The sequence below is a fragment of the Chitinophaga sp. genome, from assembly GCF_036569185.1.
GTDB lineage: Bacteria > Bacteroidota > Bacteroidia > Chitinophagales > Chitinophagaceae > Chitinophaga.
Genome location: NZ_DATCRD010000150.1, coordinates 1 through 57,671 on the forward strand (window position 1 = coordinate 1; position 57,671 = coordinate 57,671).

The following is a 57,671-nucleotide window of genomic DNA, read 5'->3' on the forward strand; positions in this document are numbered from 1 at the left end:
CTGAATAGTAGTTGGCCACCTTAATCATAAAGGATACGTCATGCGGGGAGCGGAACCCTGATTGTTTCTTTCGACCTAAAATGTTTGATTTTTGCATATTTACACCTTTTTAGGTGTAAACCTATTTCAGGACGTGACCCCTCATGTTTTTTTGTAATTATTACCGGCATGCTATAAGTTTACATTGCAGGAAAAGATACTTTCATCTGTCCTTTCAGGACAGGATTTTCCAGCCGGCAAGGGTTTTAAATCGCAACGAAAACCTATAAAAACAACAAACATGAAAACCGTTGGTGGAACTGAAAACCACAAAGTGGTTTCAAAAGAAGAGTGGCTGGCCGCCAGGCTTGAGCTGCTGGAAGCCGAGAAGGAGCTTACAAGGCGTAGCGACGAGCTGGCGGCGCGCCGGCAATCGCTTCCATGGGTAAAAATAGAGAAAGACTACCAGTTTGAAACAGCAGAGGGAAAGGTTTCCCTGGCTGATTTGTTCCGGGGCCGTTCCCAGCTGCTGATCTATCACTTTATGTTCGGGCCTGAATTTGCAGCGGGTTGTCCCAGTTGCACGGCTATTGCCGACGGGTTCAATGGGTTTGCCATACACCTGGCCAACCATGATGTAATGCTTTGGGCGGTATCGCGTGCGCCCATTGAAAAACTGCTGGCTTACCGGCAGCGGATGGGCTGGAGCTTTCCATGGGCCTCCTCCTATAACAGCGATTTTAACTATGATTTCAATGTCAGTATTACGAAGGAACAACAACAATCCGGGGATATTGATTATAACTACAGGAAACCTGTATTTGAATGGCGCCCGGGTGAGGAAGGAGGCGGTGCTGAAGCAGAAGATACGTTTGCGGCGATGGCTGGTACCGACACGGCCTCTTATCACCGGGAAAGACCCGGCATGAGCGCTTTTGTACTGGAAGATGACGTTATTTATCATACCTATTCCACCTATGCCCGCGGATTGGATGGGCTATGGGGAATGTACCAGTGGCTCGACCGTGCCCCTAAAGGACGGAATGAGACAGGTGGTATCTGGTGGCGGCGGAATGACGAATATGGTAATGACCCCGCGAACAACAGAGGTTCAAAAGATTGCTGCAGGTAACTGCCCCACCTAGTTGGAACGGACATATTTATATATTATGTAGTCGGTTACCGGCCTTAACCTCTTCTGGTGGTATATGGGATGATAACCATCGGAGGTATAAAACTCTATCCCATTATCTACCTTCACATACCACACATGTCCTTTTGCCCTGGCAGTGATAGTATCAGGTTGGGTTATTTTTTTGAATTGACGCAGCCTCACGGAGTCTAAGGCCACTATCAGCGTATCCTTAAATTTTTGATTGCAGGAAACGGGCTCATAATGATCCTCCGCCCAATACATACAGCTTTCTTTGCCGGTTAAAACTATTTTCGGCGCCTTATCCTTCAATAGCCAATAAAAACCACCACTAATAAACATGATAAGGAATGCTAATATAATAATAGCCCGGTTTTTAGAACCGGGTTTTTGTTTTCCGGGAGCATGCTGAAACATCCTCATTACCCCAACGTTTTCCCTATTACCCTTCATTATCTCCGTAACAACTTCCCTTTCCCTTTCTTCTTCATCCACCGGCGCTGTCCCGGCGGTGTCATACTTTTTTCCCTGCTGAAAAGGCCTGGGCTCAAAGTTGATCAGCCATGCCAACAGCTCAATATTTTTCCGATCGGTATTTGCAACCATGCCTCTCAGGTAATTCACCAGGGGTTTAAACTTATCGTTGTCGTGTTTTTTTATCGCCTGGATATAGCCCGCCAGGTCATCTTTCTTTCCAAAAAAAGTTCTCAGTACCTGTTCATCTTTTGCCCGGTACCGCTCTTCACAAACAGCAATACATTCCTCTTTGATTTTTGCAGGACTGGGAGATTCCAGGCGTGGTGAAAGCGCATTCCCGGCTTTTTTTTCCTGGTAATCTTTGAGGACTAACGACTGATAATCGATATACATCTTACAAATATAAGGGTGAAACTAACGGAATTTCTGGAATCTGGCCGGCATTTCAGGAATCGCACTGGAATTAGCGGAATTACTGGAATGTGTTGCTAATCAACCACTTATCCCGAAATATCTTTGCTTCGAAATCAATTGATCCCGCATTAGCTAGCGGTTTTTACTGCGCAGAATTGGTTTCACCCTGAGCAACGAAAGCGGTGGTTGATAACCGGCCTGGGAAGCGATTACCAGCTTCCGCAATCAATGCTCTCCCTCTCTTCCCAAAAAGTGTAAGAAGCGCTTCTTACCCCCTTGCGGTGCAGTCCGTGGGCTGACCGCCCCAATTCTTCACTTTAAACTTTACTACAATGTTTTCTATTTTTATAGCCTTGTTTTGGGCATTGGTGTGTCCCGATCATACTAATACGACAAAAAATTGCAATCATGGTTCACAGGTAACCACTATGGACGATACCGGCGGAGAAACAGGTCATGTGCCTCCTCATCCCCCGATTCCTCCAAAAGGATAACAAACAATAAAGAGGCCGTCTAAAAAGCCTCAATAAAAAAGATTCCCCGATACAAAAAAGTGTCGGGGATTTTTATTGTTTGTCCTAAAAAAGCCCTTATAAAACAAATGAAGGCGCCCTTTTTGGAGACCTTCTTCTGTTTTGATACATTCTGTACATTCTTCAAGTTGCTTATCGGGAGTTAATTATAGGTTCCAATCCAATATCTGAGCATTCGCCTGTCCGACCATTGAAATTGCTTTTTGCCATATGGCAAATATTTTGATTTTTAAATGAGTAACCTTTGCAGGATTACTAAAAGAATGAAAAATGAAAACAGTATTGATTACCGGAGCATCGTCAGGTATTGGAAAAGCAACAGCAATATTTTTAGCACAATGCGGTTATCATGTGTATGCCGCCGCACGCAGGGTCGAACGAATGGAAGCGTTAAAAAACTTCGGCATTAAACCTCTGTTTTTGGATGTTACGAAAGAAGACAGCCTCTTGGCTTGCGTGGAACAAATTCTGGCAGAAGCAGGCCGAATAGATATTTTAATCAACAATGCCGGCTCCGGCTACTACGGAGCACTGGAAGACATGCCTATGTCTGATGCAAAATACCAATTCGACGTGAACGTTTTCTCCGCAGCCCGCCTGATGCAATTGGTTTTGCCAACCATGCGTGCAAACAAATACGGCAAGATCGTAAATATTTCATCAATTGGCGGCAAAGTGACATTGCCGATGGGCGTGTGGTACCACGCCAGTAAATTTGCCATTGAGGGATTGAGTGATGCGCTCCGCAAAGAAGTTAAACAGTTTGGCATTGATGTGATCGTGATCGAACCGGGCGGAACAAAATCCGAAATGACGGGATTGGGAACTGAATATCTGAACCATATTTCGGGCGAAACAGCATACGGCCATTTGGCAAAAGGGGTAAGTAAAATGTATGCGGCGACTGAGAAAAGCGCATCCGATCCGATAGTGATTGCCAGGCTTATAAAAAAGGGCATCGAGGCCAAATGCCCGAAAACGAGATACGCGGGAGCTTCAGGCGCTAAATTGATGTTATTCCTGAAAACAATATTATCAGACAGAATGTTTGACAAATTGGTGATGAGCCAGATGAAATAATATGGAAGCAGTAATTAACTATCTGCTGCGGTTTGGAAACCTGAACCCGCAACAGATCGACTTCATAACGAAAAAAGGAAGGGCAATAACGTTTGCTAAGGACGATTATTTTTCGGAGGCGGGAAAGATTGCAAAACAGGTCGGGTTCATTCTGGAAGGTATTCTCCGGGTCTGTTACTACGACAACAAGGGTAACGACGTCACAAAATATTTCATCGATGAAAATAATTTTGTCGTAGATCTGGACAGTTTTGACAATAAAATCCCTTCCTCAGGATATGTGCAGGCTGTTACAAACTGTAAACTCATTATTTTTTCGAAGCCTGATTGGGAGGACATTTCCGATACAATAGTAGGCTGGGAAAGCATAATAAACAAAATCATCAAAAAATCTCTGATCCAAAAAATTGAAAGACGCAGCCCACTGATTTCTGAAGATGCCACCACCCGTTATTTGGCATTTATGGAAACGTACCCGCAATTGGTCAACCGCATCCCACTTTCCTATCTGGCATCTTACCTGGGCATTACGCAATCTTCCCTGAGCCGGATCAGAAAAAGCATTAGCTGAATCTTAATAGGGGGTGACGTCTCGTATCAACGTAGTGCTGAAAAGTCCCACTACGCCAGGCCCGAATACTTCCAGAAAATTTTCGATTTCCATAAAACCATCTATCAATAAGTTCGAACTCTGTCCAACCGCTTTCATGCAAGAGGCCGTCTAAAAAGCCTCAATAAAAAAGATCCCCCGATACAAAAAAGTGTCGGGGATAGTCCGAATCTTTTTCCGGAGATAGCCACCAACCATCCGGTACGCCTGGTGAACGAGGTTGTCGATAAGTTGAACATCGAGCACGTCATAAGTCAGTACAAAGGAGGCGGCGCGACAGGTTTCCACCCCCGTATGATGATCAAGTGCTGTTCTACGCTTACCTGAGCAACATCTAGTCGTGCCGCAGGATCGAAAGGGCCCTACAGGAGAACATTCATTTCATGTGGCTGTCAGGGCACAGCACACCGGACTACCGTACGATAAACTACTTCCGTGGCAAACGGCTCAGGGGTCATATCCAGTCCCTTTTTGCCGAAGTTGTGCGTCTGCTTGCCGAACTGGGTTATGTGAGCCTGAAGGTACAGTACGTGGACGGAACGAAGATCGAATCGGCAGCGGGACGTCACACTTTTGTGTGGAAGGGTTCAGTTGAAAAGAACAAGGCGAAACCGGAGCACAAAATACAGCCTGTTCTCTCGGATATTGAATCACAGATCAGGAAAGACCAATCGGAACCGGGCCGTGATGAAACCCCCAGGGGGAAAGAAACTCTTACAGCAAGAGCGATGAAGATGCCACCTTTATGCGTTTAAAAGACGACCATATGCAGAACGGGCAGCTCAAGCCTGCCTACAACACGCAGATCAGTACCGAGCAGCAGTTTAGGGTGAGCTACTATCAGGCCAGGCGTTGTGAAGGATGCCCGCTGCGGGGACAGTGCCACAAGGCGCAGGGTGATAGGGTGATAACCAATGGCCGCCTGGCGTAACCTCCTAAAAACATTAGAGACAAAAACCCTTATAAAACAAATGAAGGCGCCCTTTTTGGACATCTTCTTTTGCCCCTACCTAACCATTGTGCCCCTCTTTTTTATTTTATTTCCTTATTTTTCCATCGACAATCCTATTTTTCAAGCAAAATTGTCATTTTGAGAACACCCCTTTTTTCCCTTGTACTAACCGCCTGCCTATTTGCATGTAACAGGAAGGATACCGTTGTCGTTGTAAAAAGAGAGCCCGATTTAGCGAAGGCAGAATCATTTTTATACGTGAAAGACGATTCTGCTTTTTATTATTTTAATGAAGTTGTTTCCAATTCAAAAGACAGCCTGCAAATTGCGATGGCCTACAATGGCATGGCAACGATCCAGTCGGGGGCCGGAGATTACTTCGGTAGCCAGGAAAACCTGTTAACATCTCTCAGCTATTTGAATGAACAAAAGGCAGATGACCGCTATTGCATTTCGTCGGATTATAATGAACTGGGAAGTACCAGTTTAAACTTAAAGAATTACGACGCAGCCATTGATTATTATGACCGCGCCTTAAAATTTGCAGAGAATGATGACTATAAATTAACCTTTTTAAACAATAAGGCACTTGCTTACCAGAAAATAAAAGCCTTTGCCCAGGCTATTGCCATATATGATTCCATATTAAGTAAAAATAAGAAAGATGAAAAGGCATTTGCAAGGGTATTGTCCAACAGGGCCCGGGCAAGATGGCTACAGGATTCCACTTACCAGGCGGCCCCGGAATTAAATGAAGCATTACAGATCAGGATAAAACAGGATGATTACTGGGGACAAAATGCCAGTTACGCCCATTTATCTGATTATTACGCCAACTCCCACCCTGATTCCGCTTTGATGTATGCCGATAAGATGTATACAATTGCCCGCCATCTCAATAGTCCTGACGATGAAATAGAAGCGCTGCAAAAACTGATATTACTCGGTCCGTCACAAACCATCCGGCAATACTACAAACGATACCAGTATTTAAGCGATAGTGTTCAAACCGCCCGTAACACTGCCAAGAACCAGTTTGCGCTCATCCGTTATGATGCGGAAAAAAATAAGATCGAAAACCTGAAGTTGCAAAAAGAGAATGCTGATAAAAAAGTACAGATCATACAGCAACGTTTAATGATTTATGGCGCGGCAGCGGCCATGATCTTAGGTGTTTTTCTTGTGGTCATCTGGAACCGGAAACGTAAGCAGCAAATGGCATCGAGGATTCGCGATCATAAACTGAAGACCTCGCAGAAGGTGCACGACGTAGTAGCCAATGGCCTGTACCGCATTATGACAGAAATTGAGCATCATCCCATTGAAAAAGAAAGCCTGCTGGATAAGATCGAGGATATGTACGAGCGCTCCCGGGATATCTCCTATGAACAACCTGAAATTACCAGCACCGATTTCCAGGCCGAGATAGCCTGGTTGCTGAAAGCATTCAATACAGATAACACAAGGGTGGTGACTGCAGGCAATGATAAAGGCCTTTGGGAAAAGGTGGGCACCAATATTCAAAAAGAAGTAAAGCATATCCTGCAGGAGCTGATGATTAATATGAAAAAGCATAGTGGCGCCAGTTATGTGGGTATCCGGTTTAAACAATCAGGCAACCAGGTGGAAATTCAATATACAGATAACGGCGCAGGGCTGCCGCCAGCTTATAGTTTTGGGAATGGCTTAACCAATACGGAAAACCGTATTAAGAATATAAATGGGGAGATTACTTTTACCAACGTAAATAAAGGACTTAAAATCCAGATTTCTTTTCCAATAGCAAATATGAAATGATTAAAAAAGTACTTATAGCTGAAGATCACCAAAGCGTGAATATTTCTGTGGAGAAAACCCTGGAAGAGCTGGGGATAGATCAAACAGATTATGTGTACTATTGTGATGATGCACTGGCAAGGATACAGAAAGGTGTAAAGGATGATCAGTCTTACGATCTGCTGATCACGGATCTTAATTTTAAAGAAGATACACGGGTGCAGAAAATTCCCGGCGGATTGGAGCTTATACCGGCTGTTCGCCAGGTTCAGCCCGACTTAAGAATAATCGTCTTTTCCGTATTGTGCATTCCCTCAACTATTGAAATGCTATTTGAGAAATTGGATATTGATGGTTATGTATGCAAAGGCAGAAATGACGTAAAAGCGCTTAAAGAGGCAATAGAGACGGTGGCTAAAAATCAACGTTATATTCCAAGGCATCTTACACAGAACACCAGGCAAAAAAATGTACATGATTTTACAGAGTATGATATAAAGATTATCACCCTTCTTGCAAACGGCATGCGCCAGAAAGATATTCCTGCTTACCTGGTCGAAAGTGGGACCAAGCCATCTGGTTTAAGCAGTATAGAGAAGCGGTTGAATTATATAAAAGAAACACTTGAATTTACAAAGAATGAACAACTGATCGCCTTTTGTAAAGATATGGGCATTATATAAAAAGAATAAAGGGTTACGGTTTCCCGTAAGAATTATCATCTTCAGATAGCTACTTTTGATATATAACAATTGTGAAAAATTATGAAACGGAATTATTATGTATCAAAGGTGGCGCAGAGCAGCAGCGGCGATCATGAAGTGCATGATCAAACCTGCCAGTATCTCCCCGCAGCGGAACACCGGGTATTCCTGGGAGAATTTGAATCATGCCGGGAGGCGGTAAGCACTGCTAAAAGGATCTATTATAATGCCGATGGATGCAGGTTTTGCTCACCGGGATGTCATAGAAGATAGGGCGCTTAATATTCTGCTAAATGAAAACTTTTGTACTCATATTCTTTCTTTTCGGTGTTGCTGCATGTACCGGTTCCAAAACGGTATATATCTGTAACAGCAAGAATGCCCGGAAGTATCATTATACAGCGGAATGCAGGGGGTTAAGTGACTGCCAGTACCGGATTGTAAAAACAACGCTGAAGAGCGCTGTTGGCAGTAATAAAACACTTTGCGACTGGGAGCGCGAATCTTCTGATACAGCATTGCTATCGCCTGATTTTTGAGCACCATATTTCATTGTCTTCCTATACCCTTATTAACCCTGGGTAATCCTCTCTATTATTTTATCAGAACACAATCTTTTGTTATGGGCTGGTCTTACCGGAAATCTTTTGGTGTATCACCATTCAGGATAAATTTGTCTAAACGGGGTATTAGTTATTCATTAGGCTTCAAAGGCGCGCGTGTTAATATAAGCTCCCGTGGAACATACGTGAGCTTAAGTTCTCATGGGATCACCTATCGTCAGAAGATATCGGGACCTGCCGTTCCTGTGCGGCATGCGGGATCTCCAATGCCTCCGTTGCCATTACATGGATTTGCTGATAATATAGCATCTGCCTGTGTTGACCAGCTAACAGATGCCGATTCGCAGACGTTTATTACGGAACTGAACCAGAAAATCAGGCAGGCTTCCTACGTAAAGCGATGGGGTATTTTACCATTATGCATTATATTGCTGGTATTGTTATTCACCCCTTATGGCCGGAGGGAGGAAGTAATGCAGCCGGCGCTTATCATTTGCTTTTGTTGTTTTGCACCCCTCATTTACTGGTTGAGAAAACTGGACAGGAAACGGTTCAGCATGGAACTTCATTACGATATGGACGATAAGTATCAACAGGTTTATCAGCAATTCAAAGATCATTTTGCCACTTTTTCCCAATCTTCAAGGGTCTGGCAGTATCTCAACGCTCAAAATACAACTGATTACAAGCGGAATGCAGGTGCAGGCAGGCTGATCAAAAGAGCCAGGATACGTGGCGTATCAGCGAGCAAAATGCCTATGCCGTATTTTATAACTAATGTGGCAATTCCCTCTATATGGCTTAATAATATGGAGTTGTTTTTCCTGCCGGAACGTTTGCTGATAAAACGTGGCAATACTTTTGCCGCGGTATTTTATAAGAATTTGCAAATTGCCAGTAATGTTACCCGGTTTATTGAATCGGAACTTTTACCTGGTGATGCCAAGGTGGTTGACTACACCTGGCGGTATGTGAATAAAAGCGGAGGGCCGGACAAGCGCTTTAGCAGCAACCACCGGCTTCCTATATGCGCCTATTCGGAATATATGTTTACATCAGACACAGGGATCTTTGAAGTGATCTCTACTTCAAAGCCGTTAGCCATGAATGATTTTGCTGATTTTCTTTCGGCAATCGGGCAGATGCAGAACAGGATTGGAAAGTGATTTTCTTTGGCGCCGGTTCATCGCATTTAGTTTCCATTTTTTATAAAACAGAACTAAGTATGACCAGGCAAATTTTTAACAGGTATATTAATGTTGATGGTATCGATATCTTCTACCGGGAAGCGGGAAACAGCAACAATCCATCTCTGTTACTTTTGCACGGATTCCCGGCCTCATCAGTGATGTTTAAAAACCTGATGATCGCGTTGTCGGACAGGTTTCACCTGGTTGCGCCCGATTACCCGGGGTTCGGCTTCAGCGCCTTCCCGGATAGCGCTGCATTTGAATATTCTTTCAGGAATATATCTGCATACATCAATAAATTTACAGACGCCATCCACCTGTCATCTTTCACTATTTATCTTCATGATTATGGCTGTCCTATCGGGCTCAGGATTTGTGTGAACAATCCCGGGAAGATAGAGCGGATGATTGTACAGAATGGTAACGCATATGATGAAGGTATTGGTCCCCAGTGGGATGAAACGAAAGACTATTGGCAAAACCCTACCCCTGAAAAGAAAGCAAAAGTTGCGGGATTCCTGAGCGGGGAGGGCGTCAGGATGCAGTATACTGCCGGGCTGCCTGAAGAATTACTGCCTGCTGTTGGTCCCGAATCATGGATGCTCGACTGGGAACTGATGAAAAGACCTGGGAATATAGATATGCAGTTTGAGCTGAATTGTGATTACAAAACCAATATTGACATGTTCCCTGTTTTCCAGGAATATTTCCGGACCTACCGGCCTCCGGCCCTGGTAATGTGGGGAAAGTATGATGTTTTTTTCAGTGTAGAAGAGGCGTACTGTTACAAAAGGGATTTACCTGATGCACAGGTACATATTATTGAGGGTGGGCACATGTTGCTGGAAACCAACTTTGATGAGGTATTGGGGTTGATGAACGGATTTTTGAATCGGGGAAAAGAGTGAATTAGCCAGGAGCAGGAGAGTAATATTATCGAAGATTCTATATGTTTTTTATAAGTTGTTAATAATCAATTTTTTGATGAAGCATCTGATAAGTTGGTAGAATTGTCAAAATAAACAATTTTGTTTATTTTTGCTTTATGCATGAAGACCTGCAAATATTAAAAGGATTGCATCCCGGAATTGTATTGGAGAGAAGTCTGAAAAAGAGAAATCTCTCAAAAGCTCAGTTTGCCCTTTCAATCGGTGAGTATCCCCAAACACTTAGTGCGATAACCAAGGGTAAAAGAAATATGAATACAGCACTTGCACTAAAAATTGAGCATGCACTAGGCTTAGAAGAGGGCTATTTTATGACCTTGCAGATATTCTTTGAAATAAAAGAGGAAAAAATTAAACAGGCGCACAAACCCTCTGACTTTCCCAAATTGAGACGCGTATTATTTTGGGATACAAAGATGGAACAGATTGACTGGCAAAAACAAAAGCGCGCGGTTATTCAAAGAGTATTTGAAAGAGGGAATGATCAGGAAAAACAGGAGATTATTCGTTTTTATGGCAGTTCAGTAGTTGATAATATATTAAAAGATAAAACTGCCTCTAAGAATGCCAGCTAAATTATATTGGAATACAGTTAACCCGTTATTAAAATCGATTCTCCTGCAAATAATGAATTGTGACTTATTCAAACATTTCAGACTTGTGGGTGGGACTGCACTTAGCCTGCAACTGGGGCATCGTTTATCTGTAGACATAGATTTATTCAGTGATGCTGATTATGATTCGATAGATTTTGAAGGGATAGACGGTTATTTGCGAAAGACATATTCATATGTTACTGACCCAATCCCCGGCCCGATTGCTTTCGGGAGATCATATTTTGTTGGCAACAGTGAGGAGGACGCAATAAAACTTGATCTTTATTATACGGATAAGTTTATTCAACCAATATTTAAAGTGGATAATGTCCGGATGGCAACTATTGAAGAAATAATTGCAATGAAGTTAGATGTGATACAACGCGGTGGCCGCAAGAAAGACTTTTGGGATTTACATGAATTAATAGACAGATATTCACCCCAGCAAATGATTTCTCTTCATCAGCAGCGTTATCCATTTAATCATGATGAAATAGTTATCCAAAAGAACTTTGTGAATTTTGGGAATGCCGATGATGATTTTGAACCTGTTTGTTTAATGGGAAAGCATTGGGAAATTATTAAACTGGACATAATGGAATATATACAAGGAAGATGAATTTAAATATTGCAAAGGACTGGATATATTTGTAAAGCAAATCAGTTTATTATACGAATGAGAATGGTCGTCTCATTCAACAGTTCCGCAGGCCACCGGAATGACCCAGGATAGTGCTATACGAAACCATATACCACTCATTAAAAAAAGATCATGAAAAGCTCACCACACGAAGCGGCAATACCGAATCCTGCACTTAAACCTTTTGAGATATTGATTGGAGAATGGAAAACTATTGGAACACATCCCTATTTCCCCGGAACTTCTTTTCACGGGCATACGTCATTCAAATGGATGGAAGGTGGTGCTTTCCTGATTATGCATTCCGAAATTGATGAAGAAGGCATCCCCAGCGGTATCGCAGTTTTCGGTAGCGATGATACTACCGGTGGATATTTTATGCTCTACTTCGACGAACGAAAAGTTTCAAGGAAAATAGATGTTTCATTTAACGGGAATGAATTGAAATGGTGGAGAAATGTTTCCGGGTTTTCACAACGATTCACCTGGACAGTTTCTGATGACGGCAATACCATAGTTAGTAAGGGAGAATTATCCAGGGACGACACAACCTGGGAAAATGACTTTGAACAAACATTCAATCGTATAAAGGAATAAAGAAGTAAGCAACTTATATCCGGCCGGTATTCTGTAACACAGCAGGAAAATGCGTTTTTCATTGTTTTACCAAAGAATCCTGAAAATGCTTCTTCTCTCAGCCGCAGGAATTAAAGAAAAAAGTCAAAAATCAGTATTATCTTAAAGCCTTGTCATACGGTATAAGACGATGCGGTTTTGCCGGTGCCTGTTGATCAGCATGATAATTTTATTCTAATAATGGAGTTTTTAAATGGCGCTAATGCGCTCACCCTGGTATTTGCAGCCCTGTTGATATTCGCCATTGCTTACAGGTTTTACGGCATATTTATGGCTAATAAGGTGCTGCAGCTGAATAATGCGCACAAAACGCCGGCCATTGAGTTTGCCGATGGAAAAGATTATGTGGCCACTAACCGGAATGTACTGTTTGGGCATCATTTTGCGGCCATAGCAGCTGCCGGCCCATTGGTAGGACCGGTGCTGGCCGCCCAGTTTGGCTACTTGCCGGGTACCTTATGGATTTTAATAGGTTGTGTGCTGGCCGGAGGAGTACATGATATGGTAGTGCTGTTTGCTTCCGTGCGGCATAAAGGACAAAGTCTGGCTACCATTGCCGCTAAGGAGATTGGCAAAGGCACCGGGCTGATTGCAGGACTGGCAGTGCTTTTTATCCTGATCCTCACACTTGCAGGACTTTCACTGGCCTGCATCAGCGCCATGCATGAAGCGTCCTGGTCTTTATTTACGGTAATAGCTACTATGCCCATTGCCGTTATCATGGGCCTGATCATGCGTTATAAAAAGAACAGCGTTGCTTTTGCCAGCATCTTAGGCGGCGTATTGCTCATTGCCGCCATTGTTGGAGGGCATGAACTGATGAAGATCAGTATAGTGAACAGCCTTTTTCACTGGAAGGTAGGAACCATTTCTATTGCTATTACCCTTTACGGTTTTCTAGCCTCTATATTGCCCGTATGGCTGTTGCTGGTACCAAGGGATTATTTATCCACCTATCTCAAAATCGGAACGATCATCATGCTGGCTGTAGGTGTGATCCTGGTACATCCCACCATCGAAATGCCAGCCATCACCAGTTTTGTAAACGGCGGTGGCCCTGTGATCGGCGGACCGGTCCTGCCGTTTATATTTATCGTTATTGCATGTGGCGCTATTTCGGGTTTTCATGCAGTGATTGCTACAGGAACAACGCCGAAAATGCTGACAAATGAAAAAGAAATACTTTTTGTGGGTTATGGCGCTATGCTGGTGGAAGGTTTTGTAGCGCTGATGGCGTTAATAGCAGCCTGCACGCTGGCCCCGGGAGATTATTTTGCGATCAATACTCCAAAAGATACATACGAAGCATTCCTTGCAGCCCATCCTTCTTTACACTCAGTTGATCTGAATTACTTCAGTGAGAAAATAGGCGTTGACTTACAAGGCAGAACCGGTGGTGCAGTTTCACTGGCTGTCGGAATGGCTCATATCTTTAATAAGATTCCTTTTATGCAGAATGTGATGGCGTATTGGTACAATTTCGCCATTATGTTTGAGGCGGTATTTATTTTAACGGCGATAGATGCCGGTACCAGGGTGGGCAGGTTTTTCCTGCAGGAAATGCTGGGTGGTGTCATCCCCAGGTTTAATGATAAAAACTGGACTCCCGGTATCATTATCAGCAGTCTGATCTTTACCTTTTCGTGGGGATATCTTGTTTATACAGGAAATGTGAGCAGTATCTGGCCTTTGTTCGGTATCAGTAATCAATTACTGGCCGCATGCGGGCTGATCGTGTGTACAACAATGCTTATCCGAATGAACAGGGGGCGATATGCCTTATGTTCCGCTATACCAGGCGTATTTATGGCTGTAATTACTTTTTGGGCCGGGTATGAACAGGTGAGCAAGGTGTATTTACCCAAAGGGCAGTATTTACTGGCTGTTCTCGCCATCCTGGCTATGCTGCTAATGCTGCTGGTGTTTGTTAATACGTTTAAACGCTGGTTTAAACTGTTGAAGATAAATACCGGGGAAACAGACCTGTACGGAGATCGTGTGAAGGAGCTTGTAGAACGATAACTCTTTATCAATGTACCTTTTCGGGAGGTCCGGTATCCTTTCCTTTCTTCACCGGTGACGGAAGATTTTTTGGGGTTAAGACGAGGATGCAGGCCAGGCATCTGGCTTCTTTTCTGCTGTAAAAAGCCTGTTAATGGCTATCTTTGCGGCTCAAAGATTCAAAGTTTAATTCAATCCGGCAATAAGTCAGATTAATATGACCACATCCAATAATACTACCACCCATGAAACCTGTCCGGCGCAGGCTCTGCTCAAATTATTATCCGGAAAGTATAAAGCGGAAATTTTCCGTCTCGCTACAGCCGGCCCTGTGCGCTTTAGCGGCTTACTGCGCGATATCCCGGATGCCAACCGCCAGTCTATATCGGTAGCCCTCCGGGAGCTGGAAGAACATGGACTGCTGAAAAAGAACACCATTAAGGTAAAACCGCTTCACATTGAGTACCAGCTCAGCCCCAAAGGAGTGGAGGTGATCGCTGTATTCAGGCAGCTGGAAGGATTGATATGAAAAAGGGATATTCTAAGTCATTTAAAAGCCAACTGTGTCCATCCGTTTTTTGTAGCTTCCGGGAGACATCCCCGTGATTTTTTTAAAAATTTTAGAGAAGTAAAACACGTTCTCAAAACCTGTCTGAATCGCAATTTCAGTAAAGGTCATCCGGGTTGTTACCATCAGGTATTGGGCACGCTCGATTCTTTTTTCATTCAGATATTTTACAGGCCTTTCCCCGGTATGTTGATGAAAAAGGCGTGAAAAATAGTCGGTATGCAGGTTTGCCTTTTGTGCAAGATGCGTTACTGACAGGTCGTGGTGCAGGTTCAACTGGATATAGCTTATTATATTCAGGATTTTAACCGGTACTTGCCGGGTATCCATATATTTGAATGTTTCCTGTGTCAGAAAGCGTGAAACAAACTGGAGGAGAATGCCATGCGTTTCCGTGAAAGTGGACATGCTCTGGCGGTTATTCAGCTCCTGGCACTCTTTGTAGAACGTGTTTTTTTCGTATGCCCTGGGGTTGTCGGAGCGATTAATACCCCGTCCCGGGTTGATTTTCAGCAGTCGCTTAAAATTGAGTATATCAATTTCTGTCGCTTTTATCTTTGCAATGGATCTGTTATGTTCAAATAGGGAAATACCATCCGATGACTCTTCGAAAAACTGGACGAAGTATTGGCTGAGATAATCCGGGCATACAAGATTACATAGTGTAAAGCTTGGTATAATATATAAAAAGCCCGGTTCAAGAATAGTTTTAGCCGAGGCATCCCATATCTCTCCCCTTCCTGCATCTATATAATAGATCCTGAAATATGGGCTGATCACATTTTTATAATTCCATTTCGAATCAAGCTTTACATAGTCAACGTTCAATAACGTGAATGTTTGTTTTAGTGCTCTTTTAATCATAACATGTAATTACCGGATAAAACCTGCCATCAGTAATACTATTGTCGGTATGACAATTAATATATCCCTCCAATGTTACGGTTTTGCCATAACAATGATAGATAAATAGTCGGTTTTATATAAAAAAAAGTCTAATTAAGCTAAATGCCGGATAAGTATTTCGGAGTAAGTTTGATTTGTTGATTAGAAGTTTTCGTTATAAGCCGGGAATTGCCGGTAAAGGCTGGTCATTCCCGGCATATGAGAGATGCGGGCAAAATTAAATTCCCGGTTAATTCCATGTATGGCATTAACCAGGGATTCCGTACAATAACAGGTACCGGCTATTTGTAAATATTATATAAGATTATGAAAAGATACTGCCTGGCCCTTGACCTGAAGGACGATCCTCAACTGATTGCAGAATACGAATACTGGCACAAAGCAGAAAATGGCTGGCCGGAGATAAGAAGAAGTATTCTTGATGCGGGGATTACAGCAATGGATATTTATAGAACAGGTAATCGGCTGATGATGATTATGGAAACCAATGATGGGTATGATGCCGCGGCCAAAGCCGCATCGGATGCTGCCAATCCTAAAGTGCAGGAATGGGAGCAGTTAATGTGGAAGTTCCAGCAGCCGTTACCCTGGGCAAAAGAAGGAGAGAAATGGGTGCTGATGAAACAGATCTTTCAACTTTAAGAACCTGGAATAATACCTTTGTACCTGGTATTCCCGGCAGAACATTTTTACTTGTTGTTTCAACATTTGTGGCATCCGGTTGCGGGTGGCCTGTTTATCTTGGCTGCACAAGAAATAAGTTTGCCAGATGTTATCAAGATCAATTGCTTTTGCGTTTGTATGGTTAAGTCTGACCATACAAAACGGGGTGGCACAACAAAGTGCTTCTACTCCGCAGCCGGTTGCAGAAACGGCTGCTTCCCGTTTTTATTCCACAGTACATACCTATGTCAACCCTGTGTTACCTGGTGATCATCCCGACCCTACGTTACTGAAGGTAGGGAACGACTTCTATCACTGTGGTTCTTCTTTTCATTTTAATCCTTATCTCCCCATCTATCACTCCAAAGACCTGGTGCATTGGAAAGTGATTGGCCGTGTATTGCCACCTGCAGGTGCAGGTATGGTTAATGACCGTCCCGGTGCAGGAGTGTGGCAGGGTGCACTTACTTATTTTTACGGTACTTACTGGATCTATTTTTCTTCAAATGGGCAATGGTTTTCCAGGGCCTCATCACCAGCGGGGCCATGGTCGGCCCCGGTGCGGGTGAAGGAGAATGGGAGGACCGGTCCACTCGGTTATGATAACTCCATTTTTGTGGATGATGATGGCAAGCCTTACATGGTGATTAAGAACGGTCAGAAGGTGAACCGGTTACAGGCACTTGGCCGTGACGGACAACTTACCGATTCTGTGATCAACCTGGATTGGATCAATGCCCGCCTGCAGTATAGCTGGGCAGAAGGCCCTGTGATGTGCAAGCGTAACGGATATTATTACTATTTCCCTGCCGGTGATGTATCCGGTGGTCAGTATGTTTTGCGGGCAAAAGAATTAACAGCAGATTCCTCCAAATGGGAACGGCTGGGCGATTTTTTCAAACCAATTACTGATCCCAACAATACCTTTCCGCGCCCTAATCATATTTCCGCGCCTGTTCAATTAGAAGATGGCACCTGGTGGACCATAGGGCAGAGCTATGAAAAAAAGGGAGATGATGACTGGTCGGGCATGGGGAGGCAAACCTCGCTTTACCAGGTGATATGGGAAGGCGACCGTCCCTGGGGAGTGGCGCCCGCCAGCGGTCCGGTAGTAAAGCCTGCACTCAATAATGATAACATTCCCTGGCGTAGTGTGCATACAGATCGTTTTGATACAGACAGCCTGGGCGCATGGTGGCATTTTCTGACGCAACCGGCTGCGGCCAGCTATTCACTGAAGCAACGGAAAGGATGGCTCAGGTTATCGCCGGATAACGGGCGGGCGCATCTGTTGCAAAAAGAAACGGATCATTATTATACTGCCGTTACCAGGCTGAATGTGGAGACGGGCGCCCCGGAAGCGCAGGGCGGTATTTATCTTACCAACGGAAAGCAAAGTGTGTTTGCACGTCTTTATTATGCATATGGCAATAAACCGCGTATTGTATTTCAATTGGATACGGCGTTGAGAGAAATTCCTTACCACAAAGGAAAGGATGTATGGCTTAAATTGGAAAGGTTTGAACATCGGTTGACGGGGTTCTTCAGTGCCGACGGCAAAACCTGGCAACAGGTTGGCGCACCGCTGAGTGCCGTGCCCATTGATAAAGCGCAACCGGATTTTAATAGCTGGGTGGGAACCAGCATTGGTTTGTTTGCGGAGAAAGGCCCGGTCGACTTTCGTTTCTTTGTTTGTAAAGATGGAGGCTCTCCATTGCCTGCAGTGGGAAGCAACAATTATTACGGCATCAGCAAAATAAAACAAGGGGAAGCTACAGGCGTTACTAATTCTTCTGCACACGGTGGATGGCTGATGATATCTGGAGTGGATTTTGGAACGGCTGGTGAAGTAAAGGCTGTTGAAATAACAGGCAATGCTGTCAAAGGAGGTAAACTGGAGCTATTGACAGATAACCTGGAAAATGGCGTACAGGTGGCAGTGGTGCCAATTAAGCCGGGCAGGCGCAAACACACTGCTGTATCAAATATACCGTCTGGTCAGCACGATCTTTTTATCCGCTTTCCCGAAGGGGCCGCCGGGGATATTTTTATTCAACACATCCGGTTCCTGAAAACAAAAGAATAACTGACCGTTGTTACCCTCCAAACGGTTCCCCACCAGGAAGCATTACGCCTTACGCCCTTGCCGTGCCTTATGGTGCGGCAAGGCTGCGTAAACTCCGCCCCATATGATGCCTGCAGCAGCATATCCCCATGTTAAGTATTCATCCCGGAAAAATATTGACAGGCAACCTGCGTTAATAATTTATCGTATATGTTTATTATTGTCATTTTAACAGTTATTTAATTGAGAAACCTATGAAATTAAGGAAGCTATGCACAATCGGAGGAGTACTTTTATTTTCCCTGCTGGCATCATGCAGAAAAGAGATGGCCGCTGCCGGGGAAAAACTGGCTTTGAATGATCACGATACCAGTTTTGTGCACCCGGGATTATTGCATAAACAATCGGATTTTGACCGTATGAAAAGTAAAGTGGATGCAGGCGCGGAGCCCTGGCTATCCGGCTGGAAGCAGTTAGTCAGTAATTCACACAGCGCACTTAGCTGGCAGCCTAATCCTGCGGATACGGTTTACCGGGGCAGCGATGGCGTTCACCGGGAAAATTATGGCCAGCTGTATAATGATATCGCCGCCGCTTATGCTACGGCATTGAGATGGAAGGTTTCGGGCGATAAACAATATGCCGAAAAGTCGATACAGATCATGAACGCATGGTCTGCCCGGTTAAAGGGAATCGCCGGTAACAACGATGCCAACCTGGCCGCGGGGTTATACGGCTATCAATTTGCCAACGCTGCGGAAATAATGAGAACTTACAAAGGTTGGGCGCGGGCAGACTTTACCAGGTTCCAGAAAATGATGCTGAACGTTTTTTATTCCATGAATCATGCTTTCCTGACAAGAAGGGAAAGGTGTATGAGTCACTTTTATGCCAACTGGGATCTATGCGTTATGAATTCTATCCTGGCTACGGGCGTATTGTGCGACGACCGGGGTATATATAATGAAGCGATTAATTATTTTAAATATGGAGCAGGAAACGGCGCTATTGCCAATGCTGTTTATTTTATTCATCCCGATGGCCTGGGCCAATGGCAGGAAAGCGGCCGGGATCAGGGACATACCACCCTCGGCATTGGCCTGATGGGCACATTTTGTGAAATGGCATGGAACCAGGGAGATGATATGTATGGTTACGACAATAACCGGTTCCTGAAAGGAGCAGAGTATGTGGCGGCATATAATCTTGGCGATTCGGTGCCTTTTAAACCTTATGCCAATTGCGTTGGTGTTGTACAGAATGTTATCAGCAGCGGCAGCCGGGGAAATATCCGTCCTGTTTGGGAGCTGGTGTATAATCATTATGTAAACCGTAAAGGACTGGCTGCTCCGAATTGTGCGCGGTACGCCCAAAAAGCACGGCCCGAGGGCGGCGGTGGAAATTACGGTCCCAATAGCGGTGGCTATGATCAGCTTGGCTATGGTACATTAACCTGTTCACTGAAATAAGTATTCCCCGGCTGAAAGAGATTAGAGATAACTTAATATTGCAGGTCTGTTCCGGACCTGCAATATTAAGTCCGGGCTTCCTTCCCGGGAGAGCCTGATCGCTTTCCGCAATCACCATTTCTCTCCATCTTCCAACACATTGGGGGGCTGACCAATTCATAATTGCAATCGATACAGGCTGTCACTTTTTTAATGTAAGTGTCAAAATGACATATAATATGGCTGCAGCATATAAAGCTAATGGAATGCCGGTCATCAAGGGTAGGATAGTGGTATTAGTGTTCCGCTTAGTCAATATTTTATCCATTTGTAACATTTGAATCCGGTTGTTGAATCATTTAACCCCCTGCCATTTTACAGTGTAGTAGTAGTTTTACAGCAATTAATCCACGTGTATGAACTTGAGATTGCTGCTACTGGGTATGCTGACTTTTGTGTTAATAAATAAGTTGAAAGCTATACCGCCTTCCTATATAACTTTCCCAAACGGGGTAATGATTTTCACAGATTCTCTTAATACGGGCTCTTCACATGCTGTTAAACTGGAAGTAATAGCTGATAATATTATAAGGGTGATTGCGGCGCCAGGTAAAGAAATAGCATCCGGAAACAGCCTGGTTACCGTTTATGAAAAGAAGCCGGGAGTCACCTGGGATATCGTTCCGTCTAAGGAGAACCTGGTGCTCAGGACCAAAAAATTAATTGCTACAGTTAACCGTAAAACCGGGGCAGTTACTTTCACAGACCTGGCAGGCAAAAAAATATTGGCCGAAAAACAACCATTGGGAAGGAATTTTCAGTCGGCCGTATTTGATGGCAAACGATATTATACGCTTACACAAACATTTCAGGCTACAGCCGGAGAGGGGTGGTATGGACTTGGTCAGCACCAGGACGGTACCATGAATTACCGGGGGCAGCAGGTTACCTTCTTTCAGAATAACACAGAGGTAGCCGTTCCGTTCCTGATCTCCAATAAAAATTATGGTATTCTCTGGGATAATTATTCCCTGACCCGGGCAGGCGATATCAGGCCGCTTCATCCGCTTTCCTCCCTGCAGATTTTTTCTAAAAAAGGTGAGCCGGGATGGCTTACCGCCTCTTACGCCAACGATTTGCATAAGCCGCAGGAGATAAGTATTGAAAGAGCGGAGGCCAATATTAATATGGAGTTCCTGGGAGAGTCAAAGATCCAGCTGCCACAGGAATTTGCGGCTGCCACCGGCATGGTTACCTGGGAAGGCATGATTTCCAGTAACCTGGAAGGCATTCATCAGTTCAGGTTTGTTTATGGCGGTTCCCTGAAAGTATGGCTGAACGGGAAATTGGTGCTGGACCGCTGGAGAAAGGCCTGGAACCCGGCGTCTGCGCTGGTCCCCTGGAATTTCACAAAGGGAGTAAAGGTTCCTGTGAAAATTCTGTGGATACCGGAAGGAGGCGAATCTTATCTTTCTTTAAAATGGCAGGAGCCATTGAGCGAAGAACAACAAAACAGTTTTGGTTTTTGCTCTGAAGCAGGTAAACAGGTTGATTATTATTTTGTATATGGTGATAACATGGATGAGGTGATTTCCGGTTACAGAACGCTTACCGGCAAAGCGCCTATTGTACCAAAATGGGCATTGGGCTTCTGGCAAAGCAGGGAGAGGTACAAAACGCAGGAGGAAATAGTTACTACCGTAGATGAATTCCGGAAAAGGAAAATCCCGATTGATAACATTGTGCTCGACTGGAGCTACTGGAAAGAAGCCGAATGGGGCAGCCAGGAATTTGACGAAAAACGTTTCCCGTCTCCCGACAGTATGATTGATGTGTTGCACAAAAAATACAATACCCAAATCATGATATCGGTATGGCCGAAATTTTATGATGGGATATCCACTTATAAAGAGTTTGATAAAAATGGATGGCTTTATAAAAGAAACATAGCGGATCAGCAAAAGGATTGGATAGGCAAAGGATATGTTTCCACTTTTTACGATGCTTTCAATAAATCCGCCAGGAAAGGATTTTGGGATCTGATCAATAAGAAAATCTATAGTAAAGGAATTGATGCCTGGTGGATGGATGCCAGTGAGCCGGACATCCTTTCCAATGTAAGCCCTGAAAGGAGAAAGTTCCAGATGACACCTACTGCCCTGGGTAGCGCAGCTGAGTTCCTGAACGCCTATCCATTGCAGAATGCAAAAGGGATTTATGAAGGCCAGCGCTCTACAGATCCTGATAAAAGGGTTTTCCTGTTAACACGTTCCGGTTTCGCGGGCTCACAGCGTTATGCCGCGGCCATATGGAGTGGGGACATTGGCTCTACCTGGGTGGATATGAAAGCGCAAATAGCCGCAGGCATTAATTTCTCTATGTCTGGTCTTCCTTATTGGACTATGGATATAGGTGGTTTTGTGGTACCGGCGAGGTTTGAAAAGCCGGATAAAGAAAGCCTGGAAGAATGGAGGGAATTGATGACCCGTTGGTCGCAGTTCGGTGCATTTGTTCCTTTGTTCCGTTCGCATGGGCAATTTCCCTATCGTGAAGTATTTAACACTGCACCGGAGGAGCATCCTGCTTATAAAAGCTTCCTTTATTATGATAAGCTGCGTTACCGGTTGCTTCCTTATATCTATTCGCTGGCCGGATGGGCCTATCATGACGACTATACCATGATGCGCGGTCTTGCGATGGATTTTCCAAAAGATACTGCAGTATTGAATATCCCGGATCAGTACATGTTTGGTCCCGCTATCCTGGTAAACCCGGTTTATGAATACAGGAAAACAGAGCGTGCGTTGTATTTGCCGGAGTGCGCGGGATGGTATGACCTTTACTCAGGAAAATGGTATGCAGGCGGGCAAAAAATTACCGCTGCTGCGCCTTATGAACGCATGCCCTTATTTGTGAAAGCCGGATCTATAGTTCCTTTCGGCCCTGAATTACAGTACACTGCCGAAAAACAAGCGGATACTATCACCTTAAACATTTATACCGGCGCCGATGCATCTTTTAATCTTTATGAAGATGAAGGAACCAATTACAATTATGAAAAGGGTGCTTTTTCCATCATCCCGATAAAATATAACGAAGGAACAGCAACAGTTACTATAGGGGACCGCAAAGGTTCATATAATAATATGTTATCAAAAAGAACATTCCGTATTAATATGATAACGCCAAATAAAGCCACACGCCTGGATCTTGATACAAAGTGCGATAAAGAAGTAGTTTATGAGGGGAAATTTATAACTATAAAAAAATAGCCAATTTAAATTCACACGTATGAACTCAGCCAGAATTATTCGCTTGCGAATATTATTGCTATGGGGTATTATTTTACTCTTCGCCCATGGTAAAAACGCTTTTGCTCAAACTGCAAAAGTAAGTGGGACAATAACCAGCCAGGCCACTGCCTCGCCGGTTTCGGGAGCGTCGGTTACCGTAAAAAGCACTCATGTTTCCACTGTTGCTAATGAAGCCGGTAAGTTTACCATTGCCGCATCTACCGGTGATGTGCTTGTAATTTCTTCTGTTGGCTTTATTCAAAAGGAGGTAAAAGTTACATCATCCGAATTGAAAATTGAATTGCAGGACGCCGAAACCCAGTTGGAAAACGTGGTAGTGATTGGATACGGCGTACAGAAGAAAAAGCTCGTAACTGGCGCCAACGTACAGGTAAAGGGGGGCGATATTCAGAAACAGAATACGACCACTGCCCTACAGGCATTACAGGGACAGGCGCCCGGCGTACAAATTACCACTTATTCCGGCCAGCCGGGATCAGGCATGAATGTGATCATTCGTGGTAAGGGTACTGTTGGTAATTTTGGACCTTTATATATTGTGGATGGCGTTCAAACAGGCGATATTTCCTACCTGAACCCCGCCGATATTGAATCTATCGACATCCTGAAAGATGCTGCCTCCGCAGCTATTTATGGTTCCCAGGCTGCCAATGGTGTTATCCTGGTTACTACAAGGACGGGGAAAACCAACCAGAAACCCCAGGTAACCCTGGATGCTTTCTATGGTTTACAGAATGTAGCGCGTAAAGCAAAATTACTGAATGCAAAAGAGTACGCTACCATCATCAATGAAGCGGCTGTCAATTCGGGAAAGGCGCCATACTTCAGCGACGACGTAGTTAACAATCTGCCCGTTAGTACCAACTGGATGGATGAGATGTTTAAAAGTAACGTACCCACCCAGAACTATGTATTAGGCGTACAGGGAGGAGGCGCCAATTCTGCTTACTCTTTGTCCCTGGGATACACCAGCCAGGGTGGAATTGTAGGCGGCTCCGGTATTTCTTATTTTGACCGCTATAACTTCAGAATAAACTCTGAGCATAATTTATATCAGAATATTGTTAAGATCGGAGAACATCTCACGTTCAATTATCAAAACAATCATGGAATTTTGGTAGACGGGCTATACAATAACACTTTACGCGGTGCTTTTGGAACAAGTCCTTTTCTGCCTATGTATGACGATGCCGGTAATTATTTCAGCAGCGACAGGAAAGGCTGGTATCCCGGAAAGCCCGACCAGGCATGGAATAACGGAGAAGCCAATCCCTATGCTGTAATGGATTATAACACAAGGAGCCGGAACAGCAGGCAGGGGCTCTTTGGAGATGTATATTTACAGGTGGAGCCGGTTAAAGGATTAAAATTCCGGTCCAGCATCGGGTTAAACTACTTCTCTAATCAGAGTCATGGTTATACACCGGTATATCATCTTTCTATTTATTCCTTTAATGATACCGCGAAGGTGAGCCAGTCGATGGGAAGTGGAAGAACCATCCAGTTCGATAATTTAGTCAGCTACGATTTTAATGTCCACAATGATCATCATTTCAGTGTAATGGCGGGTAGCTCTTCGCTGAAAACCCAGACTGTAGCCATGAATGGTAATAACTGGGATCTGCGGGTGGCCGATATGCGTCACGCTTATCTGTCCGTAGCCCAGAATGTAACCAGGGGAGCTCCCTATATGAGCCTCGGTGGTGGCCCAACTGAAAACGCGCTGTTGTCTTTCTTCGGACGGTTCCAGTATGAGTTCCAGGAAAAGTATTTGTTGAATGTTACATTCAGGGCGGATGGATCATCGAAATTTGCACCGGATAACCGTTGGGGATACTTCCCTTCCGTATCTGCCGGATGGGTTGTTACCAGGGAAAATTTTATGCAGAATGTTCACTGGCTTGATTTCCTTAAAATACGCGGTAGCTGGGGACAGGTTGGAAATCAGAATGTAGATGCTTACCAGTTTTTATCTCCTATCAGTTTTACCAATGCAGGTTATATATTCGGACCTGTTGAAGGGGTGAACACACAGGGGGCTTATCCCAGCCGCATCGCCAACCCCGATGTTAAATGGGAAACTTCAGAGCAAACAAATATCGGGTTTGATGCGACTTTGTTTCAGCGACTCAATGTAACGTTTGAATATTACAGCAAAAAGACAAAAGACTGGTTAATCAAAGTCCCCATCCTGGCAACCGCCGGAGCTGATGCACCGCTTATCAATGGTGGTGATGTGGATAATACGGGTGTTGAGCTTGCGCTTAACTACAGTAACCATATCGGTAGGGATTTTAGTTATTCCATTGGTGTAAACGGTGCATATAACAGGAACAGGATAGGAAATATACCAACCAATGATCATATACTTCACGGCAATACAAACGTGTTGTATAATAATTCCGGTGAATTTTACCGTGCAGCCAATGGAGAACCGGTTGGCTACTTCTGGGGATATAAAACAGCAGGTATTTTCCAGACCGCAGATGAAGTATTGGCCTATAAAGGTAAAACAGGCGCGCCTATTCAGCCCACAGCCCAACCTGGCGATCTTCGCTATGTTGATTTGAACGGTGACGGTGTTATTGACGCCAACGACAAAACAAAGATTGGTGATCCCAATCCTAATTTTACATTCGGTTTTAATATAACGCTTGGTTATAAAGGTTTTGATTTATCAGTTCAGGCGTCAGGAGTATCAGGTAACCAGCTGATACAGTCCTGGAGAAGCCCGGGAGGCTTTGCTAATTACAGCACTGAAATCCTGGAACGCTGGCATGGCCCGGGAACATCCAACAAAATACCCAGGGTGACGGAAGACGGTGTTAACTGGGCGCAGATCTCTGACCTGTATATTTACGACGGTAAATACCTCCGCATCAATAATATTACGTTAGGTTATGATTTTGCCAACCTGGTGAAGAAAAGTTACCTGGGTAAAGTGAGACTATATGCGTCTGTACAAAATGCTTTCATTATTACCAAGTATAAAGGTATGGACCCTGAAGTAGGATATAATGAAGGTTTTTCATCCGGGGTGGATGTAGGATATTATCCCCGGCCCAGAACTTTTATGGTAGGCGCAAACATCCGTTTTTAATTTAAAATGAATTGGCGATGAAAAACTTAAAATCTTATATACTGGCTACCGCGTTGTTATCATTGATGGCGTGTAAAAAGAGCTTTCTGGATACAGAAGACGTGACCAATGCTACAGAGCAGAACTTTTATAAAACAACGGCTGATGCCTGGAAAGCCCAGGTGGGCGTTTATGACGGATTACAACGTATATGGTCCGGGGGAATGGCCCTCCCTGTTGCTTCTACCATTATGTCTGACGAGGCATTTGGTGGAGGAGGCAATGCCGATGGATTTGGCATCCAGATGATGGATGAATTTGACAAGCTCCGTTCTCCGGCAGACCAGGATCTGTTTGGTGATTCATGGGCCCTTTACTATAAGGCTATTTACCGCGCCAATATGTTGTTGTCGCACCTCGACGGGATAGACTGGCAGGGGAACACCAATTTGCGTAATACCTATGAGGCGGAAACAAGATTTATACGCGCTTATTGTTACTTTGATATGGTAAGATTATGGGGCAATGTTCCATTGATCACCAAGGCTACCACTGATAATGTACCACAGGCCAGTGCAGATGATGTTTATAAACTGATTGCCGATGACCTGAAATTTGCGGCTGCCAACCTGCCCGCCACCAGTTACGGTGCACAGGACCCTTCCACCCGCGGACGGGTGACCAAATGGGCTGCCGAGGCATTGATTGGCCGCGTATTCCTGTACTATACCGGTTATTATAGTAAAGCAGACCTCGTGGGAGCCGTGACACAGGCACAGGCGCTGGCCTACCTGGAGGATGTGATTAATAATGGCGGATTTGGGTTGGTTGACAAATTTGCCAACTTATGGCCCGCCGCTTCACTGAATAACTATGTAGGAGAGGATAATAAAGAAACCGTGTTTGCTATCAAGTATACCTACACGGGCGACTGGAACGGGAATGTGGATGGTAACACCTGGATGGTAATGTTTGGCATCCGTGTTCAGAGTATTTATCCTTACGGAATGGGCTGGGGAGCCGCAACCATAGATCCAAAGCTCTGGAATGCCTATGCTCCGAACGATACCCGCAGAAACGCCTCTATCATCTCTATAAAAGATGAAAAGCTCGATTTTCAGAATATAAAAGATCAGCGGGAGTACACAGGTTACACTATTAAAAAATATACGCCCATGGCAGATGAAGCAGGAAGAAGCCTGGCAGAAAAAATGGGCGGGGCGAGTTTCATGATCAGCCAGTTCCAGGATTATGTATCTATCCGCTACGCTGATGTATTATTAATGGCAGCTGAATTGGGTGCTGCCGGTGCCCAGACTTACTTTGACGATGTTCGCAAAAGGGCATTTGGTGCCGCTTTTGTACAAATTCCGGTAAATAAGGCAAATATTATGAATGAAAGGAGACTGGAATTCGCTGCAGAAGGAATCCGTTACTGGGATTTGCTTCGCCAGGGGATCAATGTTGCCGCATCGGCCATTGCCGAGTCAACTACGGTTCAAAATGGCGGTGTAAATACCACCAAAACCATCCTGGCCTCGAAGATTGTAGAAACAAAAGGCCTGGTGCAGGTGCCATACTCCCAGATTACTTTGTCTAACAACGTGTTGAAACAAAACGCAGGATGGTAGGATGCCCTTAATATAAATCATCCATTCTAATAATAATATAATCAGGAAAGCCGGTTGGGAAGAAATTGTCGATGTTGGATGAATGCAAGTCTGACGCTGCCGGCTTTCCTGGTTTTTTGACTACCGGGTATTATTTCTATAATGTGTAACCGGGAAAAATGATCATCTCTATACAGGCAGGAATCAAAGTATCTGAAGAATGATTAGCTATTTGTAACATTTGATGTCTCTAGTTGAATCAACCGTACCCCATAATTAAGCTTTTATAATTATAGCTTTACAACACTTAATCCACGTATATGAAACTACAATTACATTCACTTTACGTGTCAGCCTGTACCCGCTTTAGGGAGTTGCTGACAGGCCGTTCTGTTTACAGGACAGCATCCGGCCCCCCTTTTACCGTTATGATTTCTTTACTCACCCTCAAAGATTCAATTTAAAGTTACCAGATCATATTTAATAAATGGATTATAAGACCAGCTTTTGAAAGAATGGCCGTTTTAATAGTCTGGCTCCCGTTATGAATGTTCTGACCTAATGAAATGTCATCTCCGTTTACCGGGGATAATCATCCACACAAGAAAAACTTATAAAATGAAGTCAACCAAAATGATTCGCTCGCGAATACTGCCGCTATTGGGTATCCTTTTGGGGTTCCTTTCCAGCACACACCTCTCTGCACAAACAATAAAAATAACCGGTAGGGTCATCAATAAAAGTAGTTCCTCCGCTATCCCCGGGGCAACCGTTGCCTTAAAAAACACCAATCGCTTTGCTATTACGGATGAAGCGGGAAAATTTGCCATTGATGCTTCCCCGGGAAATACCCTGGTAATTACCATAGTAGGTTATCAGAAAAAAGAAGTAATTGTAAATAAAGCCACGGCCCTTGAAATAGCATTGACAGAAAACATTTCACAGCTGGGAGATGTGGTGGTAATTGGCTACGGAAAAGTAAGGCGCCCTGATGTAACCGGGGCTATATCTTCTGTTTCCGGTGATGAAATCCGTAAAACACAGCCGGTAACCTTTGACCAGGCCCTGCAGGGAAAAGTTCCCGGGTTGGTAGCCCAGCAAATATCCGGTCAGCCCGGCGGAGCGGTATCTGTACAGATCCGCGGCCTGTCTTCTTTTGGAGGCGGCTCGCCCATGTACGTTATTGATGGAATTATTATTGGAGGCACCGCCGCATTGGGCGCCGGCGTAAATCCATTGGCAGGTATCAATCCGTCCGAAATTGAATCGGTTGATGTATTGAAAGATGCTTCCGCAACGGCCATTTATGGTTCCCAGGCCACCAACGGGGTAATAGTGATCACCACCAAGCGGGGACAGATTGCTCCGCCAAGCGTTACCTACGACATGTACACAGGCTACCAGCAAATCCCTAAAAGGCTGCCCCTGATGAATTTAAGAGAATATGCCAGTTTTATTAATGACAGGAACACCGGATTGGGATGGGGCTTTGATACCCGTCCTGAATTTGTAAACCCCAAGTACCTGGGCGAAGGTACCAACTGGCAGAAAGAACTTTTTAGAAATGCCCCGATGTCCAACCACACGCTTACCATTAGCGGCGGAGATGCCAGAACGCAATACCTGTTGTCTGGTTCTTATTTCAACCAGGAAGGTATTGCCCTTGGATCTAACTTTCGCAGGATATCATTAAGACTGAACCTTGACAATAAAACAACCAATTGGTTAAAGATCGGTACCAGCCTGCAATTGGTTAATATTAAGGAAAATGTAAATTCTACCAGTTCGAATGTAATTAATTCCGCATTAAGCCAGACGCCTGATATAGCGGTAAAAAATGAGGATGGCAGCTGGGGCGGCGCTTATAATCCGAACGGATGGGTGAATAGTACCGTAAACCCCTACGCCATTGCCCTTATTAATAAGGATGAGGCAAAGAGAAACCAGCTTTTTGGTAATTTATATGCAGAAATCGCATTTACCAAAGACCTGACCCTCCGGAATGAAGTGACGGGAAGTTTTTCAACAGCTACAGAAGACCGGTTTAATCCCACCTATACATTTGGGCTCACACAAAACAAAACTAACAGCGGATCTTATAATTATTCCCAAAGCCTGTATAGTACCCTGAGAAATTTCCTGACCTATGCACATTTGTTTAAAGATAAGTACAATGTAAATGTGCTGCTGGGCCATGAAGCGCAATTGGGCACCAATGAAAATTCTTCTGCAAGCAGAACTAATTTCCCTTCCAATAATGTACAGGTGATCAGCAGCGGGGATCCTACCACCGCCACTAACTCCGGTACCAAAGGACAAAATGCCCAGGAATCTTACTTCGGCCGCATCAACTTCGGCCTTAATGATAAATACCTGTTTACCGCCAATGTGCGGGCAGACGGCTCTTCAAAGTTCGCGCCTGAGAACCGATGGGTAACTACTTATTCGGGCGCCTTTGCCTGGAAAATGAATAATGAGGAATTGCTGAAGACTGTAAAAAATATCAATGAATTAAAGCTGCGACTGGGTTATGGTTTAACAAACAACCAGAATATCCGGGATTATGCCTATACATCAACGCTGGCCACTGTAGCTACCGGCCTGACTGGTATCGCCCAGCTCACCCAGAATGTGGGTAACCCCTATGTACAATGGGAAAAAACGAAGTATGCAAATATAGGACTGGACGGAACGCTCTTTAACTGGAGAATAAATTTTGCGGTGGATTTTTACAATCGTAAAACGGACGGACTTGTATTGCAGATTCCCCTGCCCTTGTATTCCGGAACATCTATAGGCTACGCACCCGGTTCGCTGGATGCCCCATACGTAAACGTGGGTACAGTTAATAACAAGGGCTTCGACTTCAGGATCAGTTCTACCAACATTAAAAGAAAATATTTTACCTGGAAAACTGATATAACGGTCTCACGCAATATTAATGAAGTATTGAAACTTAATACTGATGGCGCTTCACTGGACAGGTCATACAGCAAAACCGTTGTGGGCAGATCCATTGGAGAGTTTTACGGCTATGTGATCGATGGAGGAGTGTTTGCAACACCTGAAGATTTCAAGACCCACGCTTTGCCAACTAAAAATGGTGTGCCGTTACCTGTTGGAGCCGCCGGTGGAAGCATCTGGTATGGCGATCTGAAATTCAAGGATTTTAATGGAGATGGTGTGATCGATGAACATGATCAAACGTTTTTGGGATCTCCCATACCTAAATACCAGATTGGTTTCAACAATACTTTCTCGTATAAGAATTTTGACCTGAATATATTTTTCGCCGCCAATGTTGGCAATAAAGTATATAACCAGCTTCGTATAAATGGTGAATACCCTGGAACGAGCTTTGGATACATGAGGGCGTTAATGGACTATGCGAAACTCACTTTAATTGATCCGAACGGAAGTGCTACTGATATTAATAATATAAAGGTGACGAACCCCGATACCAGGATTGTGGGAATAAGGAATGATAATACCAATGATAATAACCGGAACTCTGATAAGTTCGTGGAAGATGGATCTTTCCTGAGATGTAAGAATATTTCATTAGGGTATACGCTCCCCGAAAGCCTGATTTCCAGGGCCAGTATTAAATACCTGAGAATTTACGTCAATGTTTCAAATGCTTTCATCATTACCAACTACAAGGGAATGGATCCTGAAATCGGATCCTGGGATCCGCTGACTGCCGGTGTAGACGGTGGTTATTATCCCCAGCCCAGGGTGTTTACCGTTGGTGCCAGCATTAAATTGAATAAATAAAATATTCATCTATTAATATCAATAGTTATGAAATCAATATTGGATAAAATAATTGTGTTCCTGTTAATAATAATGGCAATGACAGGATGCTCCAAAAGTTTTTTGGATCGTCCGCCACTGTCACAGATAAGTGCCGATAACTTTTATCAAAGTACCAACGATTTAAGACTGGCCACAGCAGCATTGTATGCCGGTAGTCCCTGGGCCGACTGGAACTATACCTGTTATTTACCTGTTGGAGATGTATTGAGCGGAAACATGGCAGTAGGTTACTGGGGAGATGCAGTGCAGCTGAACACTTTCACCGTTACCGGTATGAATGGGATTATGATTTCCAACTGGAAATCCATGTATAAGATCATCGCGCATTGTAATGTTACCATTAGCGCTATCCAGCAAAAAGCCCCTGATACAATTCCGGCGAAGGATAAGAATGCAGCGATTGCGGAAGCCCGGTTTATACGCGGATATGCCTATTATAACCTCGCGGTACACTGGGGAGCTGTTCCTGTTATTGAAGATAACAGCAAGTTGATTATCTCTCCACTGATTAACCGTATAAAAACGGAAGACGTATATAAATTTGCGATCAATGATCTGACATTTGCAGCCGCCCACCTCCCTGCATCAGACGTTGCAGGAAGAGTAACTACCTGGTCTGCACAAGGCATGTTAGCCAAGGTTTATTTAACGGCAGCCGGTTTAAATCAGAATGGCACAAGAAATCAGCAACTCCTTGACAGCGCTGTAAAATATGCGGGAAATGTATGTAAAAACAGCGGACTGGCATTGTTAAACAACTATGCTGATCTTTTTAAAACCCAGTTTAATGATAATCCTGAGTCGTTGTTTGCATTGCAATGGGCCCCTGGTGGCGCCTGGCTGGAAGGCAATATGCTGCAGATCTACTCAACGAGCGCCGAAATATCTGCCAACGGTTCGGCCGGATGGTTTGGCATAGGACCAACCGTGGATATGTACAAATTATACGCTACAAGAGATTCGGTAAGGCGTAAAGCTACTTTTATGATCAATGGCGACTACTACGCAGAGCTGAATGCCGCCGGCGGTGGATTTAAGTATACCGGATCATGCGCCCTGAAAAAACATATTATTGGTACCAACAAAGATAATAGTGCGCCTACTATGTCTCAAACTTCCTCTACGGAGCATAACGCATTATTAAGACTGGCGGACGTTTATCTCCTGTATGCAGAGGCGCTGCTTGGTAACAATGGTTCCACAAATAATGCTGATGCACTTTTATATTTTAATAAGGTGCGTGAAAGAGCAGGGATGCCTCCGGCTCCTAAGATAGATGCCGACAGTGTGATGCTTGAAAGAAGAATTGAGCTTGCAGCAGAGGGGCATTACTGGACAGACCTCGTGAGGTTATCCTACTATAACCCAACGAAGGCGATCAATAAATTAAAAAGTGAATCACGTGTCACCTTTACATTGACAGACGGGGTTTTAACGCCTGCTGATCCGTATGGAGTCATTACTCCACCCACTATCCAGAGCTTTACTTTCCCAATACCTTCTTCTGAGGTGACTGCCAATCCAAAACTGCAGGAGCCCCCGGTATCATATTATTAAAAAGAACTAAAACTATTATACCGTGAATAAAGCAACATTCCACCAGATATATAAGAGTTGGCCGCTTTTTGTGCTCGCGATGATCTTTACAGTGATACAATCTGCCTGTAAGAAGGATGTAACAACAGGAGGGCCGCAAATAACAAGTGTAAGAAATTATGCAGCCTCTCCCGAAGATACCCTTGTAAATACTATCACTACCGGCCAGTGGGTAGTATTGATAGGGCATAACCTGAAGGATGCCGTACAGATTTCTTTTAATGGCGTACCGGCGTCCATCAACAGTGTCATGTTTTCCGATACCAGTGCTACGGTGCTGGTACCTGAGGTGATACCATTTCCAACGGTACCTGCGGAAAGCCTGAACACCATCCGCTATGTTACCCGGCAGGGGGCCACTACTTTTTCATTCAGCATTGCTGCGCCGCCGCCCTCCATCACCGCTGTTTCCAACGAAAACGCCAAAGAAGGTGATTCCGTGTATATTTCCGGGTTGAATTTATTTTTTATAGAGCATTTCACCTTTGCCGGTACGCCGATTACCAAGTTTTCAGAAGCCAGCGATGGGACTTCCATCGGATTTGTGTTACCAAAGCTTACCCAAAGCGGACCGGTAGTGATCACTACCAAATCGGGCACTTCTACTACTACCTATAACGTGAATGACGAAAAAACAGGTGTGCTCTGTAATTTTGACGATATCAATACTTTTAGCTGGGGCACCGGCACAGACAACAGCAGCGTGGCTTTCCCCGGCAACAGGGGCTACTACGCGGTGTTGAAAAATAATATATTACCAGCCGGTGAGGGCTCCTGGTGGGAGGGAGGACGAAGCATAAATACCAACGATGTTCAATGGATTCCTGTTGATAGTTTAGGCGTTTCCATGGATGATTATGCTTTTAAGTTTGAGATCAATGTACCGGCTGCATGGTCAGGCACTTCTATTTATGTGATAAAGGGTTACTCTTTTGATTACCTGGCCCGGTATGAGCCCTGGCAAGGCGCTAATGGAGCCGTTACTCCCTTTACTACCAAAGGCTGGCGTACTGTTACGCTCCCTCTCTCATTGTTCAGGACAAATGATGGTAAAGGCACGGCAGCAGCAGACCTGACCACTTTGCTGGGAGCTACCGCCACCGGCGCTGTAAATATCCAGACCAAAAACTTTTCCGGTTCTCCTTCCGCATCCGGTTTACAGGCGGCTGTTGATAATATCAGGGTGGTGAAGATTAAATAGCATCAATAAATTTTAACCAATTATATGAATGTGAAAATCAGCAGGGGGTATACGATTGTTAGCCTTCTATTTTTTGCCGTAACGGCTGCGTATTGCAGTAAAAAGAACCCCGTTACACCAGAGCTGTCAGTTTCTTCATCAGAAATTATTTTCCAGCCCGATGGAGGCGCTGCTGATGTTGCTATTGCCAGTAATGTAGACTGGAATATCAGTAACCCCGCTTCCGGTTGGCTGCAGGTGAGCCAGGCAAGCGGTAGTAGCGGAAACGTGACCATCAGGGTAAGCACCGTATCCAATACAACGGGTGCAAACCGGTCGGCAGTATTGGTAATTAGCGCCGGCAGCAGCCAGGTACGCAGGGTTAACATACAGCAGTCGGGCAGTTTGTATCCGGGCTACAATATATCACCCGCGCCCGCAGATGCCAGCGGTATGGGAAGCAACGCCGTACAACTGGCGGCAAAGTTCAAACTGGGTTGGAATATTGGAAATACCCTGGAAGCTACCGGCGGGGAAACCTCATGGGGTAATCCTTTGATCACGGAAAGCTATATCAAGGCGGTAAAGCAGCAGGGATTTAACGCCATCCGCCTGCCTTGCGCCTGGGACCTGCATTCAGATAAAGCTACCGCTAAGATCCAGGATGAGTGGCTTAACCGTGTAAAACAGGTGGTGCAGTATTGCGTGAATAACGACATGTATGTTTTACTTAATATTCACTGGGACGGCGGCTGGCTGGAGAACAATATCAGCAAAGTAAAACAGGATTCTGTCAATGCAAAACAAAAAGTATTCTGGGAACAGATTGCTACCAAAATGCGTGATTTTGATGAGCATCTGATGTTTGCCAGCGCCAATGAGCCCGCAGTGGAAACCCAGGAACAGATGGACGTGCTGGCCGGCTATCATCAAACCTTCGTTAACGCAGTCCGCTCTACCGGCGGCCGTAACAGCTACCGCGTACTGGTGGTGCAGGGCCCGTCAACGAATATTGAAAAAAGCAACGACTGGATGAATACACTTCCTGCCGATAAGGTGAAAGACCGTATGATGGTAGAGGTGCATTATTACTCTCCTCCCCAGTTCTGTATCCTGATGGATGGCGACGCATCCTGGGGTAAAATGTTTTACTACTGGGGCGCCGGCCATCATTCTACCATTGAGCCGGAACGAAATGCTACCTGGGGTGAAGAAAGCGAGGTGGACAAATCCTTCCGCCTGGTGAAAACGAAATTTACCGATAAACAAATCCCTGTAATATTGGGCGAATACGGCACCTACCGGCGCGGTAACAGCAGGTTTGTTCCTAAAGACCTGGCTACCCACAACGACGCCGTGGATTACTGGCTGACCTATGTCACCAGGCAGGCAATTGCCAACGGTGCCAAACCTTTCTATTGGGATACCGGTGGTGCATTGGACAGGCGCAATAATACCGTGCGTGATCAGCGTACTATCAATGCGCTTATAGCAGGTGGTAACTAATTGGCTTAATAGCCGCATCAACGAAATAGTGTCCCCTATTTTCGATTTTAACGGGACCGGTGTATCATCCACCGGTCCCTTCCTGATTTTTCCGCTCAGGGGCGGCTTGTCCATCTGGTTAAACGTAATAAGAACATATTGAATTGAAAATTGATGGAAATGAAAAGAATAGCAAGACGACTGGTACTCGGGTTTACCGGCCTGTTGATAGGAAGTATAGCCAGCGCGCAATTGACGGCAAATGACAGTAAGCGGGAGGAAAAGATCCACTCCCTGATCCGCCGGATGACATTGGCAGAAAAAGTTAGCCTGCTGCATGGAAATTCAAAATTTTATGTATCGGGAATAAAGAGATTGGGTATCCCGGAATGGGCATTGAGCGATGGCCCTCATGGAGTGCGTGCGGAAATAAACCGGCACGACTGGGCCTATGCCGGATGGACCAACGACTCAGCTACCTGTTTTCCTCCGGGAACAGCGCTGGCTGCTACCTGGAACCCCAGGCTGGCTTATGAGCGCGGGATTGTATTGGGTGAAGAAGCCCGTTACCGGAAAAAAGATATCCTGCTCGGACCAGGTATCAACATTATCCGTTCGCCACTTTGCGGAAGAAATTTTGAGTACATGAGCGAAGATCCGTTGCTTATTTCAAAAATGGCTGTTGCTTATATTAAAGCATTGCAGTCGAAAGACGTGGCTGTAAGCGTGAAACACTGGCTGGCGAATAACCAGGAAACACATAGGGATTCCATTGATGTACACATGAGTGAGCGTGCCTTGCGTGAAATTTACCTGCCGGGATTTAAAGCGTCGGTAATGGAAGGCGGCGCCTACACCGTAATGGCGGCATATAATAAATTCAGGGGCGACTGGTGTTCCGAAAATGAGTACCTCAACAGGGAAATCCTTCGTAAAGAGTTTGGTTTTAAAGGAGTGCTGATGACCGACTGGGCAGCGGCACATTCAACCATCAAAGCGGCATTAACCGGTCTTGACCTGGAAATGGGAACGGATAAAAAAGATTACAATGAATGGTATTTTGCCAATCCGTTGATCAGCGCGGTAAAGGAAGGAAAAGTTCCTGTTGCTGTTGTTGACGAAAAGGTAGCAAATATATTACGGGTGATGATGGCGACAAAAATGTTTGATGAAGAAAAACGGGAAAAGGGAAAAATGAATACGCCGGAACATCAGCAGGCTGCATACAACGATGCTGTTGAAGCAGCAGTATTGTTACAGAACAATGGAAATATACTCCCGGTTGATTTCAAAAAGATAAAGTCAGTTGCTATTATCGGCGATAATGCTACGCGCAGGCATTGTGATGGAGGGCTTAGCTCTGAAATAAAATCCCTGTATGAAATTACACCGCTGGAAGCTATCCGGAAAAAATTCGGCGCTGATGTGAAGATCAATTTTGCCCAGGGATACGAAAAGCAGTCTTCTTTCAGGGAAGGTAGCAATACTGGTCAGACAAACGTTGATAAGGTTGACTGGAGATTGATTGATGAAGCTGTTAAAGTGGCGAAAGAATCAGAGGTGGTGATTGTTTTCGGAGGATTGAATCATGATTTTGATACAGAATCTGCCGATAAGCAGACCATGGATTTACCTTACGGGCAGGATGTACTGATTCGCGAAGTGGCAAAGGCTAATCCTAATACCGTAGTGGTTATTATAGCCGGTTCACCGGTAAAATTATCAGGCATTGTTCAGCGGGTGCCCGCCATATTATGGTCCTGGTTTGGTGGGATGGAAGCCGGCAATGCGGTGGCCGACCTGTTGAGTGGTAAGGTGAGCCCCTCCGGTAAACTGCCATTTACCTTACCGGTATCACTGGACCAGTCGCCCGCACATGCATTGGGTAATTTCCCGGGAAGAGATCTTAGTGTAAATTATGAAGAAGATATCCTGGTCGGATATCGCTGGTTTGATACAAGGAAGATTGTTCCCCAGTTTCCATTCGGATTTGGTCTTTCCTATACAGGGTTTTCGATCAGTAATTTTTCTGCAGACAAAACCAGTTATGCAAAGGACGAAACTATTCATGCAAAATGTACTATAACAAATACAGGTTCCCGTGAAGGAGCAGAAGTAGTGCAGTTGTATGTAAGTGATCCGCAATGTTCAGTGCTGCGCCCTGAAAAAGAATTGAAGGCTTTTGAAAAGGTTTTCCTGCGGCCTGGTGAATCGAAAACAGTTGAGCTGCTGGTAAAAGTTGCTGATCTGGCATTTTATGATGAGGCAAAAAAGTCGTGGAACGTAGAAGCTGGTGATTTTATATTACATATTGGAAATTCATCCCGGAGTATTTCATCATCCGTGAATGTTTCCGTGAAGTAAAGTTTAATAATGAAATATTGATTTAGAACGAATAAAAATAACCTTATAAAAAAATGACATGAGTAACAGGTATTTATTTATTTCGATCGTATTTATTATTGCCAGTCATATTGGCCTGGTGCAAACAGGTAAGGCTGCTTTGAATGCAGATACTATACCCACTTTTCCTGATCCGCCTGCCGGGTATAACGTGCAACGTAATGATGTGCCACACGGGAAATTAACCGCTGTTCAGTACAATTCAAAAACACTTGGAAAGCTCCGTGAAATGAACGTATATACGCCTCCGGGGTACTCCCCTGGTAAGAAGTATCCTGTGTTGTACCTGTTGCATGGTTTGGGACAGGATTATGGTCAATGGACGGAGTGGTGCCAGGCAGATAACGTGGTGGATAACCTGATCGCAGATGGTAAAATACAGCCTATGATAATGGTTTTCCCCAATTGTGATACCAGGCTGACTGTAACGGATACAGCGTTGGCCAACCGTTCAGGAAGGGCCGATAATTTTGAAGGTTACAGGAAACCATTTGAGGATGATTTATTGAAAGATATTATTCCTTACATCGATGCACATTATTCGACTATCAGCGATAATGAACACCGGGCATTGGCGGGCTTGTCGATGGGTGGCGGACAGTCGCTCAATATAGGTCTGCATCATCTGGAAACATTTGCCTATATAGGCGGATTTTCTTCGGCGCCTAATACCAACCAGTTTGGTGGTATGTATACGGATGTTCAGTTTGTTCCGGATATTAAAGCTGCCAGGGAGAAGATGAAACTGTTATGGATAGGATGCGGTAATAAAGACGGCCTTTTCCGGGTCAGTGAAAAGGCGCATCAGTACCTGAGCGAAACCGGTATTCCCCACGTCTGGAATGTAGACACTAACGGGCATGACAATAATGAGTGGGATCGTAACCTGTATCTGTTTTCCCAACAAATTTTTAAGCGATAAGAAAGGTAAATGTATTTAAAGATGAAAAAAGTTGTTATTTCTTTGCTGCTCCTGCTTTCCGGCATTACAGGAACCCTGGTTGCACAAAGAATAAAAGAAAAGAAACCAGCTGTTCCTGAACGGGTTATCACTACCGACTTCAGTAAAACAGCCGGCAGGCTCAATACCATGTTTAATGAATGTGTTGGCGCAGGGCGCGCCAATGAAGGACTTAGGGCCGACTGGCAGCAGCAGCTTGCCTATGTAAGAAAGGAATGCGGTTTCAGGTATATCCGTATGCATGGCCTTTTAACAGACGACATGGCGGTATATACAGAAGATGGTAAGGGAAACCCGGTTTATAATTACATGTATATTGATGTTTTATTCGACTTTTTACACAGTATCGGGATGAAACCCTTCGTGGAGCTGGGCTTTATGCCTTCGGCGCTGGCCAGCGGATCTAAAACAATTTTCTGGTGGCGGGGCAACGTAACTCCACCACGGGATTATGAAAAATGGGCCGCACTGGTGAAGGATCTTACCCGTCATTTTACAGAACGTTATGGCGCTGATGAGGTAAAGACCTGGTATTTCGAAGTTTGGAATGAACCTAACCTGAATGGATTCTGGGCAGGGAGTCAGAGCGATTATTTCAAATTATACACTTACAGCGCCAAGGCAATTAAGAGTGTTAACCCCTCTTATCGCGTGGGTGGGCCGGGAACTGCAGGAGCCGCCTGGGAGCCTGAAATGATTGCATATTGCGATAAGAATAATGTACCTATAGATTTCATAAGCACCCACGCATATGGTGTAAAGCAGGGATACCTCGACGAATTTGGTAACTCAGGCACCGTGCTCGATAAAAACCCTATGAGCGTAAGCGGCGATGTGCTTCAATCACGGAAAGAGATTGCCGGTTCTGCCATGCCTCAGCTGGAACTTCATTACACCGAATGGAGCGCTTCTTATACGCCTGCTGATCCTATCCACGACAGTTATCACGAAGCGGCATATGTGTTGCAAAAATTGAAACAGGTAGGCAATGCTGCCAATTCCATGTCGTATTGGGTATTTACCGATATTTTTGAAGAACCCGGTCCGCGTTTCACACCCTTTCACGGAGGCTTTGGTATGCTGAATACACAGGGTATTAACAAACCGGTATTCTATGCTTACCAGTTTCTGAACAGGCTGGGAAACACTGAATTGGTAAATACAGATACTACTTCCTGGGTATGCAGGGATTCCGGGGGAAATATCCAGGCGCTGGTTTGGGATTTTACGAATACACACCCGGGCGACTCCGTACATAATCAGCAGTACTATATCCGGGACCTGCCTTCAAAATCGAAAGGAAAATTGAAGATCAATATTGCAAATGTTCCCCAGGGTACCTATGCACTTGAAATTTATAAAGTCGGATATCGTAGTAATGATGCTTACTCCACTTATCTCTCCATGGGAAAACCAGCGCAATTGAACAGGCAGCAAGTTGAGCAGATAAAAAAGCAGAACGATGGTTCGCCTGTTGCCAGGGAAATCGTTGCTGTAAATGCCGATGGTTCCTTTGCCCGGGAGCTGGAGATCCGTGAGAACGATGTTTTCTTTTTGAATATTATCAAATTGTAGTGATACCAGGTGGGAAAAGCGAGCCGGGTAAGCCTGCCTGGGAACCACAAATGAAGCTTTCAGCAAACATCCGGGGGCCTGAGGTGAAGTTGCCGGAACAACCGCCTTGTAAAGAAGCTTTTGTATTAAAAATTGAAGGAGCGTTTGCTTGAATACCCGGATGTTATCCGGAGGGATCACGCAAAGCGGGGAATGGCTGGCAGAAATAAGCATTTCAGGTTTTACATTTTTTCGCCTATATTGTAAGGCAGCCGGGGCTTCGGTATGACCTGTTTTGGATTGCCTGTAATCCAGGCGTGTTGATGAAGCAATGGCGATTGAATTACAGGACTTATCTGCTAATTGCCACGTCTATGAAATTGTTTTTTAAAAAACCTGTATTCTTTGCGGTGATCCTTCTTTTTTTTGCCGGGTATACCTCCTTTGCGGGTTATCCGGTGAGAACCTGTCTTGGAATTGATCAGGGCTTATCGAACAATTTTGTAAGATGTATCTACCAGGACAAAAAAGGTTTTATGTGGTTTGGTACCTACGACGGGCTAAACCGCTATGATGGATATGAATTCAAGATCTTTAGAAATAGTTTCAAAAACACCCGGTCGCTGGTTAACAACTGGATCAATGCCATCAATGAAGATGAAAAAGGAGATTTGTGGATAGGTACGAGGCAGGGAGCATGTGTTTACCAAAGTTTGTCTGACAATTTTTCTTTTCTCTATTATTATACTCCCGGGAAAAAAGCAGCGCAGTTAACTTCCGTTGTCAAGGATATTGAAGCTGACCCGCAGGGCAATATGTTTGTTGCTACCGCCGACAAGGGCCTGCTTTTTTTCCCAAAAGGAGAAAGCGTTGGGCACAGGATACCACTGGAAAAGGATGCTACTTCTCCTTATGAGGTTACTTCAATCAAAGCAGGGAAGGATGGGAATGTTTGGTGCTTTGTTACCAATAAGGGCCTGTGCGTTTATGAATATAAGACCAATAAAGCAAGAATTGTAAACGCAGCCATAAAATCAGCCAACTGTATTGAGGCCGCAAATGGTTATTTATGGATAGGAACGAATGAAGGGTTGTTCCGGTATAATATCACTTCCAATTCCTTTGACAAAGCTTATAATGAAGCGAATAAAAAATTAAAGTACAATGTTGTTGCAGGAATCACCGCAGGTAAAAATAACGAGTTGTGGATTGCAACAAATGGCGGCGGTGTTGTTATCCTGGATACTGAATCCGGTGAAACACAATTTTTATCGAATACAAAAGAACCCAATTCCTTATCAAGTAATGCTGTTTATTCTATCTGGATTGACAAGCAATCCAGAAAATGGATTGGTTGTTTAAGGGGCGGCGTCAATGTTATTGATCCCAATAAAGAGCGTTTTCAGAATATTGTTTCCAATCCGGCCACAACAAACACGCTTATAAGTAATTACATTTTATCTTTTTACGAAGCACCCAACAGCGATCTATGGATAGGTACGGATGGTAGCGGCCTGAGTATATGGAACCGGAAACTGAATTCGTTTACCAATTATCACCACGACAGTGGGAATCCCTATTCATTAAGCGACAATTTTGTTACGGACATCCGGTCTGATTTTCAAAACAATATCTGGGTAACTACTTATCGTGGAGGAGTAAACCGTTTTGATAACGGTAAGTTTGAGCACTATAACTGTGTTGATCCTGGTAATGCTGCGCTGGTTTTACATCCTATAGGTCCGAACCCGCTTGAAGATGCTGAAAAGAATCTATGGCTAAGCACCCAGCAATATGGCCTGTTCAAATTGAACCGGCAAAAAAAGGTTTTTGAATTGTTTGATGACAGGCTGAAGGACCTGTATTCATTAAAGGAAGATAAGCACAATGTTCTTTGGGGAGGCAGCATAAACCACCTGGTTCAGATTGATAAGGCCAGGGGAAAACACGTATCTTATTTCATTGGTAAACCGGTTAGTGTTATAATGGAAGACCGCTCAGGCAATTTCTGGCTGGGCACAGACGGGGGAGGGTTGATCCTGTTTGACAGAAAGCAGGGAAAGATGATTGCCCGGTATACAACAGAGGAGGGGCTTTGCAGTAATGCTGTATTAACCATCCTTGAAGATGCGGAAGGAAACCTGTGGATGAGCACTTTTAATGGGATTGCTAAATTTAATCCTAAGACCAGAACATTCAGGAACTACTATCAGGGCGACGGATTACAAAGTAACCAGTTTAATTATCATGCTGCATTAAAACTACGATCCGGTGAAATTGTTTTTGGTGGTATTAAAGGTTTTTCCTTATTCCGCCCGGAAAATATTGTAGCGGTTAATAGCAATCCGAAAATTTTTTTAACGGATGTGAAGGTCGCCAATACTGCGCTTGAGCAGGATACTTCGCTTGAGATCCAAACCGGTTCCAATCGTGTTGAGCTTATCAAGGTCCCTTATAATAAAGCGGCGCTTTCATTTGAGTTTGCAGCGCTGGAATATTCTGCGCCCGATAAGATCCAGTATGCTTATTATATGGAGGGGTCGGATAAAGACTGGATCTACTGTGGTGATACAAGAAAAGTGGCTTATAGCCATCTTTCCGAAGGCGCCTATACTTTCCGGGTTAAAAATACCAATGCTGAAGGGCAGTGGAATAAAGAAGAGGCGCAGATTAAAGTCGTAGTTCTTCCTCCCTGGTACAGGAGCTGGTGGGCATACCTGATCTATACAGTAATGGTTGGCGCAGCCGTTTATTTTTATCTGAAATACCGGGCAAAACGGACCAGGCTGCAGTACGAAGTGAAAATTGCAAAGCTGAATGCAGAAAATGAACGCCTGGAAAAAGAAAGAAGCCTTGCCGAATTGGCGGTAGAGAAAACAGAGTTGGAAAGGGAGAGGGCGGAAAGGGAAAAAGAACATGCTGAACGTGAAAGGGAAAGAATCCTGAATCAAAGGGAAAGGGAAATCAATGAGAAGAAGATTTCTTTCTTCACCAGTATCTCCCATGAGTTCAGAACACCGCTGACATTAATTATTAATCCTGTTAAGGAGTTGCTTGATAAGGATTATAATGAGCAAAATGGCAAGGGAGAGTTAAATATCGTTTATCGCAATGCCAAGCGAATGCTCAGCCTTGTTGACCAATTGCTTTTATTCAGAAAAACGGAGAGCGGTCTGGATCATATAAAACCTTCCAGGTTAAATATTCATGACCTGGCCTGCGAAGTGTATTTATGTTTTGTGCGGCAGGCCCAGGTACAACGCATTAATTATCTTTTTGATTGCCCGGATAAGCAACTGGAAATCTATGCAGATAGAGAGAAACTGGAAATTATTTTATACAATCTTCTTTCCAATGCATTTAAATATACGCCTGCTGATGGCAGTATAAAATTATTATTTGAAGATACAGGGGGAAATGTTGTGATCAAAGTGGAAGACAATGGGGCGGGCATTCCATCTGGAACAGGGGAAAGGATTTTTGATAAATTTTATAAAGCTGAAAGAACGAAAACGAGTTCCCGGGAAGGCTTTGGGATTGGGCTCTTCCTGGTAAAACAGTTTACGGAACAACATGGCGGAACAATTTCCTACGAAAGTGAAGAAGGGCAGGGCACAACTTTTACATTAAAACTTCAGAAAGGCAAGGCACATTTTGGTGAGGATGTTATTATTTCAGAAACAATGGTTACGCCTCATCTGGCCGGGGCGCTTAAAGAAGAATCAGAAACGGGTGAAAATAGTATAAGTGAAGAACCCCTGGCGGAACTGGTTTCTGAGAAGCAATCTATCCTGGTTATAGATGACGATGAATCCATCAGGCAATACCTGGTTCATCTCCTTAAAGACACCTATATTATATACCAGGCTGAAAACGGTGAAGCTGGTTTGGCCCTGGCTCAAAAGTATTTACCTGACCTGGTTATCTCGGATATCCATATGAGTGAGATGAATGGGATTGAGCTTTGCAAGGCGGTTAAAGAAAACGAGCGCCTGAGCCATATCCCGGTTATTTTACTTACCGGCGCCACGTCTGAAGAACTCAAGCTGCAGGGAGTACAGGGAGGGGCGGATGATTATATTGTAAAGCCTTTTGACAGTAAACTGGTGGTAGCGCTGGTTGCCACTCTTTTAAAGAATCGAAATGCGCTGCAAAAATATTTTTACAATGAGATCACCCTCAATAAAAGCGATTTTAAGGTTTCTTCCGAATATAAGGAGCTTTTAGACAAATGCATTTCCATTGTTGAAGACCATTTAAGAGATAAGAACTTCAGCATCCAGACCTTACTCAGTGAATTGGGCATGAGCCATTCCAACCTGCTTCGTAAGGTCAAATCAGTTTCCGGCCAGCCGGTAAATATTTTTATCCGCTCCATTCGTCTTAGAAAAGCCGCAGAGCTTTTTATTAATACCGATTATAGTATCAAGGAAACCGCGTATACTGTTGGTATAAGGGATATTAAATACTTCAGGGAGCAATTCAACAAGCTTTTCGGCATGAACCCGTCTGAGTATGTAAAGAAATATCGTAAGGTGCATGGAAAGCAATACACGGTTGACAAGGAATCTATTAATCCTGGTAACTAAATGGATTTAGTGTTGGCCGCCATATCTTACCTAATCATTGAGGTAAAACGGCCTGCCGGGAAACGATTGAAAAAACACTGTCCGTGATGGCCAACATGTCAGATGTTTTTCCCGGTTTTGCGCCTGTTTATTGTCAATATGACAGTTTAAAATCATTTCCAGATGATCAGCATAGCGGGGAATAATCCTGAATCTGAATACAAAACTGTGATAGTCATCCCGGGTTCTCTAAATCGATTACCTTAAAAAACACGTGATCAACATTCCTGGAAACCCTGTTCACAATGAGCAGGGTTATATATGGGTTATCAATTTCATTTGAACACCCGTTTTGGCGTTTCCACCCCCCTTTTTGGGAGTATACCCCCCTCCTGAATTTCCCAAAAGATTTATTTTAAACAGGTAGATTTACGCTATCGTTTTTCCAAAACCGGTTTTCCTTCCGGTTCAGAGCGATTTGATTTGAATAAGGCTTTACTTATAAGTTAGGACTGATACATCCGATTCCACGGTTATGTCCTCTGTCGGCCACTAAATCGATTAATAAAAAAATTTATAAAGGATCCTGACTGCTGGCTAAAATGAAAAAGAAGATTTCCATACACGACATAGCCAAAGAACTCAATCTTTCAGCTACTACTATATCTTTTGTATTGAATGGGAAGGGGGATGAAAAAAAGATCAGCGAGGATGTCCGCAGGAAGGTATCAGATTATATAAAGAAGGTGGGTTATCAGCCAAACATGATAGCTAAAAGCTTAAGAACGGGGAAGTCCAATATTATAGGAATGCTGGTAGAAGATATTTCCGATCCGTTCTTTTCAGGTATTTCCAGGGGAATTGAAGCGATCGCATATAATCATAAGTATAAAATATTCTTTGCGAGCACTGAGAATGATACGGAAAAAACAAAAGTACTGATAAAATTATTCAGGGAGCGGCAGGTAGACGGATATATTATGGCGCCCCCTTCCGGCGTAGAAGATGAAATAAAGGCACTTATGGATGATAATGTACCGGTGATCCTTTTCGACCGCTACCTTCCTTCTCTTAATACGAGTACCGTAATCATCGATAACTATTCCGGCTCGTACCAGGCGGTAAAACATCTGCTGGAAAATGGTTACTCCAATATTGCCTTCATAACACTGAACTCGGAGCAAACGCAGATGCATGCCCGTCTGCAAGGATATATCAAAGCCGTTGAAGACAGCCTGTGTGATCCAATTGTAGCAAGGCTTCCATATAAATCAGGTTACCAGGCAGGAACAGAAAAATTGATACAGGAGTTTATTAAGGAACATGAGAAAGTTGATGCGATCATTTTTGCAACTAATTATCTGGCCATAAATGGACTAAAGGCGATCAGGGATCTGGGATTAGCAATACCGGGCGACATAGCAGTGATAGGGTTTGATGATAATACCCATTTTAATTTATTTTCTCCTTCCATCACGGCCGTAGCTCAACCAATAGAAGAAATTGCACAGGAAGTAGTACAGCAACTGCTCAATGCTTTATCAGATGAAAGGGAAAGCAAAAAACGAAGAACGGTAACCTTACCGGTTAAGTTAATTGTAAGAGATTCTTCTTTTCCCAAAGTAAAAAAGGAAATTGTTCACACAGCATCATCAATTATGAAGAACAGTTAATCGGTTAAGTAATCAATCAAAATTTTAATAATAACTAATAGGGTAAAAAAGCGGTTTTTGCCCTAACAGGAATCTTTTTGTCGTTATAAACTTCCACTATGAAAAAAAATCCAACCGCAGGCGTTCCGCTACCATCTGGTATCCGGAGGCAAGTATACTGTAAGGTTAACTTGACCGTCCTGGCTGCTATTCTTTTTTTATTTTCTTCTGCTACGGCACAGGTAGCCGATACCACAAAGCACGTAATTGGGAGGTCGGAAAGCGCTGCGACTGTTCCAATTCTTTATGGAGAACAGGCTAAAAGCAGGTTGCTCCAGTCGGTGGCCACTGTTTACACCAATCAGTTAATTACAACGCCAAGTCCGCAGTTCCTGCAGGCTTTACCTGGCCGCCTGCCCGGACTGAATATCTTTTTCAGCAGCGGCGGACCGGGGCTTGATGGAAACGGGATGGGCTTTAATATCCGTGGCGCCAGGGCGCAGATCATTTTGATCGATGGCGTTGAAAGGGGATATCAATCTATAGACCCGGAACAGATTGAATCCATCACCGTTTTAAAAGATGCCCTTTCAACCGTGATGTTTGGTCAGCGTTCCTCGTACGGGATAATTTCCGTCAGAACAAAGAAAGGAGATGAAGGCAAGCCCCGTATTTCATTTACCGCCCAATCGGGTTTTGAAACGCCTACGGCCCTTCCCAAACCGTTGCCGGCCTGGCAGTACGCTACCCTGTATAACGAAGCTAAACAAAACGATGCCGGCACCACACCGGTTACTCCCCAATATACCCAGGACCAGATTGATGCATACAAGAATCAAACAGATCCCTATACCTATCCTGATGTAGACTGGTACAATAAAGTGCTGGGTAAAAGCGCAGGTGTATCACGTTACAATCTTAATATACAGGGCAGTGGAAAGGGATTCAGGTATTTTGTTGACCTGGATAACATGAGAGAAAAAGGAATCATCAGAACCAGCGATGAAAACAAGTATAATACAAATGCCCAGTTAAACCGGTATGCTTTGCGCTCGAATGTGGGTGTTGATGTAACGCCAATAACTTTTGTGCAATTGAACCTCTTTGGACGTTTTCAGCGTTACAACCAACCCGGAGGGGGAGGAACCGCTGGTATCTTTTCGTCTTTATTAAATACACCCCAGCTTGCTTATCCTGTTCTTAATCCCGATGGGACTTTTGGTGGGAGCGACAAATACCAGGGTAACACCAATATCTGGGGCCAGGCTGTTGCCCGGGGATACCAATTCCAGGACGTAAGGGATATTGCGGTTGACCTGGAGGTTACTCAAAAACTTGACGTGCTTACAAAGGGGCTTGTTCTGAAGGCCAAAGCTTCCAACAACAATACTGCTTATTTTACGACCAAACGCGAAAAAAATTTTGAAGTATACCAATATCTGAATGGAGCTTACACGAAGTACGGATCAACAACCGAGCAAACAACCAGCGGCGGCGCAAATGAAAGGTATCGCATTGTGTACCTGGAGGGATCGCTTGGTTATGACCGGACTTTTAAAAAGCACGCCATTTCCGTATTGACAGTGGCGAACCAGCAGAGCAGGCTGGCATTCAATACCACGAACCTGCCGGAAAATTACACCGCTTATTCGGGTAAGCTGAACTATTGTTTTGATGAAAAATATGTAGCTGAAGGCGCTGTCAGTTATGGAGGATACAACTGGCTGGCCCCATCAAAACGCTGGGCAACCTACTGGGCCGGAGGGCTTGGCTGGAACCTGCATAAGGAAGCATTCATCAGCCATAACCTGCCTTTCATCAGCAACCTGAAATTAAGAGCCAATTATGGATTGACCGGCCAGGTAAATGCCGGGTACTTTTCGTACATACAAACCTATTTCGGCGCCAATGGTTACTGGTTTGGTTCCGGTTCATCACTTGAAAAAAGCTCCGGGGAAAATGCCATTGCCAATGCAGGGCTTAATCCTGAAAAAGCCAAAAAGCTCAATGCAGGAATTGATCTTGGTCTATGGAACAACAAGCTGACAATAACTGCCGACTACTTCTTCAATAAGTTCTATGATCTTGTTGGTGCTCCCACCCTGACAACGGCTATATTTGGCGCAGGCTACCCAAATCAGAACTACCAGCGGTTCAACTATTGGGGCACAGATATTTCCGTGAACTGGAAACAGCGCATAAAAGCGTTTGACTATTTTGTTTCCGGTAACTTCTCACTTGTTCAGTCAAAGGTGGTATATAATGCAGAACTGCCTAAAAATTACGATTACCAGATTACAACGGGAAAACCGGTAGGGCTGCAGTATGGTTATACCGCAATCGGCCTGTTTAAATCCTATGAGGAGATCAATGATCCCGCTACTGCAGTGATGCCTTCATCTCCCAAGTCTTCCCTGAGGCCCGGCGACATACGGTACCTCGACCGTAACGGTGATGGCCAGATTACAGTTGATGACCAAAGCGCAATCGGGAATGCAAAACCTACCATGTATTATGGGCTCTATACCGGCTTTAGTTTTAAAGGGCTTGATCTCTCCATACTTATCCAGGGCACATTAAATCGCCAGAGTTATATGAGCGGCGATTTCATGAACGGCTTTGGAAACAGCGGGCAAAATAATGCTTATGAGTATAACCTTGGCCGGTTTACAGCGGCAACCGCAGCAACGGCAAAGCAGCCAAGGTTGTGGTTGGGTAACAACACGAATAATACCCAGACCTCCTCTTTTTGGTTGAAGGACAACGATTTTGTGCGCCTTAAAAACGTAGAGATAGGCTATACTTTCCCTGAAAAATTGTCCCGCAAAATTGGTCTTCCTTCCGTGCGCCTGTTTACCAACGGATTGAACCTGCTTACCTGGGCGGAAATTTATGACGTGAGGAAAGATGTGGACCCGGAGGCATGGGGAGCTGCTTATCCCATTATGAAGATTTTCAATTTCGGTATCAACATTAAATTTTAACCGGCAATGTATTGTTGTATGAAAAAGAATTATAGCTGGATCAGTTTTGTTTTCGCTGCGATCATCTTTACAGTATCATCCTGTAAAAAAGCATTTGAAGACAAGCCTCTTGAGCTGCTTACTATAGATTTTATCTTCGATGCGAGTGACCCTACCGGGGATCAGGCATATAAATGGATAACAAATATATATGGGAAAATCCCTTCCGGGTATAACCGGATGTTGGGCGGTTCCAGCTGGGGACTTAATGGTGGAGTGAAAACCAACCTTTCTTTAGTACCCCTGGAATGTTTTTCAGATGACGCTGTTCCGAGTGCTGACGGAAATGAAGGATGGAATATCATTCGCGGCGGCTACAGTCCTGATGCTACCTTCGATGATAACTGGGGTAACTGTTACAGCGCTATAAGGGCGGCGAATATTTTTTTGAATAATTATCAGCGGGTTCCCTGGGCAGATTCATCCCGCAAAGTATGGTTGCCTAACGAGGCGCGTGCACTGAGGGCTTATTTTTATTATGAGCTGGTAAAGAGGTATGGCGGCGTACCGTTGATAGGTGATAAAGTTTTCGATTCCAATGATAAAGAATTATTGAATTTAAAACGCAACAGTTTCGAAGAGTGCGTAAACTACATCGTATCGGAACTTGATAAAGCGAAAGATAGTTTGCGTCCCGATGCTTCCCTTGCCGGCAGAACAACCGATGCTGACTTTGGAAAAATGCGTAAAAGTATTGTGCTGGCAATCAAGGCTAAGGTATTGCTCCTGGCTGCAAGTCCATTGTTTAACCCTTCACCAACTCCCAACAGGTCCTATACCGGTTATGCTTCTTACAGCGCAGAAAGATGGAAAGCAGCTGCCGATGCTGCGAAAGCGGTGATGGATCTGGGGATTTATGACCTGGAGCCTAACCGTTACACCCTGATGTTGCAAAGGGCAAACAAGGAGCACATTTTCTTCCGGATGAGTGATCCCCGTATTGACAACGCATATTCCTATTATATGTCGCCCCCAGGGTACAAGCCTGGAAACCGTAATAGTGAAGGACGCGTAAGCCCGACCCAGGAATTTGTTGATGCCTTCCCTATGAAAAACGGGAAAGCCATCGCAGATGGTTCTTCAGGTTATGATCAATCGAACCCCTATGCAGGCCGTGATCCACGTTTGGAACAAACCGTGTTTTATAATGGCGCTAAATGGCTGCAAAGACCGGTAGAAACTTTTGAGGGAGGAAAAGATAAACCGAATGATGCTACCGTTGCTCCGGTACAAACACAAACAGGTTATTATGCAAAGAAGTTTTGTGCAAATGATAGCAGCAGTGCAAATTATACCACCACTTTTTATCGTGACGGCGGCTTTATTCCTCCATGGTGCATTATCCGGTATGCGGACATTATTTTAATGTATGCCGAGGCGCAAAATGAATATTCAGGACCAGATGCGTCTGTGTATGCGGCTGTTGAGAAAATTCGCCAGAGAGCAGGTCTTTCTCCCTATGCGCTGCCTTCCGGGTTGTTGCAGGGGCAGATGCGTGAGGTAGTCCGTAACGAACGCCGCATAGAGTTAGCATTTGAAGAACAAAGGTTTTGGGACATACGCAGGTGGAAAATTGCGAAAACCGTTTATGGAACCGCGCTTCATGGAGTAACCATTACCAAAAACAGCAATGGTACATTCAACTATTCCCCGAAGGTGGTTACCACTCCCTATTTTACGGATGCCATGTATTTATTCCCAATTGCAACAAAGGAAACGCAGGTAAACAGGGGGATTGAACAAAATCCCGGGTATTAAACCTTTTGATTCAATAAACAGCATAACATGAAAATAAAGATATTCATACTGATATGGTTTTCGCTGATGTCAACCGTTGTATGGTCTCAGAATATAATCATAAGAGGACGGGTGGTGAATGATAAGAACCAGGCAATAAGCGGAGCTACCATTTCAGAACTGGACAACAGGAAGAATGGCATTGTCTCTGATGAACAGGGTAATTATGCCATCTCATTAAAGCCCGGCAGCGTAAAGAAACTGGTGATCACATGCGTAGGCTACCTGCCTCAAACCATTACCGCGGTTTCGGGCGCCCCGATGACCGTTCACCTTACGCCGGATGTAAAAGGTCTGGAAGACATAGTGGTAGTTGGTTTCGGACGTCAGAAAAGAATTACAAGTACGGGAGCTGTCAGCTCGGTAAAAGGTGAAGAGATCAGGTCGGTTCCAACTGCCAGTATTCAGAATACGCTTATCGGCCGCTTGCCCGGTTTTTTCAGTCAGCAGAGGAGCGGGCAGCCCGGAGCGGATGCCGCCGATTTTTTTATCAGGGGAGCCAATTCTATCACAGGCGATAACAAGCCGTTGATCATTGTAGATGATATAGAATACGATTACACACAACTTTCACAGTTGAATGTAAACGAAGTTGAATCTGTTTCTATCCTGAAAGATGCGGCTACAACATCCATATACGGGTTAAAAGGCGCCAACGGCGTACTGGTTGTTACCACTACCAGGGGGCGTATCGGGAAGCCACGGATCAATGTTACCGCCGAAAGCGGGGTTAATCAAACGATCAGGATGCCTACCTTCCTTGATTCATATACCACTGCCCTGCTTCGCAATGAAGCCACTATAAATGATGCCTATGGCCAGTCCCAAACTCCTGTACTTCCATTTACCCCGGACGACCTGCAGAAGTTCAAAGACGGCTCTGATCCTTACGGGCATCCGAATGTTAACTGGTCAGACGTTTTATTTAAAAAGGCATCCACCCAATCCCGTTATAATGTAGATATAAGCGGGGGAAATGCGCTTGTAAAATATTTTACATCATTAGGGTATTTTTCCCAGAATGGTATTTTAAAGAATTTCGATCCGGTGGGTGACTATGTCAACACCAATTTTTTCTACAGGCGCTTTAATTACCGCTCTAATCTTGATATTACCCCGACCAAAACATTAAAGATCCGGTTTGATGTGAATGGCCGCTTTGAAACGGTTAACAACCCAAGCGGCACCGTAGAAAACGCCGGTCTTTTTTATGAGTTGGGTGCATTCCGTTACATGGCTCCCTATGCGATGCCCGTAGTAAATCCCAATGGAAGTGCCAGTTATGCAACACACCTGGGCGCCGCCACTAATAATGGCGCCATTAACCCGGCTTTCCGGTTAGCTAACGGAGGGTACATAAGAAGCTTCAGGAACAACTACAATATTGTGGTTGGCGCAGACCAGCTGCTTGATTTTATAACTCCGGGCTTATCCGTGAAAGTGAATGTTTCTTATGCCGGTAATAATAATGAGGGTCGCAACCTTAACCGCAGTGGTTTACCGGCCTATAAATACGATGTTACTACGAACGCTTATTCAATAAGAGACGCAGGTCAGTATCGTATGCTGCCATATTCAGTAGCTTCCCCGGCCGGCGCTTTTAATTCTACCACTATCCTTCAGGGGTCTCTTAATTATGACCGCACTTATGGGGGCCATCATTTCACCGGGCTTTTGTTGTTAAATCAGCGGAATTATATAAACGGTGCAGCCATTCCTGTCAACTACCGGGGTACTACTGCCAGACTGGATTATGATTTCAGGCGTAAATATCTCCTGGGCATCACTGTTGCCCGTAATGGGAATGATTTGTTCCAGGAAAACAACCGGTATGGCATATTCCCGGCAGTATCCTGGGGTTATAACCTGGCGGAGGAACCATTTTTCAAAAACCTGTTTCCATTTTTCGACATGTTTAAGATCAGGGGATCTTATGGCCTGGTGGGATCAGACGCGAGTTATCCGGGTGTTGTAACCTCTGTTATTCAGTATGGCACAACAGGTTCAAATTATTATGGCAATACCACAGTAGAAGGCGCGCTGGTAAATCCTGATGTTACCTGGGAAAAAGAGAAGAAAACAGACCTCGGCCTGGAGTTGAATATGTTCCAGGGAAAACTTACACTGAGCGGCAGCTACTTTTATAATTACCGTTATGACCAGTTGATCGAACAGAAAGACGTTCCCTTACTAATAGGACAGGACCTTCCAAACAGGAACATTGGTAAATCGGAGAACCGGGGATTTGATGGAATAATCACCTACAGGAATGACAGGGGAAAGATCAATTATTCTATCAGTGCAAATGCTTCTTATGCAATCAACCGTATTATTTACATAAGCGAGGCGCCGGATTATCCATACCAGGCCCAAACGGGAAACAGGCTGAACTTAGTAAAGGGATATCATAATATCGGGTTCTACCAGCTGGATGATTTTGATGCGAACGGGAAAGTAAAGAAGGGCATTCCTGCTCCGCAATGGAGCGTTATACAGCCGGGCGACCTGAAGTATGCTGATATGAATGGGGATGGCATTATTACAGATGCTGATAAAACCTGGTTATCAAAACCGAATTTACCCAGCACCGTTTTGGGGGCAGAATTTACAGTTGGCTACAAAGGATTAACATTAAGAGCGCTGCTGCAGGGATCTTTTGGTTATGCCGTGCAGGTAACGGCCGAAGGGGCCGGGGATGCTTTCAATGGCAACCTGCGTCCCTGGAACCTGGAACGCTGGACACCATCAACTGCTGCTACTGCTACTTACCCACGTATTGGGCTGAATTCCAACATCAACAATATATCCTGGCAAACAATCTCTGATTTTTGGATGGCAGATACCTGGTATGTCCGCTTACGCTCCCTGGAGCTATCTTACCAGCTTCCCCGCGGATGGTTAAAACGCACAAAGGTGGTTCAAAATGCAAGGGTATATCTTTCAGGGTATAACCTGGTAAATATACAGGACATGGGCAAGTTTCAGCAGGATGCTGAAATTGCCAACGGCACCGGCGGCGCCTATCCTAACACTGCAAACTTCATCTTTGGCTTGCAACTAGGCTTTTAACTCTAAAAAATCACTTATGACCAGACAAAAAATATATCGGAGCATCCTATTTGCGGGATTAGCTAGTGTTACTTGTTTTACCGCCTGCAAAAAAGATTTCCTGGATCAGAAAAAATTATCAGCTATTGATGAAACAGCGGTTTTCCAGGACAGTACCAGGTCACTGGGTGTAATTAATAACCTTTATTCAAGCCTGGGAATATCTTTTAACCCCAGGAGGTTCAATAATACGGGATTGGACGCAGCCTGCGATGAATCGGAACCGCTCCCTGATCCCACTTTTTATACGTATAGAATTTCAAGTGGCGGTATCAATGCCAATAATGCTGATGGGGGACTGTGGTCAACTGCCTTCCGGATGATCAGGGCCGCGAATATCTTTTTGAAGAACAAAGACAGTATACCCGTAACTAGTGCAACGAGAGACTACTGGGTAGGACAGGTACGGTTTTTAAGAGCATGGTATCTCTTCACACTGGTAAAACATTATGGTGGTATACCAATGATCGGTGATAAAATATTTGGTGATAACGAAAAAATAGATGTGGCACGCAGTTCCTATGGAACCTGTATCAATTACATCACTAATGAGCTGGACGCCGCCGCTGTAGCACTTCCCGTTTCTTACCGTTCCGGAGATGTAAACCAGTTGAAAGTGACAAAAGGAGCTGCATTGGCCGTAAAGGCAAGGATGCTTTTATACGCAGCCAGTCCCCTGGTTAATAGTGGGCCAAGGGGAGATGATCCTGAACATCTGCTCACTTTTCCCAGCGCAGATCCCGGACGCTGGAAGCAGGCTGCCGATGCTGCAAAAGCGGTAATTGACCTGGGGGTTTATAGCTTATATACCGCTTCTTCTACGCCTCTCTATACGCTCTTCCTGCAAAATACGCCCCAGGTGGAGCACGTGCTCGTTTATTGGCAACCCTGGACAACCGGTAACAACTTTTATATCGAAGCCAGTGCAAATCCTACATCCAGGGGAGGTATGAATGGATGGACGGGAACCAAATATTTTCCCACACAGGAATTGGTAGATGAATTTGATATGATCAATGGTATGCGGATAACAAATCCTGCTTCGGGTTATCCTGGTATAGGTAATGATATGTATAAGAACAGGGATCCCCGGCTCACTTATACCGTTCATTATAATGGCGCTATCCGCAGTATGGGCTCATTCGGCGATCGGCCGGTTAACACCTATACAGGCATAATTCCAACGGGGAACGCAGCAGAAACCAGTGCAAGCGTTGACGGTATCTATACCTCTACAGGTACAATAACCGGTTATTTCCGGTACAAGATGTGCAACGGCGGGGGCGGCGAGCTGTATCGCCCATGGGTGGTGATGCGCTATGCAGAAGTGCTGTTAAATGCGGCCGAGGCAACCAATGAATACGCAGGCCCAACTGCTGAAGTATACGATTGGCTGAAGATGATACGCAGTCGCGCAGGTATTATGGCGGGTGAAAACAGTTTGTATGGTTTGAAGGCCGGTATGACCAAAGAGGAAATGCGGGAAGCCATCTGGCACGAGCGCCGGGTGGAGCTGGCTTTTGAAGAACATCGCTTCTGGGATATACGCCGCTGGAAGATTGCTCTTCAGACAGAAAATGCGGAAACACACGGAATGGAAATTACAAGAGCCGCGAACGGAAGTTTCTCATACCGTGTGATCCCTGTAAGAAAGCATGTGTTTACCGAGGCTATGTACTTCTGGCCTATACCACAAAGCGAGCTGACGAAGTCGCCTGCTTTAAAACAAACGCCGGGTTATTAAAAAACAAGCTTAAAACAACTTTAATGTTCTGGTTATGAAAAGCATTATAACTGCACTTACTTTTGCCGCTCTTTCATTTATTGGTTGTACAAAGGGAGGTACGCTGGAAAGGATCAACGGCGATCAATATACGATTACATCGGCTGCAAGCAGCAAACAACTGGTGCCGGCAATCGATACTACTTCCACCGGTACATTCACCGGTTTTTATGATGAGCAATCGAACATCCTGACCTTTACTATAACATGGGCTGATCTGTGGCGAACAAGCAAAGACACCATTACTTCGGTAAATTTCTATGGCCCTGCCAGCGTAACAGCAAATGGCGTTCTGGTACGTTCTTTACCCTTTGTTAGTATGAACAATGAATCCAAGGTCAATTTAGGTTTGGCTGGCTTGAATGGATTCAGAATGAGCGAAAAGAAAGATTTCCTGGCAGGAGCCTATTACTTTACGATCAATACTAAAAAGTATCCCAATGGTATCATCAGGGGACAGCTGGCAGTAAAAAAACAATAAACCTGATACAATAACCAGTTACGATAGAACATAGTAGTTTCATGAGTCCAATAAAACACTTATCATTTTTCCTGTTGCTTTTTTACAGTATTGCGGCAGGCGCGCAAACCTTTATTCATCCTGGCGGCTTACATACACAAACCGATTTAGACCGGATGAAAACCCGGGTGGCTGCCGGAGCGCATCCCTGGATCGACAGCTGGAACGCATTGATTGCGCATCCCAAAGCACAGAATACTTATACTGCAGCAGCGCAGGCCAATATGGGCGTGAGCCGCCAGCGGGCTTCTGCCGATGCGGTTGCTGCTTATCTTAATGCTTTGCGTTGGTACATCTCAGGCGATACTTCTTATGCAG

General features: G+C 44.5%; 38 protein-coding genes and 1 pseudogene (1 of these 39 running past the window's edge). 37 read left to right on the forward strand and 2 right to left on the reverse strand.

Features of this window, described 5'->3' with window-relative positions; all coding sequences use genetic code 11:
- Positions 1-280 precede the first annotated feature (280 nt).
- Entirely contained in the window at positions 281-1,111 is an 831-nt protein-coding gene (locus tag VIM72_RS10625; RefSeq protein WP_332002812.1) for a DUF899 domain-containing protein, read from the forward strand.
- 9 nt (positions 1,112-1,120) lie between these two features.
- On the opposite strand, the gene VIM72_RS10630 is transcribed toward VIM72_RS10625, so the two are convergent.
- Positions 1,121-2,002 carry a hypothetical protein gene (locus tag VIM72_RS10630; RefSeq protein ID WP_332002813.1) on the reverse strand — a complete coding sequence of 294 codons (882 nt, stop codon included), beginning with the start codon at positions 2,000-2,002 and terminating at the stop codon, positions 1,121-1,123.
- A gap of 824 nt (positions 2,003-2,826) precedes the next feature.
- Between VIM72_RS10630 and VIM72_RS10635 the strand changes: the two genes are divergently transcribed.
- From VIM72_RS10635 to VIM72_RS10700, 15 genes and pseudogenes are all read left to right on the forward strand, one after another.
- Entirely contained in the window at positions 2,827-3,636 is an 810-nt protein-coding gene (locus VIM72_RS10635; RefSeq protein WP_332002814.1) for an oxidoreductase, read from the forward strand.
- Between the two features lies 1 nt (position 3,637).
- Positions 3,638-4,207, forward strand: a complete 570-nt coding sequence (locus VIM72_RS10640) for a Crp/Fnr family transcriptional regulator (RefSeq protein WP_332002815.1) — start codon at positions 3,638-3,640, stop codon at positions 4,205-4,207.
- 180 nt (positions 4,208-4,387) lie between these two features.
- Positions 4,388-5,072, forward strand: a pseudogene (locus VIM72_RS10645) (transposase); the annotation flags it as partial.
- A 3-nt stretch (positions 5,073-5,075) separates the two neighbouring features.
- A complete protein-coding gene (locus VIM72_RS32395) occupies positions 5,076-5,177 on the forward strand; it encodes a transposase (RefSeq protein ID WP_414648990.1) in 102 nt (33 codons plus the stop codon).
- A 279-nt stretch (positions 5,178-5,456) separates the two neighbouring features.
- The gene (locus VIM72_RS10650; protein ID WP_332002816.1) at positions 5,457-6,995 is read left to right on the forward strand and encodes a tetratricopeptide repeat-containing sensor histidine kinase; all 1,539 of its coding nucleotides are present in this window, start codon (positions 5,457-5,459) and stop codon (positions 6,993-6,995) included.
- The gene (locus tag VIM72_RS10655; protein ID WP_332002817.1) at positions 6,992-7,657 is read left to right on the forward strand and encodes a response regulator; all 666 of its coding nucleotides are present in this window, start codon (positions 6,992-6,994) and stop codon (positions 7,655-7,657) included. The genes VIM72_RS10650 and VIM72_RS10655 overlap by 4 nt, the downstream gene beginning before the upstream one ends.
- 81 nt (positions 7,658-7,738) lie before the next feature.
- The gene (locus tag VIM72_RS10660; RefSeq protein ID WP_332002818.1) at positions 7,739-7,951 is read left to right on the forward strand and encodes a hypothetical protein; all 213 of its coding nucleotides are present in this window, start codon (positions 7,739-7,741) and stop codon (positions 7,949-7,951) included.
- Between the two features lie 20 nt (positions 7,952-7,971).
- On the forward strand, positions 7,972-8,217 hold the full coding sequence (locus VIM72_RS10665; protein ID WP_332002819.1) for a hypothetical protein: 246 nt from the start codon (positions 7,972-7,974) through the stop codon (positions 8,215-8,217).
- An 83-nt stretch (positions 8,218-8,300) separates the two neighbouring features.
- A complete protein-coding gene (locus VIM72_RS10670; RefSeq protein ID WP_332002820.1) occupies positions 8,301-9,407 on the forward strand; it encodes a DUF4236 domain-containing protein in 1,107 nt (368 codons plus the stop codon).
- 59 nt (positions 9,408-9,466) lie between these two features.
- Positions 9,467-10,339: an alpha/beta hydrolase gene (locus VIM72_RS10675; RefSeq protein ID WP_332002821.1), complete on the forward strand. Its 873-nt coding sequence runs from the start codon at positions 9,467-9,469 to the stop codon at positions 10,337-10,339.
- 137 nt (positions 10,340-10,476) lie between these two features.
- On the forward strand, positions 10,477-10,953 hold the full coding sequence (locus tag VIM72_RS10680; protein WP_332002822.1) for a helix-turn-helix transcriptional regulator: 477 nt from the start codon (positions 10,477-10,479) through the stop codon (positions 10,951-10,953).
- Positions 10,943-11,593, forward strand: coding sequence for a nucleotidyl transferase AbiEii/AbiGii toxin family protein (locus tag VIM72_RS10685; protein WP_332002823.1), 651 nt, complete (start codon positions 10,943-10,945; stop codon positions 11,591-11,593). Before VIM72_RS10680 ends, VIM72_RS10685 begins: the two co-directional genes overlap by 11 nt.
- Positions 11,594-11,746: 153 nt before the next feature.
- Entirely contained in the window at positions 11,747-12,211 is a 465-nt protein-coding gene (locus tag VIM72_RS10690) for a hypothetical protein (protein ID WP_332002824.1), read from the forward strand.
- Between the two features lie 219 nt (positions 12,212-12,430).
- Positions 12,431-14,272 carry a carbon starvation protein A gene (locus VIM72_RS10695; protein ID WP_332002825.1) on the forward strand — a complete coding sequence of 614 codons (1,842 nt, stop codon included), beginning with the start codon at positions 12,431-12,433 and terminating at the stop codon, positions 14,270-14,272.
- 196 nt (positions 14,273-14,468) lie between these two features.
- The gene (locus tag VIM72_RS10700) at positions 14,469-14,780 is read left to right on the forward strand and encodes a helix-turn-helix domain-containing protein (RefSeq protein ID WP_332002826.1); all 312 of its coding nucleotides are present in this window, start codon (positions 14,469-14,471) and stop codon (positions 14,778-14,780) included.
- Between the two features lie 21 nt (positions 14,781-14,801).
- Here the strand turns inward: VIM72_RS10700 and VIM72_RS10705 are convergent, their stop codons facing one another.
- Positions 14,802-15,683, reverse strand: coding sequence for an AraC family transcriptional regulator (locus tag VIM72_RS10705; protein ID WP_332002827.1), 882 nt, complete (start codon positions 15,681-15,683; stop codon positions 14,802-14,804).
- Positions 15,684-16,031: 348 nt separating this feature from the next.
- Here VIM72_RS10705 and VIM72_RS10710 point away from each other — a divergent pair, with 348 nt between their 5' ends.
- The 21 genes from VIM72_RS10710 to VIM72_RS10810 all read left to right on the forward strand — a co-directional run.
- Entirely contained in the window at positions 16,032-16,367 is a 336-nt protein-coding gene (locus VIM72_RS10710; RefSeq protein ID WP_332002828.1) for an L-rhamnose mutarotase, read from the forward strand.
- Positions 16,368-16,494: 127 nt separating this feature from the next.
- The gene (locus VIM72_RS10715; protein ID WP_332002829.1) at positions 16,495-18,474 is read left to right on the forward strand and encodes a family 43 glycosylhydrolase; all 1,980 of its coding nucleotides are present in this window, start codon (positions 16,495-16,497) and stop codon (positions 18,472-18,474) included.
- A 233-nt stretch (positions 18,475-18,707) separates the two neighbouring features.
- Positions 18,708-19,922 carry an alginate lyase family protein gene (locus VIM72_RS10720; RefSeq protein ID WP_332002830.1) on the forward strand — a complete coding sequence of 405 codons (1,215 nt, stop codon included), beginning with the start codon at positions 18,708-18,710 and terminating at the stop codon, positions 19,920-19,922.
- A 395-nt stretch (positions 19,923-20,317) separates the two neighbouring features.
- A complete protein-coding gene (locus VIM72_RS10725) occupies positions 20,318-23,173 on the forward strand; it encodes a TIM-barrel domain-containing protein (protein ID WP_332002831.1) in 2,856 nt (951 codons plus the stop codon).
- 19 nt (positions 23,174-23,192) lie between these two features.
- The gene (locus VIM72_RS10730; RefSeq protein WP_332002832.1) at positions 23,193-26,315 is read left to right on the forward strand and encodes a TonB-dependent receptor; all 3,123 of its coding nucleotides are present in this window, start codon (positions 23,193-23,195) and stop codon (positions 26,313-26,315) included.
- 17 nt (positions 26,316-26,332) lie between these two features.
- Positions 26,333-27,925, forward strand: coding sequence for a RagB/SusD family nutrient uptake outer membrane protein (locus VIM72_RS10735; RefSeq protein ID WP_332002833.1), 1,593 nt, complete (start codon positions 26,333-26,335; stop codon positions 27,923-27,925).
- 597 nt (positions 27,926-28,522) lie between these two features.
- Positions 28,523-31,681, forward strand: a complete 3,159-nt coding sequence (locus tag VIM72_RS10740; RefSeq protein ID WP_332002834.1) for a TonB-dependent receptor — start codon at positions 28,523-28,525, stop codon at positions 31,679-31,681.
- 27 nt (positions 31,682-31,708) lie between these two features.
- Complete coding sequence (locus VIM72_RS10745) at positions 31,709-33,280, forward strand: RagB/SusD family nutrient uptake outer membrane protein (RefSeq protein ID WP_332002835.1); 1,572 nt, start codon at positions 31,709-31,711, stop codon at positions 33,278-33,280.
- Positions 33,281-33,302: 22 nt separating this feature from the next.
- Positions 33,303-34,520 carry a glycan-binding surface protein gene (locus tag VIM72_RS10750; RefSeq protein WP_332002836.1) on the forward strand — a complete coding sequence of 406 codons (1,218 nt, stop codon included), beginning with the start codon at positions 33,303-33,305 and terminating at the stop codon, positions 34,518-34,520.
- A gap of 24 nt (positions 34,521-34,544) precedes the next feature.
- Entirely contained in the window at positions 34,545-36,005 is a 1,461-nt protein-coding gene (locus tag VIM72_RS10755) for a cellulase family glycosylhydrolase (protein ID WP_332002837.1), read from the forward strand.
- Positions 36,006-36,164: 159 nt separating this feature from the next.
- Positions 36,165-38,348 (forward strand): glycoside hydrolase family 3 C-terminal domain-containing protein, encoded by a 2,184-nt coding sequence (locus tag VIM72_RS10760; RefSeq protein ID WP_332002838.1) that lies wholly within the window; start codon positions 36,165-36,167, stop codon positions 38,346-38,348.
- A gap of 58 nt (positions 38,349-38,406) precedes the next feature.
- A complete protein-coding gene (locus VIM72_RS10765; protein ID WP_332002839.1) occupies positions 38,407-39,309 on the forward strand; it encodes an alpha/beta hydrolase in 903 nt (300 codons plus the stop codon).
- A gap of 21 nt (positions 39,310-39,330) precedes the next feature.
- Entirely contained in the window at positions 39,331-40,923 is a 1,593-nt protein-coding gene (locus VIM72_RS10770; protein WP_332002840.1) for a GH39 family glycosyl hydrolase, read from the forward strand.
- Between the two features lie 353 nt (positions 40,924-41,276).
- On the forward strand, positions 41,277-45,491 hold the full coding sequence (locus tag VIM72_RS10775) for a hybrid sensor histidine kinase/response regulator transcription factor (RefSeq protein WP_332002841.1): 4,215 nt from the start codon (positions 41,277-41,279) through the stop codon (positions 45,489-45,491).
- Positions 45,492-46,072: 581 nt separating this feature from the next.
- Entirely contained in the window at positions 46,073-47,143 is a 1,071-nt protein-coding gene (locus VIM72_RS10780; protein WP_332002842.1) for a LacI family DNA-binding transcriptional regulator, read from the forward strand.
- Positions 47,144-47,313: 170 nt separating this feature from the next.
- A complete protein-coding gene (locus tag VIM72_RS10785) occupies positions 47,314-50,106 on the forward strand; it encodes a SusC/RagA family TonB-linked outer membrane protein (protein ID WP_332002843.1) in 2,793 nt (930 codons plus the stop codon).
- An 18-nt stretch (positions 50,107-50,124) separates the two neighbouring features.
- Positions 50,125-51,903, forward strand: a complete 1,779-nt coding sequence (locus tag VIM72_RS10790) for a RagB/SusD family nutrient uptake outer membrane protein (protein WP_332002844.1) — start codon at positions 50,125-50,127, stop codon at positions 51,901-51,903.
- 27 nt (positions 51,904-51,930) lie between these two features.
- On the forward strand, positions 51,931-55,011 hold the full coding sequence (locus VIM72_RS10795) for a TonB-dependent receptor (protein WP_332002845.1): 3,081 nt from the start codon (positions 51,931-51,933) through the stop codon (positions 55,009-55,011).
- A gap of 16 nt (positions 55,012-55,027) precedes the next feature.
- The gene (locus tag VIM72_RS10800; protein WP_332002846.1) at positions 55,028-56,794 is read left to right on the forward strand and encodes a RagB/SusD family nutrient uptake outer membrane protein; all 1,767 of its coding nucleotides are present in this window, start codon (positions 55,028-55,030) and stop codon (positions 56,792-56,794) included.
- 34 nt (positions 56,795-56,828) lie between these two features.
- The gene (locus VIM72_RS10805; RefSeq protein ID WP_332002847.1) at positions 56,829-57,314 is read left to right on the forward strand and encodes a CHRD domain-containing protein; all 486 of its coding nucleotides are present in this window, start codon (positions 56,829-56,831) and stop codon (positions 57,312-57,314) included.
- Positions 57,315-57,355: 41 nt separating this feature from the next.
- A protein-coding gene (locus tag VIM72_RS10810; protein ID WP_332002848.1) for an alginate lyase family protein crosses the window boundary here: on the forward strand, positions 57,356-57,671 show its 5' portion. It continues 1,700 nt past the right edge of the window; the window shows 316 of its 2,016 coding nt (coding positions 1-316); the start codon lies at positions 57,356-57,358; its stop codon lies beyond the right edge, outside the window.

Bases quoted from the DNA above. Each gene is read 5' to 3' on its own strand.
- VIM72_RS10625 (WP_332002812.1), top strand. From the start codon at position 281: ATGAAAACCGTTGGTGGAACTGAAAACCACAAAGTGGTTTCAAAAGAA.
- VIM72_RS10630 (WP_332002813.1), bottom strand. From the start codon at position 2,002: ATGTATATCGATTATCAGTCGTTAGTCCTCAAAGATTACCAGGAAAAA.
- VIM72_RS10635 (WP_332002814.1), top strand. From the start codon at position 2,827: ATGAAAACAGTATTGATTACCGGAGCATCGTCAGGTATTGGAAAAGCA.
- VIM72_RS10640 (WP_332002815.1), top strand. From the start codon at position 3,638: ATGGAAGCAGTAATTAACTATCTGCTGCGGTTTGGAAACCTGAACCCG.
- VIM72_RS10655 (WP_332002817.1), top strand. From the start codon at position 6,992: ATGATTAAAAAAGTACTTATAGCTGAAGATCACCAAAGCGTGAATATT.
- VIM72_RS10660 (WP_332002818.1), top strand. From the start codon at position 7,739: ATGAAACGGAATTATTATGTATCAAAGGTGGCGCAGAGCAGCAGCGGC.
- VIM72_RS10665 (WP_332002819.1), top strand. From the start codon at position 7,972: ATGAAAACTTTTGTACTCATATTCTTTCTTTTCGGTGTTGCTGCATGT.
- VIM72_RS10670 (WP_332002820.1), top strand. From the start codon at position 8,301: ATGGGCTGGTCTTACCGGAAATCTTTTGGTGTATCACCATTCAGGATA.
- VIM72_RS10675 (WP_332002821.1), top strand. From the start codon at position 9,467: ATGACCAGGCAAATTTTTAACAGGTATATTAATGTTGATGGTATCGAT.
- VIM72_RS10680 (WP_332002822.1), top strand. From the start codon at position 10,477: ATGCATGAAGACCTGCAAATATTAAAAGGATTGCATCCCGGAATTGTA.
- VIM72_RS10685 (WP_332002823.1), top strand. From the start codon at position 10,943: ATGCCAGCTAAATTATATTGGAATACAGTTAACCCGTTATTAAAATCG.
- VIM72_RS10690 (WP_332002824.1), top strand. From the start codon at position 11,747: ATGAAAAGCTCACCACACGAAGCGGCAATACCGAATCCTGCACTTAAA.
- VIM72_RS10695 (WP_332002825.1), top strand. From the start codon at position 12,431: ATGGAGTTTTTAAATGGCGCTAATGCGCTCACCCTGGTATTTGCAGCC.
- VIM72_RS10700 (WP_332002826.1), top strand. From the start codon at position 14,469: ATGACCACATCCAATAATACTACCACCCATGAAACCTGTCCGGCGCAG.
- VIM72_RS10705 (WP_332002827.1), bottom strand. From the start codon at position 15,683: ATGATTAAAAGAGCACTAAAACAAACATTCACGTTATTGAACGTTGAC.
- VIM72_RS10710 (WP_332002828.1), top strand. From the start codon at position 16,032: ATGAAAAGATACTGCCTGGCCCTTGACCTGAAGGACGATCCTCAACTG.
- VIM72_RS10715 (WP_332002829.1), top strand. From the start codon at position 16,495: ATGTTATCAAGATCAATTGCTTTTGCGTTTGTATGGTTAAGTCTGACC.
- VIM72_RS10720 (WP_332002830.1), top strand. From the start codon at position 18,708: ATGAAATTAAGGAAGCTATGCACAATCGGAGGAGTACTTTTATTTTCC.
- VIM72_RS10725 (WP_332002831.1), top strand. From the start codon at position 20,318: ATGAACTTGAGATTGCTGCTACTGGGTATGCTGACTTTTGTGTTAATA.
- VIM72_RS10730 (WP_332002832.1), top strand. From the start codon at position 23,193: ATGAACTCAGCCAGAATTATTCGCTTGCGAATATTATTGCTATGGGGT.
- VIM72_RS10735 (WP_332002833.1), top strand. From the start codon at position 26,333: ATGAAAAACTTAAAATCTTATATACTGGCTACCGCGTTGTTATCATTG.
- VIM72_RS10740 (WP_332002834.1), top strand. From the start codon at position 28,523: ATGAAGTCAACCAAAATGATTCGCTCGCGAATACTGCCGCTATTGGGT.
- VIM72_RS10745 (WP_332002835.1), top strand. From the start codon at position 31,709: ATGAAATCAATATTGGATAAAATAATTGTGTTCCTGTTAATAATAATG.
- VIM72_RS10755 (WP_332002837.1), top strand. From the start codon at position 34,545: ATGAATGTGAAAATCAGCAGGGGGTATACGATTGTTAGCCTTCTATTT.
- VIM72_RS10760 (WP_332002838.1), top strand. From the start codon at position 36,165: ATGAAAAGAATAGCAAGACGACTGGTACTCGGGTTTACCGGCCTGTTG.
- VIM72_RS10765 (WP_332002839.1), top strand. From the start codon at position 38,407: ATGAGTAACAGGTATTTATTTATTTCGATCGTATTTATTATTGCCAGT.
- VIM72_RS10770 (WP_332002840.1), top strand. From the start codon at position 39,331: ATGAAAAAAGTTGTTATTTCTTTGCTGCTCCTGCTTTCCGGCATTACA.
- VIM72_RS10775 (WP_332002841.1), top strand. From the start codon at position 41,277: ATGAAATTGTTTTTTAAAAAACCTGTATTCTTTGCGGTGATCCTTCTT.
- VIM72_RS10780 (WP_332002842.1), top strand. From the start codon at position 46,073: ATGAAAAAGAAGATTTCCATACACGACATAGCCAAAGAACTCAATCTT.
- VIM72_RS10790 (WP_332002844.1), top strand. From the start codon at position 50,125: ATGAAAAAGAATTATAGCTGGATCAGTTTTGTTTTCGCTGCGATCATC.
- VIM72_RS10795 (WP_332002845.1), top strand. From the start codon at position 51,931: ATGAAAATAAAGATATTCATACTGATATGGTTTTCGCTGATGTCAACC.
- VIM72_RS10800 (WP_332002846.1), top strand. From the start codon at position 55,028: ATGACCAGACAAAAAATATATCGGAGCATCCTATTTGCGGGATTAGCT.
- VIM72_RS10805 (WP_332002847.1), top strand. From the start codon at position 56,829: ATGAAAAGCATTATAACTGCACTTACTTTTGCCGCTCTTTCATTTATT.